The sequence below is a fragment of the Streptomyces sp. CB00316 genome (assembly GCF_001905595.1).
Lineage (GTDB): Bacteria > Actinomycetota > Actinomycetes > Streptomycetales > Streptomycetaceae > Streptomyces.
This window is the reverse complement of the sequence record NZ_LIXI01000001.1, coordinates 571,473-628,038: the sequence shown is the minus strand read 5'-3', so window position 1 is coordinate 628,038 and position 56,566 is coordinate 571,473. Positions and strand designations below refer to the sequence as shown.

Annotated in this window: 48 protein-coding genes, 3 tRNA genes and 4 pseudogenes (1 of these 55 running past the window's edge); 27 read left to right on the top strand and 28 right to left on the bottom strand. The window is 71.4% G+C overall.

The window, feature by feature from the left end; genetic code table 11:
• Positions 1–1,547 carry the beginning of a type I polyketide synthase gene (locus AMK21_RS02720; RefSeq protein ID WP_234421819.1) on the bottom strand. 5,824 nt of this gene lie to the left of the window's left edge, so only the first 1,547 of its 7,371 coding nucleotides appear in the window; the start codon lies at positions 1,545–1,547; its stop codon lies off the left edge, out of view.
• Between the two features lie 232 nt (positions 1,548–1,779).
• Here AMK21_RS02720 and AMK21_RS02715 point away from each other — a divergent pair, with 232 nt between their 5' ends.
• The 11 genes and pseudogenes from AMK21_RS02715 to AMK21_RS33540 all read left to right on the top strand — a co-directional run.
• Positions 1,780–2,757 carry a 3-oxoacyl-ACP synthase III family protein gene (locus AMK21_RS02715; protein ID WP_234421807.1) on the top strand — a complete coding sequence of 326 codons (978 nt, stop codon included), beginning with the start codon at positions 1,780–1,782 and terminating at the stop codon, positions 2,755–2,757.
• Positions 2,751–3,707, top strand: coding sequence for an alpha/beta fold hydrolase (locus AMK21_RS02710; protein ID WP_073873740.1), 957 nt, complete (start codon positions 2,751–2,753; stop codon positions 3,705–3,707). The genes AMK21_RS02715 and AMK21_RS02710 overlap by 7 nt, the downstream gene beginning before the upstream one ends.
• A complete protein-coding gene (locus AMK21_RS02705; RefSeq protein ID WP_073873738.1) occupies positions 3,704–5,281 on the top strand; it encodes an AMP-binding protein in 1,578 nt (525 codons plus the stop codon). The genes AMK21_RS02710 and AMK21_RS02705 overlap by 4 nt, the downstream gene beginning before the upstream one ends.
• Complete coding sequence (locus AMK21_RS02700) at positions 5,278–6,324, top strand: NAD-dependent epimerase/dehydratase family protein (RefSeq protein ID WP_073873736.1); 1,047 nt, start codon at positions 5,278–5,280, stop codon at positions 6,322–6,324. Before AMK21_RS02705 ends, AMK21_RS02700 begins: the two co-directional genes overlap by 4 nt.
• On the top strand, positions 6,288–6,548 hold the full coding sequence (locus tag AMK21_RS02695; RefSeq protein WP_073873734.1) for an acyl carrier protein: 261 nt from the start codon (positions 6,288–6,290) through the stop codon (positions 6,546–6,548). The genes AMK21_RS02700 and AMK21_RS02695 overlap by 37 nt, the downstream gene beginning before the upstream one ends.
• A complete protein-coding gene (locus tag AMK21_RS02690; protein WP_073873732.1) occupies positions 6,545–7,771 on the top strand; it encodes a beta-ketoacyl-[acyl-carrier-protein] synthase family protein in 1,227 nt (408 codons plus the stop codon). The genes AMK21_RS02695 and AMK21_RS02690 overlap by 4 nt, the downstream gene beginning before the upstream one ends.
• Before the next feature lie 240 nt (positions 7,772–8,011).
• The gene (locus AMK21_RS02685; protein ID WP_073873730.1) at positions 8,012–8,533 is read left to right on the top strand and encodes a hypothetical protein; all 522 of its coding nucleotides are present in this window, start codon (positions 8,012–8,014) and stop codon (positions 8,531–8,533) included.
• Between the two features lie 324 nt (positions 8,534–8,857).
• The gene (locus tag AMK21_RS02680) at positions 8,858–9,403 is read left to right on the top strand and encodes a DUF6230 family protein (protein WP_073873728.1); all 546 of its coding nucleotides are present in this window, start codon (positions 8,858–8,860) and stop codon (positions 9,401–9,403) included.
• A complete protein-coding gene (locus AMK21_RS02675; protein WP_267893893.1) occupies positions 9,394–9,756 on the top strand; it encodes a DUF6114 domain-containing protein in 363 nt (120 codons plus the stop codon). The genes AMK21_RS02680 and AMK21_RS02675 overlap by 10 nt, the downstream gene beginning before the upstream one ends.
• The gene (locus AMK21_RS02670; RefSeq protein WP_073873724.1) at positions 9,753–10,433 is read left to right on the top strand and encodes a hypothetical protein; all 681 of its coding nucleotides are present in this window, start codon (positions 9,753–9,755) and stop codon (positions 10,431–10,433) included. Before AMK21_RS02675 ends, AMK21_RS02670 begins: the two co-directional genes overlap by 4 nt.
• 320 nt (positions 10,434–10,753) lie before the next feature.
• Positions 10,754–11,346, top strand: a pseudogene (locus AMK21_RS33540) (pyridine nucleotide-disulfide oxidoreductase); the annotation flags it as partial.
• A 241-nt stretch (positions 11,347–11,587) separates the two neighbouring features.
• On the opposite strand, the gene AMK21_RS02660 reads toward AMK21_RS33540, so the two are convergent.
• The 3 genes from AMK21_RS02660 to AMK21_RS02650 all read right to left on the bottom strand — a co-directional run bounded on the left by AMK21_RS02660 (position 11,588) and on the right by AMK21_RS02650 (position 12,046).
• Positions 11,588–11,661 (bottom strand) — tRNA-Ile (locus AMK21_RS02660).
• Between the two features lie 234 nt (positions 11,662–11,895).
• A tRNA-Asn gene (locus AMK21_RS02655) sits at positions 11,896–11,968 on the bottom strand.
• A gap of 5 nt (positions 11,969–11,973) precedes the next feature.
• Positions 11,974–12,046: transfer RNA gene (locus AMK21_RS02650), tRNA-Asn, on the bottom strand.
• 182 nt (positions 12,047–12,228) lie between these two features.
• Here AMK21_RS02650 and AMK21_RS02645 point away from each other — a divergent pair.
• The 4 genes from AMK21_RS02645 to AMK21_RS02630 all read left to right on the top strand — a co-directional run bounded on the left by AMK21_RS02645 (position 12,229) and on the right by AMK21_RS02630 (position 17,882).
• Positions 12,229–12,537 (top strand): YtxH domain-containing protein, encoded by a 309-nt coding sequence (locus tag AMK21_RS02645; RefSeq protein WP_073873720.1) that lies wholly within the window; start codon positions 12,229–12,231, stop codon positions 12,535–12,537.
• Between the two features lie 71 nt (positions 12,538–12,608).
• Positions 12,609–14,054, top strand: coding sequence for an FGGY family carbohydrate kinase (locus tag AMK21_RS02640; protein WP_073873718.1), 1,446 nt, complete (start codon positions 12,609–12,611; stop codon positions 14,052–14,054).
• Positions 14,055–14,220: 166 nt separating this feature from the next.
• A complete protein-coding gene (locus AMK21_RS02635) occupies positions 14,221–15,954 on the top strand; it encodes an ABC transporter ATP-binding protein (RefSeq protein ID WP_073873716.1) in 1,734 nt (577 codons plus the stop codon).
• The gene (locus AMK21_RS02630) at positions 15,954–17,882 is read left to right on the top strand and encodes an ABC transporter ATP-binding protein (protein WP_073873714.1); all 1,929 of its coding nucleotides are present in this window, start codon (positions 15,954–15,956) and stop codon (positions 17,880–17,882) included. The genes AMK21_RS02635 and AMK21_RS02630 overlap by 1 nt, the downstream gene beginning before the upstream one ends.
• A gap of 21 nt (positions 17,883–17,903) precedes the next feature.
• Here the strand turns inward: AMK21_RS02630 and AMK21_RS02625 are convergent, their stop codons facing one another.
• The 6 genes and pseudogenes from AMK21_RS02625 to AMK21_RS02600 all read right to left on the bottom strand — a co-directional run bounded on the left by AMK21_RS02625 (position 17,904) and on the right by AMK21_RS02600 (position 25,425).
• Positions 17,904–19,019, bottom strand: coding sequence for an RNA polymerase sigma factor (locus AMK21_RS02625; protein ID WP_073873712.1), 1,116 nt, complete (start codon positions 19,017–19,019; stop codon positions 17,904–17,906).
• A 147-nt stretch (positions 19,020–19,166) separates the two neighbouring features.
• Positions 19,167–21,089 (bottom strand): DNA primase, encoded by a 1,923-nt coding sequence (gene dnaG / locus AMK21_RS02620; RefSeq protein ID WP_073873710.1) that lies wholly within the window; start codon positions 21,087–21,089, stop codon positions 19,167–19,169.
• 70 nt (positions 21,090–21,159) lie between these two features.
• Positions 21,160–21,573 (bottom strand): annotated as a pseudogene (locus AMK21_RS02615) (SAM-dependent methyltransferase); the annotation flags it as partial.
• An 87-nt stretch (positions 21,574–21,660) separates the two neighbouring features.
• The gene (locus AMK21_RS02610) at positions 21,661–22,920 is read right to left on the bottom strand and encodes an NAD(P)/FAD-dependent oxidoreductase (protein WP_073873708.1); all 1,260 of its coding nucleotides are present in this window, start codon (positions 22,918–22,920) and stop codon (positions 21,661–21,663) included.
• 136 nt (positions 22,921–23,056) lie between these two features.
• Positions 23,057–24,409, bottom strand: a complete 1,353-nt coding sequence (locus AMK21_RS02605) for a deoxyguanosinetriphosphate triphosphohydrolase (protein WP_073873706.1) — start codon at positions 24,407–24,409, stop codon at positions 23,057–23,059.
• 53 nt (positions 24,410–24,462) lie between these two features.
• Positions 24,463–25,425: a sirohydrochlorin chelatase gene (locus tag AMK21_RS02600; RefSeq protein WP_073873704.1), complete on the bottom strand. Its 963-nt coding sequence runs from the start codon at positions 25,423–25,425 to the stop codon at positions 24,463–24,465.
• A 208-nt stretch (positions 25,426–25,633) separates the two neighbouring features.
• On the opposite strand from AMK21_RS02600, the gene AMK21_RS02595 reads away from it, so the two are divergent.
• Together AMK21_RS02595 and AMK21_RS02590 are read left to right on the top strand one after the other, a co-directional pair.
• The gene (locus AMK21_RS02595) at positions 25,634–26,413 is read left to right on the top strand and encodes a SanA/YdcF family protein (protein ID WP_234421806.1); all 780 of its coding nucleotides are present in this window, start codon (positions 25,634–25,636) and stop codon (positions 26,411–26,413) included.
• Between the two features lie 177 nt (positions 26,414–26,590).
• A complete protein-coding gene (locus AMK21_RS02590) occupies positions 26,591–28,669 on the top strand; it encodes a molybdopterin oxidoreductase family protein (RefSeq protein WP_073873700.1) in 2,079 nt (692 codons plus the stop codon).
• Here the strand turns inward: AMK21_RS02590 and AMK21_RS02585 are convergent.
• From AMK21_RS02585 to AMK21_RS02575, 3 genes are all read right to left on the bottom strand, one after another.
• Complete coding sequence (locus AMK21_RS02585) at positions 28,632–29,117, bottom strand: gamma-glutamylcyclotransferase family protein (protein ID WP_073873698.1); 486 nt, start codon at positions 29,115–29,117, stop codon at positions 28,632–28,634. The genes AMK21_RS02590 and AMK21_RS02585 overlap by 38 nt on opposite strands.
• Positions 29,114–29,455: a divalent-cation tolerance protein CutA gene (gene cutA, locus AMK21_RS02580; protein ID WP_073873696.1), complete on the bottom strand. Its 342-nt coding sequence runs from the start codon at positions 29,453–29,455 to the stop codon at positions 29,114–29,116. Before cutA ends, AMK21_RS02585 begins: the two co-directional genes overlap by 4 nt.
• A gap of 66 nt (positions 29,456–29,521) precedes the next feature.
• Entirely contained in the window at positions 29,522–30,130 is a 609-nt protein-coding gene (locus AMK21_RS02575; RefSeq protein WP_073873694.1) for an NADPH-dependent FMN reductase, read from the bottom strand.
• A 75-nt stretch (positions 30,131–30,205) separates the two neighbouring features.
• Here AMK21_RS02575 and AMK21_RS02570 point away from each other — a divergent pair, with 75 nt between their 5' ends.
• From AMK21_RS02570 to AMK21_RS02555, 4 genes are all read left to right on the top strand, one after another.
• Positions 30,206–31,030 (top strand): aminotransferase class IV, encoded by an 825-nt coding sequence (locus AMK21_RS02570; protein WP_073873692.1) that lies wholly within the window; start codon positions 30,206–30,208, stop codon positions 31,028–31,030.
• Between the two features lie 77 nt (positions 31,031–31,107).
• Complete coding sequence (locus AMK21_RS02565) at positions 31,108–31,593, top strand: DUF5990 family protein (protein WP_073873690.1); 486 nt, start codon at positions 31,108–31,110, stop codon at positions 31,591–31,593.
• Positions 31,594–31,964: 371 nt separating this feature from the next.
• Complete coding sequence (locus AMK21_RS02560) at positions 31,965–32,510, top strand: hypothetical protein (protein WP_073873688.1); 546 nt, start codon at positions 31,965–31,967, stop codon at positions 32,508–32,510.
• Positions 32,511–32,666: 156 nt separating this feature from the next.
• Complete coding sequence (locus AMK21_RS02555; protein WP_073873686.1) at positions 32,667–33,299, top strand: class F sortase; 633 nt, start codon at positions 32,667–32,669, stop codon at positions 33,297–33,299.
• Positions 33,300–33,314: 15 nt separating this feature from the next.
• Here the strand turns inward: AMK21_RS02555 and AMK21_RS02550 are convergent, their stop codons facing one another.
• Complete coding sequence (locus tag AMK21_RS02550) at positions 33,315–34,106, bottom strand: TSUP family transporter (protein ID WP_073873684.1); 792 nt, start codon at positions 34,104–34,106, stop codon at positions 33,315–33,317.
• A 129-nt stretch (positions 34,107–34,235) separates the two neighbouring features.
• Here AMK21_RS02550 and AMK21_RS02545 point away from each other — a divergent pair, with 129 nt between their 5' ends.
• The 4 genes from AMK21_RS02545 to AMK21_RS02530 all read left to right on the top strand — a co-directional run bounded on the left by AMK21_RS02545 (position 34,236) and on the right by AMK21_RS02530 (position 39,732).
• Positions 34,236–35,477: an NAD(P)/FAD-dependent oxidoreductase gene (locus AMK21_RS02545; RefSeq protein ID WP_073873682.1), complete on the top strand. Its 1,242-nt coding sequence runs from the start codon at positions 34,236–34,238 to the stop codon at positions 35,475–35,477.
• Between the two features lies 1 nt (position 35,478).
• A complete protein-coding gene (gene nirB / locus AMK21_RS02540; protein ID WP_073873680.1) occupies positions 35,479–38,049 on the top strand; it encodes a nitrite reductase large subunit NirB in 2,571 nt (856 codons plus the stop codon).
• Positions 38,049–38,402 (top strand): nitrite reductase small subunit NirD, encoded by a 354-nt coding sequence (gene nirD / locus AMK21_RS02535; protein WP_073873678.1) that lies wholly within the window; start codon positions 38,049–38,051, stop codon positions 38,400–38,402. The genes nirB and nirD overlap by 1 nt, the downstream gene beginning before the upstream one ends.
• 163 nt (positions 38,403–38,565) lie before the next feature.
• A complete protein-coding gene (locus AMK21_RS02530; protein WP_073873676.1) occupies positions 38,566–39,732 on the top strand; it encodes an alkaline phosphatase PhoX in 1,167 nt (388 codons plus the stop codon).
• A gap of 147 nt (positions 39,733–39,879) precedes the next feature.
• Here the strand turns inward: AMK21_RS02530 and AMK21_RS02525 are convergent, their stop codons facing one another.
• From AMK21_RS02525 to AMK21_RS02495, 7 genes are all read right to left on the bottom strand, one after another.
• Positions 39,880–40,917 (bottom strand): ArsR/SmtB family transcription factor, encoded by a 1,038-nt coding sequence (locus AMK21_RS02525; protein WP_073873674.1) that lies wholly within the window; start codon positions 40,915–40,917, stop codon positions 39,880–39,882.
• 567 nt (positions 40,918–41,484) lie between these two features.
• A complete protein-coding gene (gene ppdK, locus AMK21_RS02520) occupies positions 41,485–44,196 on the bottom strand; it encodes a pyruvate, phosphate dikinase (RefSeq protein ID WP_073873672.1) in 2,712 nt (903 codons plus the stop codon).
• A gap of 340 nt (positions 44,197–44,536) precedes the next feature.
• Positions 44,537–45,265, bottom strand: a complete 729-nt coding sequence (locus tag AMK21_RS02515) for an HAD family hydrolase (protein ID WP_267893892.1) — start codon at positions 45,263–45,265, stop codon at positions 44,537–44,539.
• Positions 45,262–46,431, bottom strand: a complete 1,170-nt coding sequence (locus tag AMK21_RS02510) for an ABC transporter ATP-binding protein (protein WP_234421805.1) — start codon at positions 46,429–46,431, stop codon at positions 45,262–45,264. The genes AMK21_RS02515 and AMK21_RS02510 overlap by 4 nt, the downstream gene beginning before the upstream one ends.
• A gap of 6 nt (positions 46,432–46,437) precedes the next feature.
• Positions 46,438–47,421, bottom strand: a complete 984-nt coding sequence (locus tag AMK21_RS02505) for an ABC transporter permease (protein WP_073873670.1) — start codon at positions 47,419–47,421, stop codon at positions 46,438–46,440.
• Positions 47,409–48,326, bottom strand: coding sequence for an ABC transporter permease (locus AMK21_RS02500; protein WP_073873668.1), 918 nt, complete (start codon positions 48,324–48,326; stop codon positions 47,409–47,411). The genes AMK21_RS02505 and AMK21_RS02500 overlap by 13 nt, the downstream gene beginning before the upstream one ends.
• Positions 48,326–49,504, bottom strand: a complete 1,179-nt coding sequence (locus tag AMK21_RS02495) for an ABC transporter substrate-binding protein (protein WP_073873666.1) — start codon at positions 49,502–49,504, stop codon at positions 48,326–48,328. The genes AMK21_RS02500 and AMK21_RS02495 overlap by 1 nt, the downstream gene beginning before the upstream one ends.
• 266 nt (positions 49,505–49,770) lie before the next feature.
• Between AMK21_RS02495 and AMK21_RS02490 the strand changes: the two genes are divergently transcribed.
• Positions 49,771–50,526 (top strand): GntR family transcriptional regulator, encoded by a 756-nt coding sequence (locus AMK21_RS02490; protein WP_073873664.1) that lies wholly within the window; start codon positions 49,771–49,773, stop codon positions 50,524–50,526.
• 45 nt (positions 50,527–50,571) lie between these two features.
• Here AMK21_RS02490 and dusB read toward each other — a convergent pair whose 3' ends face one another.
• The 4 genes and pseudogenes from dusB to AMK21_RS02465 all read right to left on the bottom strand — a co-directional run bounded on the left by dusB (position 50,572) and on the right by AMK21_RS02465 (position 53,513).
• Complete coding sequence (gene dusB / locus AMK21_RS02485; protein WP_073873662.1) at positions 50,572–51,720, bottom strand: tRNA dihydrouridine synthase DusB; 1,149 nt, start codon at positions 51,718–51,720, stop codon at positions 50,572–50,574.
• 470 nt (positions 51,721–52,190) lie between these two features.
• Positions 52,191–52,361: pseudogene (locus AMK21_RS02475) on the bottom strand (DapH/DapD/GlmU-related protein); the annotation flags it as partial.
• Positions 52,362–52,514: 153 nt separating this feature from the next.
• Positions 52,515–52,787: a hypothetical protein gene (locus AMK21_RS02470; RefSeq protein ID WP_073873660.1), complete on the bottom strand. Its 273-nt coding sequence runs from the start codon at positions 52,785–52,787 to the stop codon at positions 52,515–52,517.
• Positions 52,788–53,252: 465 nt separating this feature from the next.
• Positions 53,253–53,513 (bottom strand): hypothetical protein, encoded by a 261-nt coding sequence (locus tag AMK21_RS02465; RefSeq protein ID WP_064232464.1) that lies wholly within the window; start codon positions 53,511–53,513, stop codon positions 53,253–53,255.
• Positions 53,514–53,629: 116 nt separating this feature from the next.
• On the opposite strand from AMK21_RS02465, the pseudogene AMK21_RS37010 reads away from it, so the two are divergent.
• Positions 53,630–53,797, top strand: a pseudogene (locus AMK21_RS37010) (pyridoxamine 5'-phosphate oxidase family protein); the annotation flags it as partial.
• Positions 53,798–53,953: 156 nt separating this feature from the next.
• Here AMK21_RS37010 and AMK21_RS02455 read toward each other — a convergent pair.
• From AMK21_RS02455 to AMK21_RS02445, 3 genes are all read right to left on the bottom strand, one after another.
• Positions 53,954–54,826: a glutaminase gene (locus AMK21_RS02455; protein WP_234421818.1), complete on the bottom strand. Its 873-nt coding sequence runs from the start codon at positions 54,824–54,826 to the stop codon at positions 53,954–53,956.
• Between the two features lie 364 nt (positions 54,827–55,190).
• The gene (locus AMK21_RS02450) at positions 55,191–55,898 is read right to left on the bottom strand and encodes an ester cyclase (RefSeq protein WP_234421804.1); all 708 of its coding nucleotides are present in this window, start codon (positions 55,896–55,898) and stop codon (positions 55,191–55,193) included.
• 278 nt (positions 55,899–56,176) lie between these two features.
• Positions 56,177–56,395, bottom strand: coding sequence for a DUF6243 family protein (locus tag AMK21_RS02445; RefSeq protein ID WP_073873654.1), 219 nt, complete (start codon positions 56,393–56,395; stop codon positions 56,177–56,179).
• Positions 56,396–56,566 lie beyond the last annotated feature (171 nt).

The window sequence follows — 56,566 nt, the reverse complement described above, 5'->3', positions numbered from 1 at the left end:
TTCCTTCGCACGATCGCTCCGCGGGCGGGTTCCCCGGCCACCAGCCGGTCCAGCTGCCGGGCGGCGTCCTGCGGGTCGGCGGCCATGACCGCCGCGCGGTGCGGGTGGGCGCTGCGCCGCACCGTGCTGGTGTAGGCCAGGTCGTAGAACTCCTCGGGCCGTGTGGCCCGCAGGCGCTCCGCCATCCCGGCGGCCAGTTGCTTCAGCGCCTTGGGAGAGCGTGCGGAGACGACCAGCGGCAGCGGACGGTGGGCCGGGGCCCGCTCCGGGTCGGGCTGGGGGGCGGAGGGGGGCGGAGTCAGGACGGCGTGGGCGTTCGCTCCGCCGAAGCCGAAGGCGTTCACGCCCACGGCCGCCGCTTGTCCCCGGGGAAGTCGGACGGGCTCGACCGTCGGGGACAGCCCGAGGCCGTCGAAGTCGATCGCGGGGTTGAGCGGAAGGGCGTGCAACGACGCGGGCGCGATCCGGTGGCGCAGGACCAGGATCGCCTTGAGCAGGCCCGCCATCCCGGAGGCGGGCTCCAGGTGGCCCAGATTGGTCTTCACCGACCCGACCGGCAAGGGGCCGCCGCGCCGGCGACGGGCCAGCGCCCGGCCGATGGCTTCGGCTTCCGCCGGGTCCCCGACCTGGGTGCCTGTGCCGTGGGCCTCGAAGTACACCAGGTCGTCCGCGCTGATGCCGGCTTCCGTGTAGACCGCGTGCAGCAGAGCCTCCTGGGCCTCGGCGCTGGGCACGATCATGCCGGTGCTGCGGCCGTCGGTGTTGTTGCCGGTGGCAGCGAGCACCGCGTGGACGCGGTCCCCGTCGGCCACTGCGTCCTCGAGCCGCTTGAGGACGAGCACCGCGCCACCTTCCGCGCGGACGAAACCGTCGGCGTCCGCGGAGAAGGCCGAGCAGCGTCCGCGCCGCGACAGCATGCCCGCGTAGGAGAATCCGGCGAAGGAGTACGCGCTGCTCAGCACGTTGACGCCGCCGACCAGAGCGACACGGCTGGAACCCTCGCGCAGGGTGCGGCAGGCGCGGTCCACGGCGACCAGCGCGGAGGAGCAGGCGGTGTCGACGGCCATGCTGGGCCCGCGCAGGTCGAAGGCGTACGACATCCGGTTCGCCGTGATGGAGAGCGTGGCGCCGGGCATGGTGTGCGGGCTCTTGTGATCCTGCATCAGGGTGAGCGTCGTGCCGTAGGCGGGATCGGAGACCCCCACGTAGACGCAGGTGTCCGATCCGGCCAGAGATTCGGCGGGAATGGCGGCGTCGTCGAGCGCTTCCGCCGCCATCTCCAGCAGCAGCCGCTGCTGCGGGTCGATGTGCCGCGCCTCCGCGGGTGAGATCCCGAAGTAGGGGGCGTCGAAGGAGGCGACGTCCGTGAGGAACCCCCCGGCGGCGGTGTAACTGCGGCCGGGACGTACAGCCCCCGGATCGACCATCCTGTCCCTGGGCAGCCGGTCGGCGGGCATCTCACCGACCATGTCCTGCCCGTCACGCAGCACGGACCACAGTCCGTTCAGGTCGGTGATTCCTCCAGGAAGCCGGCAACCGACACCCACTACCGCCACGGACCGTTCACGCTGCTGCTCTGGCACGTCCCCGCCTTTTCACGCCGATTACCGACTTCAGCGGAATTGAAAGGTACGACGGAACGAAAGGCCAACCCCGGCCACTCGTTAGGGTGAAGGGGACTCAGTGGGACATTTTTCGGTCCGACAGGCGACGCGGCACCGTTACCGTGGCGCGGTGCCCGAACCTGCCCGCGCCCGCATCACCGCCGTCGCTGCCCACTTGCCCGCCCGCTACCGAACCATGGACGAGATTCGCGAGAAGATCGCGAAGAGCGGAGCCTACACACCGCCACCTGGCCTACTCGAAGACCTCACCGGAGTGCGCGGTGTCCATGTGCGAGGAGACGGGGAGAACGCCTCGGACCTTGCCGTAGCCGCCGCCCGGAAGGCACTCGACGAGGCCGGCCTGCGGATCGACGACATCGATCTGCTGTTGTTCGCCGCTACCGCCGCGGACCTGATCGAGCCCGCCACGTCACACCTGGTGGCCGCCAAGATGGGCGCCACCTGCCCGGTCTTCGACGTGAAGAACGCCTGCAACAGCGTCCTCAACGCCATGGAGACAGCCGCCTCGTTCATCGAGACCGGCCGCTACCGCGCCGTCCTCATCGTCTGTGGAGAGGCCGGCTCCCTGGTGACGCGCTGGAACGTCCCTGACCGGCAGGCACTGCTCAGAGCCCTGCCCGGCTACACCGCGTCCGACGCCGGCGCCGCGATGGTGCTCACCGCCGGGCCCGCGGGCGAGGACAGCCCAGGCATCATGGCGATGCGATTCGTCAGCAACTCCGCCGCCTGGAATGCCTGCACCGTGTCCGGCGGGGGAACCATGCACCAGCGCTCCGTCCATGACGACCACACCACGCTGCGTCTGAACGGGGACCTGCGCCAGGGATTGCTCGATGTACTCCCCGCGATCCTTGCCGTTGCCAGCGACGAACTCGCCGCAGCACGCACCGGCGCCTTCGTCGCCTTCCACCAGATCGCCATGCCGCAATACCGGCAGATGCTCGACGCGTTCTCCCTGCCCGAGAGCTTGTGCATGCCCGCGGTGGCCGAGCACGGCAACTGCGCGGCGGCCTCACTCCCTCTGCAGCTGGTCAAGGCACGGGAAGCCGACCGCGTCGAAGACGGGGACGTCATGGCGATGATCGGCGTGGCCAGCGGCTTCAGTTTCGGTCTGGCCCTCGTCCGATGGTGACCACGCGGGCCGGGCGTGCCCCGGCACTCACCGAGACGGACCGCGCAGCAGCGCTGGAACGGCTGATGCCGGGCTACCCCGCACCCCGGCACTGGCGGCGTGTGCCGGCCACCGGACAGCATTACCTCGACCTCGGCTCCGGGGAGCCGGCCCTGTTCCTGCACGGCAATCCGTCATGGAGCTACGCGTGGCGCAAACTGGTCGACCGGCTCTCCCCTCATGCCCGTTGCCTGGCACCGGATCTGCCCGGCTTCGGCCTGTCCCGGCATCTGAGGCCGACCGCCGGAGTCCCCGACCCTTACCGTGTCCAGCTGGAACACCTGGACCACCTTTACCAGCACCTGGTGCAGGACGAGGGGCTGCCCGAGCGGGGCTGGACGCTCGTCCTGCACGACTGGGGTGGTCCGCTCGGCATCGCCTGGGCCTTGCGGAACCCCGGGGTCGTGGCCCGTCTGGTCATCTGCAACACCGTGGCCTTCCCCTGGCCCAGCGGCTTCCGGCTGCCGTTCTACCTGCGCTGGATCCGCGACCACCCACTGGTGGCCGACGCCGTGCACCTCACCAACGGCTTCGCACGTACCGCAGTGCACGCCGGAGTGCACCACCCGCTGCGGCCGGCCGAGCGCCGCGCTTACCTCCGTCCCTATGCCAGGCGCTCCGAGCGACGGGCCGTCACCGACGCCGTCCGTGCCATCCCGCGTGACAACGACGATCCCGTATGGCGGCTGCTCGAACCTCCCGGCGCCGAAGCCGCCCTGACCGCACTGCCCATGCTCATCGGCTGGGGCATGCGCGATCCGGTGTTCACCCCGAAGCTGCTGGAGGAGTGGGCCCGTCGCTGTCCCCACGCGGCCATCCATCGATTTCCCGAGGCCGGCCATTTCGTGATGGAAGACGCCGCGGTCGAACTCGGTGACCGCGTCCGTGACTTCCTGCAAGGAACCCGATGACCGCAACCGCTCCAGGCGTCATCGCCCGCCTGGCCGACCAGCCTGACGCCATCGCGCTCATCCGCTGCCGTAAGGGAACCTCCCGTACGACCGACCGCGGCCACCTGGTGCAGGGGTGCCACGGCCTCATGCAAGCGCTGCACCAGGCCGGTGTCCGGCCCGGCCACAGGGCCGTCGTGATGACTCGCGACGCGTACGACCTCACCGCCGTCGTGTACGCCCTGTGCTCCCTCGGTGCCGTACCCGTCCTGATCGAGCCACGCGCCGAGGTGCGCCCCTGTCTGCAGGACATCGCACCGGACGTCTTCATCGGCGAACCGCTGGCCCACCTCGGGCGCCAGGTCCTGGGGTGGGGCCGCCCTCACGTCCGCATCCCCCTGGTCACCGGCCGGCCGCTGCTCGCTCCGGGCCGGCGCCTGGCGGCCCGGGCGCCGGGCGGCAGTGTCCCGACCCTGCGACCGCGGGAGCCCGACGGCGACGAGCTGGCCATCATCGCCTTCACGTCCGGTTCCACCGGACGTCCCAAAGGCGCGGAATACCGCTACGCCACCCTGGCGGGACAACTCGACGCGCTCACCACGCTGCTGGAACCCCGGCCCGAAGACGTACTCCTCGCGGGGTTCCTTCCGGTCGCGATGCTCGGCCCGCTGCTGGGCCTGACCACGCTCGTCCCGGCCGTGAACCACCTGTCTCCGGCACGCACATCGCCGAGGGAACTCGTCGAGCCGATCCTGCGGCACCGAGTCACCAAGATCATCGCCTCACCCGCCGTGCTCACCCTTATCGCCGGTCACTGCGCCCGCCACGGCATCGCCCTGCCCTCGGTCCGGCAGATCCTGTCCTTCGGCGCCCCGTTACGTCTCCACCTCGCAGAAGCGTTGCGCAAAGCCGTGCCGGACTCCACCGAGATCCTCAGCGTCTACGGCGCAACCGAATGCCTGCCCGTCTCGGCGATCGACGACCACGACCTGCGGGCCTCACGCATCCAGCCGCCCGCCGGGCAGGCCGGTACGTGTCTGGGCCGGCCGCTGCCCGGCATCCAACCCCACATCCTCGACGCGGACCCCACCGGACTCGGCGAGATCGCCGTCGCCGGCCCCACCGTCAGCCCCGCCTACCACGCACGTCCTGATGCGGACGCCGCTACGAAGGACGTCATCAGTGATGGCGTACTGCACCGCACCGGAGATCTCGGCCGACTCGACGACCGGGGCCGGCTCTGGTTCCTCGGCCGCAAAGCCCACTTGGTCACCGGTACCGGCTTCACCATGACCACCGAGGACATCGAGACCGTGGCCGACACCGCTCCCGGCATTCGCCGCACTGCTCTGGTCGGCGTCGGCACGGCCGTATGCCAGTTGCCCGTCCTGTGCGTGGAGCCCATGCCCACCACCCCCCGCGCCGCGGCCCTGGCAGCTGTACGCACCGCCCTGAACGGCCATCCGGAAGGGCACCGGATCGACGTCCTGCTCCTGCACCCCGGCTTTCCCACCGATCCCCGGCACAACTCCAAGATCGACCGTCCACGGCTGGCGGGCTGGGCCGCCAAGCGCCTGCGCGGGAGGACTCGATGAAGGTGTTGGTCACCGGAGGAAGCGGATTCCTGGGGCTGGAGATCTGCCGCCAGTTGACGGCACGCGGCATCACCACGTCCTCTCTGGGCCGCCGCCCCAGCGCTGCTCTGGAACAGCTGGAAATCCCACAGCATCTGGGTGATCTCGCCGATGCGAACGCCGTCTCCCGCGCGGTCGCCGGGTGTGACGCCGTCATCCACAACGCCGCACTGGCCGGAGTCAGCGGTCCCATGCGGCTCTACCGGGCCACCAACGTCGTCGGCACCCGCAACGTCATCGAACAGTGCCGTGCCCACCGGGTGCGCACGCTCGTCTACACCTCGACCGCGAGCGTCGCCTTCCGGCCCGGCGGTCTGGAGGGCGTCACCGAGGACCTTCCTCGCCCTCCCAGCCACTTGGCCGCCTATCCGCGAACCAAAGCCATGGCCGAGGCCCAGGTCCTCGCGGCCCACAGCCCGGAGCTGGCCACGGTCTCGCTGCGTCCGCACATCATCTGGGGTCCGGGCGACCCCCACTTTGCCCCCGCCCTCGCACGGGCCGTACGGGCCGGGCGCCTGCTGATGCCTGGCGACGGCAGCAACCTCGTCGACACCACCCATCTCCGCACCGCCGCCCACGCCCACCTCCTCGCCCTGGACCACCTGCAGCGGTCACCCGAGGCCGGCGGCCGCGCGTACTTCATCAGCCAGGACGACCCACGCCCCTTGCGCGAGATCGCCCACCACTTCCTGCGGGCCGCAGGTATCAGCGCCCGCTGGTGCGCCGTCCCGCCACGCCTGGCGACGGCCACGGCTGCGGTCAGCGACACATACCTGCGCATGGTCCGCAGCCCGCGCACCTTGGCGCTGAGCCGCTTCCTGGTGGCGGAACTGCTGCAACCACACTATTTCGACCTCACCGCAGCGCGCCGCGAGCTGTCCTTCGAACCACCGATCGGATTCGAGGCCGGCCTCGCGGAACTTGCCCGGACCGCCCCGTCCGCCTTCGACGACAGCAAGGACACACCGTGCCCAAAACCTACGACGCCGTCCGTTCCGTCCTGACCAGCGCCCTCCGTGTCCCGGACGATGCCATTCACTCTGAGGCCACGCTGGAGCAACTGGGCCTGGACTCCATGGCCCTGACAGAGATGGTGCTCATCCTGCACGAGCGCTTCGCGGTCAAGATCAACAGCGAGTACGCCGCTCTCGGCAGGACCGTCACCGAGGTCGCCGACCACCTCGACGCTCTGCTCGCGGCCGGCCCGAGGACGGAGACATCCTCATGACTGCGCCCGTCGCCATCACCGGTCTCGGTCTGGTCACCCCGGCTGGAGGAGACACCGACGCCACCTGGAGAGCGGTCTGTCACGGCGTGAGCACCGCGACCCCCGACCCGGTGCTCACCGGCCTGCCCGTGGACTTCTCCTGCCGTGTCCCTCACTCGGCCGACGCCCTGGACCAGCGCATCGGGCGCGCCGCCTGGCGCATGTCGCGGAACGCGAAACTCGCGGTACTCGCCGCCCGCGAGGCCGTACACGACGCCGGTCTCGATCCCGGGACCTGGAACGGCGACCGGGTCGCCGTCGTCATCGGCTGCGGACTCGGAGCAGGCGCGGTATACGAAGAACAGGCCAGGCGCCTGAACGAACTGGGTGCCGACATGGTCTCGGCGCTCACCGTCCCCCAGATCATCCTGAACATGGCGGCCGGCGAGGTCTCCATCGACCTCAAGGCCCACGGTCCCAGCCTCGCTCCGGCCTCCGCTTGCGCCTCCGGCGCCACCGCCATCGCCGTGGCCCGCGACCTTCTGGTCTCAGGCCAGTGCGATGTCGCGGTGGCCGGAGGCACGGAAGCGGCGATCAACCGCACGACGACGACCGGCTTCTGGCGCCTGGGCGCCCTGTCCCAACGCGCCGACGCGGTCACCGCGGCATCCCGGCCCTTCGCCGTCGACCGTGACGGTTTCGTCATGGGGGAAGGCGCAGGCGTCCTCGTCCTGGAACGCGAGGAGCACGCCGCTGCTCGCGGCGCCCGCTCCCGCGCCCGGCTGGTGGGCTGCGGCAGCACGTCGGATGCTCACCACCCCACCGCCCCGGACCCAGGAGCCAACGGTGCCGAGTCAGCCCTGCGCATCGCGCTGGCACAGGCGGGTCTGACCGCACAGGACGTCGACCATGTCAACGCGCACGGCACCTCCACCCCGCTCAACGACGCCGGGGAGGCGGCGTTGATCACCCGCGTACTGCCGCACCGCCCCAGCGTCACCGCGCCCAAGGGCGCGCTAGGCCACAGCCTGGGCGCGGCAGGAGCTGTCGAGGCCGCGTTGACCGTGCTCGCCGTCGAGCACCGCACCGTGCCACCGATCGCCAACCTGCAAGCTCCGGCACCTGAATTCGATATCGACTGCGTCACCAAGCGGCCACGTCAGCAAGACATCCGAGTAGCCGTCAGCCATTCCTTCGGCTTCGGTGGCCACAACGTCGTCCTCGCTCTGGCCAGAGCTTCCTGACGGACTCGAACCATGCTCCGTGCGGTACGCGGCAGGAGCTCAATCTCGCCCTCGCGCTCATGCATGACGCCGACGTGCTGCTCATCGACGGGCCGTGGAGGGCTTCGACCGGGAGGCGTGTCTGCGCTTCCAGACCTTCCCCGCATCGGCCGTGACCCGGAGAGTCCGCGATCGTTCTGTAACCGGGCCATCTTTCGCGCCTGGCCGAAAATCGCCTCATTCCAAGGAGAACCGCCCACCATGATCTCCTCGCGCATCGTCCAGCGCGGCGCTCTCACCGCGGTGATGGTGTCCGCCTCCGTACTGACTACGTCCGCCTCCGCGCAAGCGGCCGAGCTGCCGCCCGCCTGTCAGACGGCCCTGCTCGAAACGCTCGACAAGTTCCCGGTGGTGGATTTCACGGTCCCTCAAAAGGTCCAGAACACCGTACTGGTCGAGGTACTCAGCCTGAGCGAAACCGATCAGGCCGCGTTCACGGAGTCGGCGTGCTCGGCCTGGAACAACTGGGCCACCACGAACGGCAAGGCCGTGGCCGGTGACCTGGACACCCACTACCGGAACACCGCCGGGCCGGTGTGCAACAAGTTCGCCCGGTCCGCCCTCGCGACCATCAAGAAGTACGCACCCAACATCCCGGCCGAGACGCGGGAGCTGGAGAAGGTCGCCAAGAAGGTCTGGGCCACATCCATGCAGAAGCTGCAGAACCAGGCCACCAACACCGACTGCAAGCAGGCTTACAACGCGGTGAAGGTCGGCTGGTAGGGACCACCCTCGATGTCTGACGTGCCAGCCGCTGTGAGATGGCGCTCTGCGAGGTTTCATCGCATGTGCCGTCGGGCTGCGGCCCTCTTGCCAAGGACATGACGGCTGGAGAGGCGAAGGCGGGTACAGCGATGCCCTGGAGGACGGATGAGGCCGCGGTGACTGGGCACGTTCTGGAGCAGCCGTCACGGGGGTGCCGGGTGGCGTCGTCTCAGCGGATCTTGGTTGCGTTCTCTCGAAAGGGCCCTCGTGCACGCGCGTCACCGCCGTTCTCGGTCATCTGCTCGCCGGGGGGCCTACAGCTGGACCGGTTTCGCCGGCTGCATGACACTCGGGGTGGTCTGCGCGATGTCTTTGGCGTGGGCGGGCGCGGCCACCGGTGTGCCGATGTCTTTCGCGGTGTCCGGTACCGCGTTCAAGGTGTCTGCGAGCCGCCTGGAGGGCGAAGGGTTCGTGCAGTACGCGTCGGTGGACACGGACCGGGCGGGCAAGAGCCGACCGGTGGCCGTCACCGCGATTCGTTCGGCTTCCTTGCGGGATCTGTGTCAGTCCGTGATCACGCCGACCCCTTTGGGAGCAGTGACACTGCGGGTCGAAGCCGGGGAGAAGAGTCCGGTGCGCATCGACGACTTGGTGATCGATCTCGAACGGATGCGGGGGGAGATCACGTTCCGTGATCTGGAGCTGGGGCGGGACGCTGCGGACAGTCGGGTGCCGAGCGCCGCCGGGCCGGCCGGCGCCTACAGCCAGCAGGCCTCCGGTCTCGTCATTCGTGACTTGCGGCAGCAGACGAGTTCGATGACGGCCGGGATGTTCCATCTGACCGGGATGCGCCTGTCGGTGAGCGCCGGGCGGCACGAATGCTTCTGACCGGCCATCGGTGCGCTGCTCCTGGCCCGACGCGGCCGTGGACCCCAGCGGTGCTGGCCCTCGCGGCTGCTGCCACCGTCGTGGTGGTGCCGCTGGTGAACCTCCCGTTCCTGGCTCTGCAGCAGACCTGGGGGATGCTGCCGGTACTGACTGCCGCGGGGTGGGCCACGCTGGCCGTGCGGCTGTTGCTGCGGCCGCAGAACAGCCGCACAACCGGGGTGTGGATCATGGCCGTGTCGTTGCTGTCGTGGTTCACCGCTACGTTCGGCGGGTTGGGCGTGGGCCTGTTGCTGGGCCTGACGGCTGGATCCCTCGCCGTGGCGCGGCGCCCCTGCCCGGACGCGGCCGGGTGACGCTGCAGCAGGCATTGGCCGCCGGCACGGCGATGGCCTTGGTGCCGTGCTGGACGGGCGTGGCGGCCGGGAACGATCCCGCAGGCGTGAGGGGAGAGCAGACGGCTTCCAGCCCCGACCGGGTCACCGGAGATGCCGCGTCTGTTCCTGTCTGCGACGAAATAGCCGGTCAGGGTGGTTTGCCGGGTGGCCGGTCACTCGACGCTTCCCATCGGTTGCTGCGTTGTCTGAGCGCGGTGGTGAAATTGCGGCCGGCCGACGCGCACGACGCTGGCGTTGAGCGGGCATCTTTTACGGCGCAGCGTCTGGTGCTTGAGGGGCTGCGCGTCGAGGGGGCGTTCGATCGAGGTGAGGCGGTGGTGCGCTGCCGTGCTGAGCGGGTCGTGGTGGAGGAGGCGGTCCTGAGCTTTCCTGGTGGGATCGCTGGAGCATCCGGGAGCGTGCGGGCGTCCCGGATGGTGCTGGAAGGCCCGGTGGAGATGATGGCCCGGCAGGTGGAGGGGCGTTTGCTGGGTCTGCTGCCGGTGGTGCTGAGCGGCCCAACCCACACCTCCGTGTCCGTTCCGGCATTGACGGTGCAGTGGATGGAGCTCACCGATGTGCGGATCTCGGGATTGGTCCTGCGCACGAAGGCGGCGCACATTTCGGATGCTGATCTCCAAGTGGGCCACCGGTAGTCGCTACGGTGCTGAGGTTCTGTTGCGGCCACCACTGCGGCCTGCTCAGGTGGCTCTACCTCGACCTGCTGCCCCGCTGGCTCGGCCTCGGTGATTCCTCGGCGTACCTCTGGCTTCCTCCCCGCCGCCTAGCGAGCTCGTTAGACGAGAAGAAGATGGGCCGCGATTCCTACGAGGTGAAGTTCCTGCCGATCGGCCCCTGGGCCCTGTACTGCTCGCCATGCCCCGGCCCGCGTCGTCATCTGGCCGACGGTGGAAGCAACGCCGCGCGGGGATGTGGCGGGGGCCGAGCTGCCCGGCGTCGGCACGGCGGTGACCTGGTGACGCAAGTGGTGGATGTAGTGGTGACGGCGGCGGCCAGCAGGGTCCGCCCCCGGATACTACCTGCGCCGCCAGGACCTCGACTTCGTCGTCCTCGACGCCCCGCCCACGCCGGGCGGCGCATGGCAGCGCACATCACGTCGTCCAGTACCTGTCCGCGTACGAGAAGCGCTACGCCCTGGCAAGGTCCACCTGGTGGCGTCCCTTTCTTCCTGCCGCCCCAGGGCGCGAACCCTTCGCCGGCCGTCAGTTGCACAGCGTGCGGTACCGCAGCCCTCGCGAGTGCACAGGGCAGCGCGTTATCGTTGTCGGAGGAAGCAACTCCGGGGCCCAGATCGCCGCCGACCTCGCTCCTCACACCGAGCTGACCTGGGTCGCCCAACGGCCCGCGCGTTTCCTGGCCGACGACATCGACGGCCACGCTCTCTCCGACGCCACCGCCCGCCGCCGCGCACTGGGCACCGGGGACACGGGCGCAAGGGGAGTCGCCCCGCTGGGCGATATCGTCGCCGTCGCACCGGTCCGCGACGCACGGGATGCCGGCCTCCTCAAGGCCCAGCCGATGTTCACCCGCCTCACCGAGGACGGTGCGGTTACGCACCGATGCGGTGGGGCTCAATGGAGTGCGATGCCTCCCTCAGCGGGCGTGGGACCGTTCCACGACGCTCCCACGGAGGCGTCGATGCAAAGGCCCAGGTCAAAGCCCTCCAAAGCTCATATTCGATGCGTAAGGACCCACGTTCGTCATATCGCGTGAGGCGAACACCTCACGCGATATGACCGTGAAAAACGCGTTTCCCCAGGCCAGAACGATTCTGCCTGGGGACGCTCGGTGGGGCGGGTGGGACTCGAACCCACGGCCGACGGATTATGAGTCCGCTGCTCTAACCGGCTGAGCTACCGCCCCGTCTCGGCGTGGCGCGTACAAGTGTGCGCACCGTCTGCCGCAGCATAGCCGGTCATACGATCTCTCGCTTCGGATGGTCGACTTCGCCTGATCTTGACGACGGCGCTGCGTGCTGCCCGGTTGCAGGGGAGATCAAGAAGACCCGAAAGAGTCGCTCCGGGGGCCCGCGGGCGCCCCGGAACCGCATCGGCCGGGCACGCGAAAAAGGACCCCGAAGGGTCCTCTCCCGTTCCGCTCCCCCGACTGGACTCGAACCAGTAACCCTCCGGTTAACAGCCGAATGCTCTGCCAATTGAGCTACAGGGGATCGCGCTCCCCCGACTGGACTCGAACCAGTAACCTGCCGGTTAACAGCCGGCTGCTCTGCCAATTGAGCTACAGGGGATTGCTGCGTTGCTTCGAAATCGTACCTGCCTGGCGGCTGCCGGGCGGCGCGCGTTCGCTGCGACACATACATTAGCGCAAGCAGGGGGGTGCTCCGCCAATCGGTATCGCCCGGGGTGATCTCGGGTGCTCGCGGGTAGGCGGGCTGCACACGTCGCACCAAGCGTAGGAAGGGTGGCAGCCATGCGGTACCGGCTCACGTTCATCGCCGGAGTGGCCCTCGGATACGTGCTCGGCACGCGATCCGGGCGCGAGCGTTACGAGCAGCTGAAGAAGTCGGCCCGGCAGTTCACGGAGAACCCCGCCGTGCGCAACGCCGCCGAGAGTGCCGTGCACAGCGGCCGGGACATCGCCGGCAAGGCGTACCACTCGGTCAGCGACAAGGTCGGGGACAAGGTGCCCGCCTCCGTCGCCGAGCGCGTGCGGTCGCTGAAGGAGCGCAGCAGCCAGAACGGCGGCGCCGAGGACGACTGGGGGACGACCAACACCTGACGGGCCTCCGTAGGCCTCGTCACGTGAGGCGGCTGTTACGGGAAAGTCCCGCGGTGCGGCAGAATCTGCGTATGGGCATAGTCGCGGGGCTGGACAGTTCTTCCGCCTTCACTCACATCGTCGTCTGCGACACGGACTCGGGCGCCGTGCTCCGGGAGGGCTACGCCGCCCACCCGGTCGAGGCCAAGGCCACCGAGGTCGATCCGCAGGCCTGGCTGCTCTCCCTCGGTGAGGCGGCCTCCGGCGGGCTGCTCGAAGGTGTGCAGGCCATCGGCGTCTCCGCCCAGCAGCACGGGCTCGTACCACTGGACCGGCAGGGCAATCTCGTGCGTCCCGCGCTGCTCGGCAACGACCGGCGGGCGCAGGTGGCCGCGGCCGATCTCGTCGACGCGCTGGGGGGCCGGCAGGCCTGGGCCGAGGCGGTCGGGGCCGTACCGCAGGCCTCACAGCCCGTGGCGAAGCTGCGGTGGCTGGCGCGGACCGAGCCGGAGAACGCGCAGCGGGTGGCCGCCGTGATGCAGCCGCACGACTGGCTCGTTTGGCAGTTGCTGGGCCGGCCCGCCCGGCGGACCACGGACCGGGGCGCCGCCTCGGGTACCGGTTACTGGTCGGCCGGGTCCGCCGCCTACCGGCCCGACCTGGTGGAGCTTGCGCTCGGGCACCCCGCCGCGCTGCCCGAGGTGCTCGGGCCCGCCGACTCCGCCGGGACCACGCCCGAGGGGCTCCTGATCTCCGCGGGGACCGGCGAGACCATGGCCGCCGCCTTCGGGCTCGGGGTCGCGGTGGGCGACGCGGTGGTGTCGCTGGGGGCCTCCGGGTCCGTGATGGCGGTGCACCACGAGGCGCTCGCCGACCCGCACGGGATGATCACCTCCTTCGCCGACGCCACCGGGATGCACCTGCCGGTGGTTCATGTTTCCAATGCCGTACGGGCGTTGCGCGGGACCACCGAGATGCTCGGCCTGGACGGGCTGGAGGAGTTGTCGGCGTCGGCCCTGAAGTCCACGCCGGGAGCGTCCGGGCTGGTGCTGCTGCCGTACTTGGAAGGCGAGCGCACCCCGCAGCTCCCGCACACGGCCGGCACCCTCAGCGGGCTGCGGCGCGAGTCGATGAAGCCGGAGCACCTGGCGCGGGCCGCGTTCGAGGGAATGCTCTGCTCGCTGGCCGACGCCCTGGACGTCCTTCGCGGGCGGGGGGTGGAGGTGCGACGCGTGTTCCTGCTGGGCGCGGCCGCCGAGCTGCCCGCCGTACAGGCGCTGGCTCCAGCGGTGTTCGGCACGCAGGTCGTCGTACCGCAGCCCGCACAGTACGCCGCGCTCGGTGCGGCCCGGCAGGCGGCGTGGGCGTTGGGGGTCTCGCAGGGCACCCTCGACCCGCGCACTCCCCCCGCCTGGCAGGGCGCGGCCGCACAGGTGCTGGAGCCGGGCGAGGAGCTCGCGGTCGGGCGGGCGGTGCGCCAGCAGTACGGGGCGACACGGGACCAGATCCACCCCGGGGCCTTCGGCCGGGGTCAGTAGGAGGATCGGCCCGTCCCTGTCTGCCCCTCCGGGGCGGTGGAACGCGCGTCCACCCGTGCGCGCGCTCCGGCCTTGACCGGAGTTCGGGGAAAACGGCTCGCCCTCCGGGTACGGCGCACGCGAAACTGGGTCGGCCTCTGCCCTCCGCCGACTCCGAGAGACACGCGTGCTCATAAAACTCCTGCGGGCCCACCTGGGCCCGTACAAGAAACCCATCGCGCTGCTGGTCCTCCTCCAGCTGCTCCAGACCTGCGCCACGCTGTATCTGCCCAGCCTGAACGCGGACATCATTGACAACGGTGTCGTCAAGGGCGATACCGGCCACATCCTGGAGTTCGGCGGTCTCATGATCGCCGTCAGCGTTCTCCAGGTGCTCTGCAACGTGGGCGCCGTCTTCTACGGGGCCCGGACCGCTTCGGCACTGGGCCGGGACGTGCGGGGAGCCGTCTTCGACCGGGTGCAGTCGTTCTCGGCCCGGGAGCTCGGGCGCTTCGGGGCGCCCTCGCTGATCACCCGGACCACCAACGACGTCCAGCAGGTCCAGATGCTGGTGCTGATGGCGTTCACGCTCATGGTGTCGGCGCCGATCATGTGTGTCGGCGGCATCATCATGGCTCTCGGGCAGGACGTGCCGCTGTCGGCGGTGCTGCTGGCGGTGGTTCCGGTGCTCGGCGTCTCGGTGACCCTCATCGTGAGGAGGATGCGGCCGCTGTTCCGGACGATGCAGGAGCGGCTGGACACCGTGAACCGGGTGCTGCGCGAGCAGATCACCGGCAACCGGGTGATCCGGGCGTTCGTGCGCGACGGGTACGAGGAGAAGCGCTTCCGGGGGGCCAACACCGAGCTGACCGACGTGTCGGTGGCGACCGGGCGGCTGATGGCGCTGATGTTCCCGACCGTGATGACGGTGGTCAACCTGTCGTCCGTCGCGGTGGTGTGGTTCGGCGCGCACCGCATCGACAGCGGCGGGATGCAGATCGGTGCGCTGACCGCGTTCCTCGCCTATCTGATGCAGATCGTGATGGCCGTGATGATGGCCACCTTCATGTTCATGATGGTGCCGCGCGCCGAGGTGTGCGCCGAGCGCATCGCGGAGGTGCTGGACACCGATTCCAGTGTGGTTCCGCCCGTCTCCCCCGTCACCGGGCTGCGGCGGCACGGGCATCTGGAAGTGCGCGGCGCGGAGTTCCGTTACCCGGGTGCCGAGGAGCCGGTGCTGCGGGCGGTGGATCTGGTGGCGAGACCCGGGGAGACCACCGCGATCATCGGGTCGACCGGCAGCGGGAAGTCCACGCTGCTCGGTCTCGTACCCCGGCTGTTCGATGTGACGGACGGCGAGGTGCTGGTCGACGGCGAGGACGTGCGGACGCTCGATCCGGTGCTGCTGGCGAAGACGGTGAGCCTGGTGCCGCAGAAGCCGTACCTCTTCTCGGGGACGGTCGCGACGAACCTGCGGTACGGGAATCCCGACGCCACCGACGAGGAACTCTGGCACGCGCTGGAGGTGGCGCAGGCCAAGGGGTTCGTGGAGGGGCTCGAGCACGGTCTCGACGCGCCGATCGCGCAGGGCGGCACCAATGTGTCGGGCGGTCAGCGGCAGCGGCTCGCCATCGCCCGGACGCTGGTGCAGCGGCCGGAGATCTATCTCTTCGACGACTCGTTCTCGGCGCTGGACTACGCGACCGACGCCGCTCTGCGGGCGGCGCTGGCCCGCGAGACGGCCGGGGTGACCGTGGTGATCGTGGCGCAGCGCGTCTCCACGATCCGCGACGCCGACCGGATCCTGGTGCTGGACGAGGGGCGGGTCGTGGGCAGCGGCAGTCATCACGAGCTGATGGAAGGCAATGAAACGTACCGGGAGATCGTGCTCTCCCAGCTGACGGAAGCGGAGGCCGCGTGATGGCCGGTCCGGGCGGACGGATGATGGCCGGGGGCGCGCCCACCGAGCGATCGATGGATTTCAAGGGGTCGAGCAAGCGGCTGCTGAGACGGTTCGGCCGGGAGAAGGCCTCGCTGTATCTGATGCTGGGCGCGGTGACGGCCAGCGTGGCGCTGTCGGTGGCCGGGCCGAAGATCCTCGGGAAGGCGACCGACCTGATATTCGCCGGGGTGGTCGGCCGACAGATGCGGGTGGGCACGACGAAGGCCGAGGTGATCGAGGGGCTGCGCCAGGAGGGCAGCGGCTCGATGGCCGACATGCTCTCGGGGGTGGACTTCACTCCGGGGCAGGGCATCGACTTCGGTGCGGTGGGCGGTGTCTTGCTGGCTGTGCTGGTGATCTATGTGGCCGCCGGGGCGCTGATGCTGGTCGCCACGCGGCTGTCGATCCGGGTGATCAACCGGATCGTCTTCCAGCTGCGGGAGGACCTCCAGACGAAGCTGGCGCGGCTGCCGCTGTCGTACTTCGACCGGGCCAAGCGCGGTGAGGTGCTGAGCCGGGCGACCAACGACATCGACAACATCTCGCAGACGCTCCAGCAGACGATGGGCCAGCTCATCAACTCAGTTCTGACGATCGTCGGCGTACTGATCATGATGGTCTGGATCTCGCCGCTGCTGGCCCTGGTCGCGCTGGTGACGATCCCGCTCTCGGTGGTCGTGGCGACGCGGGTCGGCAAGCTGTCGCAGCCGCAGTTCGTGCGGCAGTGGCGGGTGACGGGGAAGCTCAACGCCCATGTCGAGGAGATGTACACCGGGCACAACCTGGTGAAGGTCTTCGGGCGGCAGGAGGAGTCCGCGAGGGACTTCGCCGAGCAGAACGACGCGCTGTACGAGGCCGGGTTCAAGGCGCAGTTCGCCAGCGGGATCATGCAGCCGCTGATGATGTTCATCTCCAACCTGAACTACGTGCTGGTGGCCGTCGTCGGCGGTCTGCGGGTCGCCTCGGGCACCCTGTCGATCGGTGACGTCCAGGCCTTCATCCAGTACTCCCGGCAGTTCTCGATGCCGCTGACGCAGGTCGCCTCGATGGCCAACCTGGTGCAGTCCGGCATCGCGTCGGCCGAGCGGGTCTTCGAGCTGCTGGACGCGGAGGAGCAGGGCGCGGACCCGGCGGACGGTGAGCGTCCGAAGGAGCTGCTGGGGCGGGTCTCGCTGGAGAAGGTGTCCTTCCGCTACGACCCGGAGAAGCCGCTCATCGAGGATCTGTCGCTGAGCGTGGAGCCGGGGCAGACGGTCGCGATCGTCGGTCCGACGGGGGCGGGCAAGACCACGCTGGTCAATCTGCTGATGCGGTTCTACGAGGTGACCGGCGGGCGGATAGCGCTCGACGGGGTCGACGCGGCGCGGATGAGCCGGGACGATCTGCGGTCGCGGATCGGCATGGTGCTCCAGGACACCTGGCTGTTCGGCGGTTCCATAGCGGAGAACATCGCGTACGGCGCTGCGCGCGAGGTCAGCCGGGAAGAGATCGAGGAGGCGGCCCGGGCGGCGCACGCGGACCGGTTCATCCGGACGCTGCCCGACGGGTACGACTCGGTGATCGACGACGAGGGGTCCGGGGTCAGCGCGGGCGAGAAACAGCTGATCACCATCGCGCGGGCGTTCCTCTCCGACCCGGTGATCCTGGTCCTGGACGAGGCGACCAGTTCGGTGGACACCCGGACCGAGGTGCTGATCCAGAAGGCGATGGCGCGGCTGGCCCATGGGCGTACGTCGTTCGTGATCGCGCACCGGCTCTCGACCATCCGGGACGCTGACGTGATCCTCGTGATGGAGAGCGGGTCGATCGTGGAACAGGGCACGCATGACGAGCTGTTGGCGACCGGGGGCGCGTATGCCCGGTTGTACGCCGCCCAGTTCGCGGAGGCGGTGGCGGAGGTGGACTGAGGCCGGGGTGCCGGCCCGGGATCAGTCCAGGTAGCCGCGGAGCTGGTCGGCGAAGGCGTGGTCCCGCAGCCTGCTGAGGGTTTTGGACTCGATCTGGCGGATGCGTTCGCGCGTCACGCCGAAGATCCGGCCGATCTCCTCCAGGGTGCGGGGCCGCCCGTCGTCCAGGCCGTAGCGGAGCTGGACGACCTTGCGTTCGCGCTCGCCGAGGGTGGTGAGGACCGCCTCCAGGTGTTGGCGCAGGAGGAGGAAGGCGGCGGACTCGACCGGTGAGGCGGCGTCGCCGTCCTCGATGAGGTCGCCGAAGGAGACGTCGTCCTCCTCGCCGACGGGAGCGTGGAGGGAGACCGGCTCCTGGGCCAGGCGCAGGACCTCGGTGACCCGCTCCGGGGTCAGGTCGAGCTGGGCGGCGACCTCTTCGGCGGTCGGCTCGTAGCCGCGTTCCTGGAGCATCCGGCGCTGGACGCGGACCACGCGGTTGATCAGCTCCACGACGTGGACGGGGACGCGGATGGTGCGGGCCTGGTCGGCCAGCGCGCGGGACATGGCCTGGCGGATCCACCAGGTCGCGTACGTCGAGAACTTGTAGCCCCGGGCGTAGTCGAACTTCTCCACCGCCCGGATCAGGCCGAGGTTCCCCTCCTGGACCAGGTCGAGCATGGTCAGGCCCCGGCCCACGTACCGCTTGGCGACGGAGACGACCAGGCGGAGGTTGGCCTCGATGAGCCGGCGCTTGGCCGTGCGGCCCATGACCACGAGCCGGTCCAGGTCGCCGGCGAGCCGGGAGTCCAGGTCCGGGGTGTTCGCGAGGCGCTCCTCGGCGAAGAGTCCGGCCTCCACGCGGCGGGCCAGCTCGACCTCGTCGGCGGCGCTGAGCAGCGGGATGCGGCCGATCTCCCGCAGGTACTGCCGGAAGAGGTCGGAGGTGGGGCCGCCGCTGTCCGTCCGGCTCCGCGCCTCGCGGGGTTCGGGGGCGTGCTCCGCTTCCTCCATGACGGCCTCGGGTGCGCTCGCGGGCGGGCGGGCCGCCCTCTCCGGCGGGTTCTCCGGGGAGTTCTCCGGGTGGTGGACGGCCCGGTTCTGCACGGGAATCGCCGACATGTGCTCGGTCGTGGTCGACACGGTCCGGATCTGCACGGGGGCGACCTCCAGGTGATCGCTGCCGGATGACTCTGGCAGCCCCAGTGTGGGGCACGGCACAGGGTTGCCACGAGGGGCGTGCGGGGACTTTCTGATTCCGGTCGGTCACCGCCGGTTACTGCTCCCGACGGTCCTGGTACGCGCTCAGAGCGCGTCGGCGCCCTTCGCCCGCAGGGACTGCGCGTACTGCTGGAGCACCCAGACCTCGTTCTGCGCGGCCGCGAGGTCGTGGGGTGCCACGTTGCTGCCGAGGCGGGCGAGGCTGCCCTGCACCTCGTTGATGCGGCGGTCGACGGCGCGCAGCCGGACGTGGACCAGCTGCATACCGGCGTACGTCTCGTCGATCGTCCTGCCCATGAAGACCTCGACGGCCAGCTCGGTGACGAGGGAGCGCACGGTGTTGTCGGGGGCCGCGTCCATGACGGCGACCAGATACTCGCGGTCGTCGCCGAGGCCCCGCTCGGCGCCGCCCGCCTCCGCGATGCACTGGCGCACGGCCGCGTAGGGCGGGGCGGTGAACTCGTCCGCGCCGTACGCGTCGAAGGCCGGGGAGACCAGGGCGGGCTTCTGGAGGGCGAGCTTGAGCAGCTCGCGCTCGGTGCGGTGGGCGGGGCTGCGGAGGTTGAGCGCGGGGCCGGAGGGGGCGGCGGGGGCCTGGACGGCCTGCTGGGGTGCGCCGCCGCGCCGGTCCTGGGGGCCGCCCGGCCCGCGGCCGCCGCGTGAGTCGCCGCCCTTGTCACGGGCCCAGCGGGCGAGCTGGGCGACGCGGTGGACGACGAACTCCTGGTCGAGGATGCCGACGAGCCCGGCGAGCTGGACGGCCACCTCACGCTGCACACTGCTGGTCTTGATCTTGGCGACGACGGCGGCGGCCTCGTCGAGCGCGGACGCCCGGCCCGCCGGGGTCTCCAGGTCGTACCGGCCGACGATCTGGCGCAGCGCGAACTCGAAGAGCGGGGTGCGCGGCTCGACCAGGTCGCGTACGGCGTCATCGCCCTTGGCGAGCCGCAGGTCGCACGGGTCCATGTTGTCCGGGGCGATGGCGATGTACGTCTCGGCGGCGAACTTCTGGTCGTCCTCGAAGGCGCGCAGTGCGGCCTTCTGGCCGGCCGAGTCGCCGTCGAAGGTGAAGATCACGCGGGCGCTGCCGTTGTCCATGAGGAGGCGGCGCAGGATCTTGATGTGGTCGTTGCCGAAGGCGGTGCCGCAGGTGGCGATGGCGGTGGTGACCCCTGCGAGATGGCAGGCCATGACGTCGGTGTAGCCCTCGACGACGACGGCCCGGCTGGCCTTGGCGATGTCCTTCTTGGCCAGGTCGATGCCGTACAGCACCTGGGACTTCTTGTAGATCGGGGTCTCGGGGGTGTTCAGGTACTTCGGGCCGTTGTCGTCGTCGCGGAGCCTGCGGGCGCCGAAGCCGACGATCTCGCCCGCGGTGTCGCTGATCGGCCACATCAGCCGGCCTCGGAAGCGGTCGATGGGGCCGCGGCGGCCGTCCTGGGAGAGGCCGGAGGTGATCAGCTCCTTGTCGCTGAAGCCCTTGCCGCGCAGATAGCGGGTGAGGTGGTCCCAGCCGGCCGGGCTGTAGCCGACGCGGAAGTGGGTCGCGGCGTCCTGGTCGAAGCCGCGCTCGGCGAGGAACTTCCGGCCGATCTCGGCCTCGGGGCTCTCCAGCGCGCGGACGTAGAAGTCGGCGGCGGCCTGGTGGGCCTCGATCAGCCGGATGCGTTCGCCGCGCTGGTGGGAGGGGTTGTAGCCGCCCTCCTCGTACCGCAGGGTGATGCCCGCCTTGGCGGCGAGGCGCTCGACCGTCTCCGAGAAGGAGAGGTGGTCGATCTTCATCACGAAGGCGATGGTGTCGCCGCCCTCCTGGCAGCCGAAGCAGTGGAACAGGCCCTTGGCGGGACTGACCTGGAAGGAGGGGGACTTCTCGTCGTGGAAGGGGCAGAGTCCCTTGAGGTTTCCGCCACCCGCGTTGCGCAGCTGGAGGTATTCGGACACGACGGAGTCGATCGGGACCGCGTCCCGTACCGCCTTCACGTCGTCGTCATTGATCCTGCCAGCCACGGATGAAGTCTACGGGTGGGCGACGACAACCCGACGCCCGCAGGGACTCCGCCCCGGCCGGAGCGCGTGGTCAGCCGGTCCGGCGGGCGGCCCAGGCGGTGCGTTCGGTGCGTACGGCGAGGTCGTCGCGGCGCAGGAGCGAGCCGGGGCCTTCGGTGTCGAGCAGCCCGTCGAGCGCGGCCAGGTCCGCAGGCGCGAGTGCCCCTGCCACGCTGTGGCGCAGGCTGCCGAGGGCGTAGGCGCCGACGGCCCCGCCGCGGGAGCCGCCGGTGCTGTTGATGTTCACCGTGATGACCCGCTCGTCCTCGACGGTGAATCCGGCCCCGGTCAGCTTCGGGCCCCAGTCGGCGCCGCGGTGGGGCACGTGTTCGGCGTGGCAGCGGTCGCTCGCCTCATGGCAGCGCGCCTCCAGGCCGGGCCGGTCCTCGGGCGCGGCCTCGGGCAGGAAGCGGGGGAAGCCGGAGAGCTCCACCACGGCGAACAGTCGTCGGTGCTGTGCTCCGTGCGCAACACCGTATGCCCGGGGAGCAGCGGATCGTCCCGGGGTGCTCCGCTGCTCCCCGGCGGGTCGTCAGAGGAGGGACGCCAGCTCCACCGAGGGGTCGGCCAGAGCCTCCGGGTCGTGCCGCTGACCGGCCCGGACCAGCTCCTGGATGGTCTCCGTCACGTCCCACACGTTGACGTTCATCCCGGCCAGGACGCGGCGGTCCTTGAGCCAGAAAGCGATGAACTCCCGCTTACCCGCGTCGCCCCGGATGATCACCTCGTCGTAGGAGCCGGGTGGCGCCCAGCCGGAGTACTCCAGGCCCAGGTCGTACTGGTCGGAGAAGAAGTACGGCACCCGGTCGTACGTCACGTCCTGGCCGAGCATGGAGCGGGCGGCGGCCGGTCCGCTGTTGAGGGCGTTGGCCCAGTGCTCGACGCGCAGCCGGACGCCGAGCAGCGGGTGGGCGACGGCGGCGACGTCCCCCGCGGCGTAGATGTGCGGGTCGGAGGTGCGCAGCGAGGCGTCCACGGCGACGCCGCCGCCCCGCGCCCGCTCGGCCATCTCCAGCCCCGCGGCCTCGGCGAGGGCGGAGCGGGGCGCGGCGCCGATCGCGGCGAGCACGTCGTGGGCGGGGTGCTCCTCGCCGTCGTCGGTGCGGGCGGCCAGCACCATGCCGTCCTGGCCGACGATCTCGGTGAGGCGGGCGCCGAAGTGGAAGCGGACGCCGTGGGAGCTGTGCAGTTCGGTGAAGATCTGGCCCAGCTCGGGGCCGACGACCTGGTGCAGCGGGGTGGGCTCCGGCTCGACGACGGTGACCTCGGCTCCGTACCCCCGGGCGGCTGCGGCGACCTCCAGGCCGATCCAGCCGCCCCCGGCGATCACCAGGTGGCCGTTGTCGCGGCCGAGGGCGGCCAGCACGTTGCGCAGCCGGTCGGCGTGGGCGAGGCGGCGCAGGTGGTGGACGCCCGCCAGGTCGGTGCCGGGGACGTCGAGGCGGCGCGGTTCGGAGCCGGTGGCGAGCAGCAGCTTGTCGTAGTGGATGACGGTGTTGTCGCCGAGCTGAACGGTCTTCGCGTACCGGTCGAGGACCGTGACGGGCTGGCCGAGGTGCAGTTCGACGTCGGCGCCCGCGTACCAGGGGCGCTCGTGCACGAAGACGCTGTCGCGTTCCTCCTTGCCACCGAGGTAACCCTTGGAGAGCGGCGGTCGCTCATAGGGGTGGTCGCGCTCGTCCCCGATGAGGATCACCCGGCCGGTGAACCCCTCCGCGCGGAGCGTTTCGGCCGCCTTCGCCCCTGCGAGTCCCGCTCCGACGATGACGAATGTCCGATGTGCGTCGACCACTTGATGCCTCCTCAGTGCTGTGCTGCGCGGCGCCCCCGGCTGCGAGCGTCCCGCACGCAGCGTGATGGCGAAAGAGGGTGTGCCCCGGACAGGTCACACCCAGTGGTCATTTCTCCGGTCTTCTCCAGTCTGCCCCTCAGCCGCGGCGCGCGGTGAGCGCGGCGTGCAGGGATCGTGCGGAGGCGTCGGTGAGCGCCGCGATCTGGTCGACGAGGACACGCTTACGGGTGTGGTTGTCGGGCGCCTGGTCGAACAGGGCCCGGAAGTGCGGCTCCAGTCCCTCGGGGGCGCGGGCGGTGAGGGCGGCGGCCAGCTCGGCGATGACGACGCGCTGCTCGGCGCGGAGGGTCTCCTGCTCGGCGCGCTGCATCACGTAACGGTCGGCGACCGCCTTGAGGACCGCGCACTCGTTGCGGACCGTGCGCGGAACGACGAGCTCCGCCCCGTACCGGGTGAGGCGGCCGGGACCGTAGAGCTCGCGGGTGGCCGTCTCGGCCTCGGTGCAGAACCGGCCGATGAGCTGACTGGTGGCGTCCTTCAGGCGGGCCTGAGCCACGGCGGAGCCGTCGTACCCGTGCGGCCACCACTCCTGGTCGATCAGCCGGTCCAGCGCCTCCGCCAGCTCCTGCGGGTCGGTGTCCACGGGGACGTACCGGCCGATGGCGACGGCGAAGATCTCCTCGCGCTCCGGCTCGGCGTAGAGGCAGTTGGGGTCGATGTGCCCGGCGTGCAGCCCGTCCTCGAAGTCGTGCACCGAGTACGCCACGTCGTCGGACCAGTCCATCACCTGGGCCTCGAAGCAGGTCCGGTCCTCGGGTGCCCCCTTCCGCGCCCACTCGAAGACCGGCAGGTCGTCCGCGTACACCCCGAACTTCGCCGAGTGCGGGTCGGTGGGGTGCGCGCCGCGCGGCCAGGGGTACTTGGTGGCGGCGTCCAGGGCGGCCCGGGTCAGGTTGAGGCCGACGCTGACCAGCTCGCCGGTGCGCGGGTCGTGGACGAACCGCTTCGGCTCCAGGCGGGTCAGCAGCCGCAGCGACTGGGCGTTGCCCTCGAAGCCGCCGCAGTCGGAGGCGAAGTCGTTGAGCGCCTGTTCGCCGTTGTGGCCGAACGGCGGGTGGCCCATGTCGTGGGAGAGGCAGGCCGTCTCCACGAGGTCCGGATCGCAGCCGAGGACCGCGCCCAGCTCGCGGCCGACCTGCGCGCACTCCAGGGAGTGGGTGAGCCGGGTGCGAGGGCTGGCGTCCCAGACGAGCGAACGCGTGCCGGGTGTGACCACCTGGGTCTTCCCGGCGAGCCGGCGCAGCGCGGCGGAGTGCAGCACCCGGGCCCGGTCGCGCTGGAAGGCGGTGCGGCCGGGGCGCTTGTCCTGCTCGGTGTCGAAGCGCTCGGTGTCGGCGGGGCCGTAGCCGCTCCCGGTGCCCCGCTCACTGTGCGTGCCTGATGTGCCGTGTGTCTGATCTGCCCCGTGTACGCCCTGTGTGCCGTCCATGGTCCCGACAGTAGCGACCGGGACGGACAACGTGTCGTGAGCGGGCCGGGGAGTCAGGCGGAAGCGAGCAAGCTCACCGTCTCGGACGGCGCGATGGCGGACAGTGCCTGGTCGTAGCGGTGGAGGAGCAGGCGGGCCATGGCGGGGTGGGCGCCGAGCGGAACGGCGGCGGTGCGGGGTGCGGCGCTCGCGGCGGCACTCGCGAAGCGGCCGGGCGCGGTGAAGTACGAGGCGACGAAGGTCCGGTGCCGGCCCCGGGCGGCCAGTGCGCGCAGCGCGGCGGGGACGGTGGGGGCCGCGGCGGAGGCGTACGCGGGTACGACGGGCACCCCGCCGAGCCGTTCGGCGAGCATCCGCGCCGTACGGCGGGTGTCCTGGGCGGAGTCGGGGTCGCGGGACCCGGCGGCGGCGAGGACCACGGCGGCGCGGCGGCGCCCCTCGTCGGCGGGGTCCCAGCCCGCCTCCACGAGCCGCCCGTACAGCGCCTCGACCAGCAGGGGGTGCGGCCCGAGGGGGGCGGCGATCCGGGTGCGTACGGAGGGGGCGGCGGCCGCGGCGGCGGGCAGGTCGTGCTTGACGTGGTGGCCGCGCCCCAGGAGCAGCGGTACGAGGACGGCGTCGGCCCCGCGCAGGCCGTCCAGGGTGTCCGGGAGGAGCGGCTGGTTCAGCTCGATGTGGCCGAGGCGGACGTCGAGGCCGGGGCGCAGGTCGCGGACCCGGTCCAGGAGCGCGAGGACGGTCCGCAGGGCCTGCGGGTCGCGGCTGCCGTGGGCGACGACGAGGAGGGTGGGCGGGGTGGCCTCGGCGGTGGAAGGCCGGGGCGCGGCGGGGGGCCGGGTGCGGTGCATGGGCCTGCGGGTTCCGTTCCGGGAGAGGAGTCCGAGCTGGTTGGAGAGCTGGGCGGTGACACGGGTGAGGAGCTGCGCGGTGCTGTCGAGGGGCACGGTGCTGTGGCCGCCGCTGTCGGTGGGCTCAAGCGGTGGCCGACGAGGCTGCTGCGTGGACGGCTCCGTCATGGACCGATGGTGCCGGGCGGAGGTTGCCGGGCCGTTGCGCGAGGGTCACGGGGGTTTTCCGCCCCCTCACGGCGGGGTGGTGGCCGGTGTGCGGGGCGGGGGCCTGCATCCGTTTCTGCCGGTCGGCGAACCTTTCGGGCGTTTCGCTCGTCAGGTGGGGTGGGACCGAACGACGGTACGGACGACGAGGGGGGCTCTCGTGCGAGGGATGCGAAGGGCGCGGCACACGCCGGGAGAGCGGGCGGCGTCGGGGGCGCGGCCCGCGTCGGAAGGCAGCGCGAGGGGGCACGGACCGTGGCTGCGGCTGCCCCGGCTCTCCGCGCTCCGGCTGCCTCGCTCCCGCCGTGGCCGGCGGCTCGCCGTGCAGGGTCTGATGGCCCTCTGCGTGCTGGCGCTGCTGCCCGCGACCTGGATGCGGATGGGATCCGACGCGCGGGTGGGGACCACGGCGGACGCCCCGGCCCGGGAGGTCGCCATGGTCTTCGGCGCCGGGCTCTGGAAGGGCCGGCCGACCCCGTATCTGGCCCACCGGCTGGACGCGGCGGCCGAGCTGTACCGCACCGGGAAGGTGAAGGTCGTCCTGGTCACCGGGGACAACAGCCGGGTGGAGTACGACGAGCCCGACGCGATGCGCACGTATCTGACCGAGCGCGGGGTGCCGGACGGCCGGATCGTCAGCGACTACGCCGGGTTCGACAGCTGGGACTCCTGCGTGCGGGCCAAGAAGATATTCGGGGTCGACCGGGCGGTGCTGGTGAGCCAGGGATTCCACATCCACCGGGCGACCACGCTGTGCCGTTCCGCCGGGATCGACGCGTACGGGGTCGCGGTCGACGAGCCACGGGACGCGACCTGGTACTACGGCGGCACCCGGGAGCTGGCCGCGTCGGGCAAGGCGGCTCTGGACGCCCTGTTCCGCCCCGACCCGCGCTTCCTGGGGCCTCAGGAGGTGGGCGTGACGGAGGCACTGGCGTCGGCGACGCCGTGACGTGGGGGCGGCGGGGCCGTGACCTGTACGGCAGTGGAGCCGTGGTCTGCGGGCGGTGGGCCCCCGCGCTCCGACCTGGGACCTCACAGCGCGCCGGGCGGCGGGCTGAGGTGGGCGTTCCGACGGTGTAACCGGGTGCCCCCGTGCCCGTAATACCGCTCTCGCAGGCTGGGCCCCATGACCGGTACCGAAACGCCCACCCACTGCCCCTACTGCGCCCTCCAGTGCGGGATGACCCTGCGCCCGGTGGCGGGCCCGGAGGTGGCCGAGGTGGTGGAGCGCACCGGGTTCCCCGTCAACCGGGGCGCGTTGTGCGGCAAGGGCCGGAGTGCGCCCGCCGTGCTGCGCCGGGGGGCCCGGCTGACCTCCCCGCTGGTACGGAGGCGGCCCGGCGGTGAGCTGGAGGAGGCGGGCTGGGACGAGGCGCTGGGGCGGATCGCCGAAGGGCTCGGCGGGGTGCGGGCGGCGCACGGGGCGGACGCGGTGGGGGTGTTCGGCGGGGGCGGGCTGACCAATGAGAAGGCCTACGCGCTCGGGAAGTTCGCCCGGGTCGTCCTCGCCACCTCGCAGATCGACTACAACGGCCGGTTCTGCATGTCGTCGGCGGCCGCGGCGCACCAGCGGGCGTTCGGTCTCGACCGAGGGCTGCCGTTCCCGCTGGAGGACATCCCGCGGACGGGGTGCGTGATCCTCGTCGGGTCGAACCTGGCCGAGACGATGCCGCCCGCCCTGCGGTATCTCACCGAACTGAAGGCGAACGGGGGCCGGCTGATCGTCATCGACCCGCGCCGCACCCGCACCGCCGAACAGGCCGACCTGCATCTGGCGCCACGCCCCGGCACCGATCTGGCCCTGGCGCTCGGGATGTTGCACCTGGTGGTGGCCGAGGGCCGGGTGGACGAGGAGTTCGTGCGGACCCGCACCCGGGGGTGGGAGGCGGCGCGGGCGGGGGCGATGGCGCACTGGCCGGAGCTGGTGGAGCGGATCTGCGGGGTGCCGGTGGCGCGGCTGCGCGAGGCGGTGGAGCTGTTCTGCGGGGCGGGGAGCGGGATGGTGCTGACCGCACGGGGGCCCGAGCAGCAGGCCAAGGGGACGGACACGGTGGGCGCGTGGATCAACTTCTGCCTGGCCACCGGGCGGGCGGGGAGGCCGCTGTCCGGGTACGGGTGCCTGACCGGGCAGGGCAACGGGCAGGGCGGCCGGGAGCACGGCCAGAAGGCCGACCAGCTGCCCGGCTACCGCAAGCTGACCGACCCGGCCGCCCGCCGCCATGTCGCGGGGGTGTGGGGCGTGGATCCGGACAGCCTGCCGGGGCCGGGCCGGAGCGCGTACGAGCTGCTGGACGCGCTGGGCCAGGACGTGCGGGCGCTGCTGGTGATGGGCTCCAACCCGGTGGTCTCCGCCCCGCACGCCTCGCACGTCGAACGCCGCCTGGCCTCCCTGGACTTCCTGGCGGTGGCGGACGTCGTCCTCTCCGAGACGGCGGCGCTGGCGGACGTGGTGCTGCCGGTGACGCAGTGGGCGGAGGAGAGCGGTACCACCACCAACCTGGAGGGCCGGGTGCTGCTGCGGCAGCGGGCGCTCGACCCGCCGGATGGGGTGCGCAGCGACCTGGAGGTGCTGCACGCCCTGGCCGGGCTGCTGGGCCACGGCAAGGGGTTCCCGGCCGACCCGGCCGAGGTCTTCGAGGAGTTGCGGCGGGCCTCGGCGGGGGGTGCGGCGGACTACGCCGGCATCACCTACGAGCGGATCGCGGCCGAGGACGGCGTCTTCTGGCCCTGCCCCGACGCGGACCACCCGGGAACCCCCCGGCTCTTCCTGGACCGGTTCGCGACGGAGGACGGGCGGGCCTCCTTCGTCCCGGTGGTGCACCGCGCGGCGGCCGAGGAGACGGACCGGGAGTATCCGGTGGTGCTGACGACGGGACGGGTGGTCGCGCAGTACCAGTCGGGGGCCCAGACCCGCCGGGTGGACGAGCTGAACGCGGCGGCCCCCGGCCCCTTCGTGGAGCTGCACCCGCGCCTCGCGGAGCGGATCGGGGTGGCCGAGGGCGAGCCCGTCGCGGTGACGTCCCGGCGCGGGCGGGCGGTGGCGCCGGCCCGGATCACCGGGGCGATCCGGGCGGACACGGTGTTCATGCCGTTCCACTGGCCGGGTGAGGGCCGGGCCAACACGCTGACCAACCCGGCGCTCGACCCGGTGTCGCGCATGCCGGAGTTCAAGGTGTGCGCGGTCCGCCTGGAGGCCGCCCGGTGACCCACCGCCCCTCGGCGATGACGCTGCCGCTCGCCCGCAGGGAACGGGTCACGGCGGCTGCGGCGAGGTAGACCCAGGCGCGGGTTGCCCAAGGCTCCTCCCCCGGCAGCTCGACCTCGCGGACGACCCGCTCGTACAGATTGCGCGGGTGGCCGGGCCCGAGGTACTCCTCCAGATGGTCCAGGAGCCCGAGCAGCTCCCCGTACACCCCGGGCGCGGCGGTGAGCAGGGTGCCGTGGACGCGGCCGTGGCCGTCGATGGCGTACGGGTAGCCGGGCCCGTCGTACAGCAGGGCCCGGGGCAGGACGGCCGCCCGCTCCCCCGACGTACGGCCGCTGAGGAACAGGTCGTGGTTGGGTTCGCCGGGGAGCAGCGTCCCGTACACGAAGAACGGCAGCTCGTCGGTGGGCGGGGAGCCGGGGTCCAGGGTGCTCATGGCCGCCGTCACAGGGCGGCCGCGGGAGCCGTCTCCGCCGTGACCCAGCCGAGGTAGCGGGCGCTGCCCCGGACCACCGGGATCGCGATGATCTCGGGGGTGTCGTAGTCGTGTGCCTCCTGGAGGTACTCCTCCAGTTCCTCGTAGCGCTCGGCCGCCGTCTTGAACAGCACCTGCCACTCCTCGGACGACTCGATGGCGTTCTGCCACCGGTAGACCGAGGTGACGGGCGCGGAGATCTGCGCGCAGGCCGCCAGCCGGGCCTCCACCGCCCCCTGCGCCAGCTCGTGGGCCTTCTCCTCGCTGTCGGTCGTGGTCAGTACGGTCAGCCATGCCGGCGGCGCTGTCATCGTCGGTCTCCTCGGAGTACGGCGGGCTGCTCCCGCCCGTGCACCGATTGTCGGCCCGGAGGGGGGTCAGGCGCTGTACGGATGCCGGTTTCGCGCGTCGCGCAGGGCGTTGCCCCACCAGGCCAGCTGGTCCAGGAGCGCCTTGGCCGCCGCGTCGACGTCCGCCGGGTCCCGGTGGCTCCCCCCGTCGTCGAAGAGGGCGCCCGCGTTGTGGAAGGAGACGGTGTCGCGGACGGAGACCGTGTGCATCTCGGCGAAGACCTGCCGGAGCTGCTCGACGGCCCGCAGCCCGCCGGACCTGCCGCCGTACGAGACGAAGGCTACGGGTTTGGCCTGCCATTCGGCGCGGTGCCAGTCGATGAGGTTCTTCAGCGGGGCGGGGAAGGAGTGGTTGTACTCGGGTGTGAGCACGACGAAGGCGTCGGCCGCCGCCAGCCGCGCCGAGACCGCCGCGACCCTGGCGGCCTCCTCGGGTGTGGGGCTGAAGGAGAGCGCGGTGGGGAGCCGGGCGGTGACGACATCGATGAGCTCGGTCTCGATGTCGTCGCACCGGGCGGCCCGGCCGAGGAACCAGTCGGCGATGACCGGCCCGAAGCGGCCCTCCCGGTTGCTGCCGAGGATGACGGCGACCTTGAGGGGAGCGGAGGATGGCGGGGGTGCGGGTGTGGTGTCCATGGCGTCGAGCTTTGACCCTCAAGTTTGGTTGAGGTCAAGTCGCCGTCAGGAGAAGTCGCGATCTACGGTTGCCCCATGACGAGCGCACCGCCCCCGCCCCTCCCCTACGTCGAGATGGACGGCCACCCCGCCACCGAGAACGACCTCCGTGTCCCCGCCCTCTTCGGGTTCGGCCACTTCACCGCCCTCCAGGTCCAGGACCGGAGGGTGCGGGGGCTCGGGCTGCATCTCGAACGACTGGAGGGCGCGAACCGGGAGTTGTTCCACATGCCCCTGGACGGGGGCCAGGTGCGCGAGCTGATCCGGGGCGCCCTGGACCGTGCCGGGCTGCGGGACGCGTCCGTGCGGGTGCACGGTTTTCTGCCGCCCGGGGCGACGCGTACGCGGGTGATGGTCACCGTCCGCGAGCCCGCCTCGATGGCACCCGGGGGCCGGAGCCTGATGTCGGTGCCGTACGCCCGGGCCGTGCCGCACATCAAGCGGCCGGGCGAGTTCGGGCAGACGTATTACGGGATGCTCGCCGCGCGGGCCGGGTTCGACGAGGCTCTGCTGACCGCGCCGGGCGGGGTGGTGACCGAGGGAGCTATCACCAACATCGGCTTCTGGGACGGGAGTTCGGTGGTGTGGCCGGACGCTCCCGCGCTCATCGGCATCACCATGGCGCTGCTGGAGCGTGGCCTCGCGGTGGCGGGGGAGCCGACGGTCCGGCGGGCGGTGACGCTGGACGGGCTGGGCGCCTACCGGGGCGCCTTCATCTGCAACTCGCAGGGGATCGCGCCGGTGCGGCGGATCGATGCCGTGGAGTTCGCGAGCGGCGACGAGGCCGCGGTGGAGGAGATGGAGGGGGTGATGGGGCGGCTGGAGGCCGCGTACGGCAGTGCGCCGGCGGATCTCCTCTGACCTTGCCCGGCGGTCGACCTTGGCCGAAAAGCGACCGTGGCGCCCTCGCTCCGCCCCGGTGACGGACCATGGGGAGCATGCAGATCCATATCGAGGCCTCAGCGCTCCCCGGCCGCAACTGCGGGCCGGACTCCGACTTTCCCGGGCTCGAGAACATCCACGTCGGCATCCAGCGCAAGGACCGGCCCGACGAGCTGCTCGGCCCGCATCCCGGGGACGCCCCGGCCGCCTCCTGGACCCTGGAGTGCACGGCGAAGGCCACGGCCGACGGGGTCGAGGTCTCGGGGCCGTACATCCAGAACCGGCTGGGCGGGCGGTTCGTCTACCTGTCGTGGGGGACCGTGGACGAGGCCGGGCGCTTCAGCATGTTCCGGCGCGCCAAGCTGATGTTCAGCGACATCGAGCCCGGGATCCTCGAAGCCGCCGCGCGTTCCGGGCAGCTCACCGGGCGGCTGGGGCTGACCGACGCGAAGGGGCAGCCACTGTGTGCGCGGGTGCGACCGCCGGCGATCTCCTGGAGTGCGGGTGCGGACACCGGCGCGGGTGAGGCGCGCACCGGGTGATCCCTCCCGCCGGATCCGACACCGCCCCCACCGGGCCCGGGGGGGTAGGCCGGTGGGGGCGGGTGCCCTGGGGGGGCGGGGATCCGTCCCGTGGGGGGGGTGTCTTGCGTCTGCCCGCACTCCGCGAGCCCATGCATGCGATGTGAGTCACAATTTCTCGGTGAGCCTCACTCGATCGGCACCCGGTCCGGCGGCACGGACCGAACGGCCCAGTCACACCGCCGCGACCTGCGGCGATCTCCGGCGGCAAGAGTGCCGCGCCGGTCCGTACGGGTGAAAGCTGACCTGGTGTCAGGAGGCGTGCGGCGGCGACCGCCCGTTAGGTCGGGGGCAGGACACAACCGCTCGCGCCGTCTGCCCGGAGGATCCCCATGCGCAGTCCTGCCCGCCTCGTGACCGGTACCGCCACCGCCGCGGTCACCGTCATAGCGCTCGGTCTCACCGCCGCCCCGTCCGCGTACGCAGGCGATGACTTCGGCCGGCTGGAGATCACCCCCGCGACCGCGCCTCCCGGCGCCAAGGTCACCGTGAACACCACCGCCTGCGGCCCCAAGGGCTCGGGCATCGGTGACGCGAACTCCCTGGACGCCGGGGACTTCGAGGTCCGCCGCGGTACGCACAAGGAAGTGCTCGTCGGCCAGTTCACCGTGCCGCACGACACCCGGCCCGGCGTCTACGAGATCGTCGTCTCCTGCGACAACGGCAAGGACGCCGTCGGGGACCTGAAGGTGATCGGCGGCGGCAAGCACGAGAAGCCCGACCACGACCGCCCGTCCGGCCATGTGCGGACCGGGGTCGGCGGCAGCGTCGAGCCGAACTCCACGCAGGTCGCCCTCGGCGTCGGCGTGATCGGCATGGCGGCCGTGGGCGGTCTGTGGCTGCTGCGCCGGCGCACCGAGTCCACCGAGGGCGGCTGAGGCAACCGGCCCAGGGGCCCGGGGGGCAGCTGAGGCCCCCGGGCCCCTGGGCCCGAGGGACCCCGCCGTCCCTCCCGCCGACCGGGCCGGGCGCGTCCCCGAGCGCGCCCGGCCCGCCTTCGATCCGAGACTCACCAGGGTTACGAGGACGACGACGTGTCCCAGAGCGCGCAGAAAGCCAGGGGCTGGCTGGTGGGCATCGCCGTGCTGTGCGGTATCTGGCTCGTCCAGAACGGCTCCGGCGACCAGCTGATCCCGCCGCAGCCCTCCAGCGCCCAGGCCTTCGCCGCAGGGCCCCAGCTCCAGCCCGGCTCCCCGGTCGCCGAACCGCTGCACCCCTCCGACCCGGTCCGCATCCGCATCCCGAGCATCTCGGTGGACGCGCCGATGATGCGGCTGGGACTCGGTGCCGACGGCAGCCTGGACGTCCCGCCGGACACGGACCGCAACCTCGCGGGCTGGTACGCCGACGGGGTCCCGCCCGGCGCCGAGGGCACCGCGATCGTCGCCGGGCATGTCGACAACGCGGAGGGGCCCTCCGTCTTCTACGCCCTCGGCGCCCTCACCAAGGGCACCCGCGTCGAGGTCGTCCGCGAGGACGGACGCACGGCCGTCTTCTCGATCGACGCCATCGAGGTGTACGACAACAAGGACTTCCCCGACCAGCGCGTCTACGGCGACTCGCCGCACGCCTCGCTGCGGCTGATCACCTGCGGCGGCGGGTTCTCCAAGGAGACCGGCTACCAGGGCAATGTGGTGGCCTACGCCCATCTCACCGATGTGCGGTGAGCCCGAGATACGTTCCTACGCGGTCCACTGGTCGTAGCCCAGCTTCGCCACCAGCGAGAACACCACCGTCAGCAGTACCGCCCGGACGAACCCGCTCCCCCGGCTCAGCGCCATCCGGGCCCCCGCCATCCCGCCCGCCAGGTTGAACAGCGCCATCACGGCGGCCAGCTGCCACAGGACCGTGCCCTGGTACGCGAACATCGCCAGCGCCCCCGCGTTCGTGCACACGTTGACGATCTTGGCGGTGGCCGACGCGGTCACCAGGTCCAGGTGGAGTACGGCGGTGAGGGCCAGCACCAGGAAGGTGCCGGTGCCCGGGCCGAACAGGCCGTCGTAGAAGCCGATCCCGCCGCCCACCAGCACGACCGCGGTGACGATCCGGGCCCGGGTGACCGGCCGGGCGTCGGTGTCGCCCGCCGCCGCCGTACCGAAGGACGGGCGCAGCAGGACGAAGGCGGCGACGCCGAGCAGCGCCACCATGATCACCGGGCGCAGCACCTCGCTGCTGATCCCGGCGGCGAAGAACGCCCCGCCCACCGACCCGGCGAGCGCCATCAGCCCCACCCGTACCGCCAGCCCCACCCGGACCGGGGCCCTGCTCACGTAGGTGATCGCGGCGCCCGAGGTCCCGACGATCGCGACGGCCTTGTTGGTGCCGAGGACGTGGGCGGCCGGTACGTTCGGCAGGCCGAGCAGCAGGGCGGGCAGGAGCAGCAGCCCGCCGCCGCCCACCACCGCGTCGATCCAGCCCGCGGCGGCCGCGGCCAGGCAGAGCAGGATCAGGGTGGTGAGGGTGATGTCGGGCATGTCCTCGACATTAAGGGGAGGTCCGCGAGCCGTTCTCACAGGGGCCGCCGGCCGGCGCTGAGCGCACGGTTCCGCCAGGGAAACCGGCGGGATGCGGCCGGGTAACACCCGCCGTCCACGCTCTTCCCCATGAGGAAGAAGACGGAGAGCGCCGAGCCCGTCGTGGTGATCGGCGCCGGTATGGCCGGTGCCCGGCTCGCCGCGCGGGTCCCCGGGGTCACCGTCGTCGGCGAGGAGCGGCACGCCCCCTACAACCGGGTGCTGCTGGCCGACGTACTGTCCGGGCGGTACTCCCCGGACGTCATCGCCCTGCCGGCAACCGAGGTACGACGCGGGGTGCGGGCGGTCCGGATCGACCGGGCCGACCGGCTGGTCCACTGCGACGACGGCAGCGTGCTGCACTACGGGCGTCTGGTCCTGGCCACCGGCTCCAACCCGGTGCTGCCACCGCTGCGCGGGATCGGCACCACCCTGCCGGACGGGGTCCACCCCTTCCGTACGCTCGACGACGCCCTGGCCCTGCGCGCCGCCGTACGCCCCGGAGTGCGGGCGGTCGTCATCGGCGGCGGGCTCCTCGGCGTCTCGGCGGCCCGGGCGCTCGCGGAGTGCGGCGCGCAGGTGGTACTGGCCCAGCAGGGCGAGCACCTCATGGAGCGCCAGCTCGACCCGGAGGCGGCCGCCCTGCTGCGGCTCCACCTCGAAGCGCTCGGGGTGGAGGTGCACACCGAGTGCCGGGTGCGGGGGCTGCGCTGCACGACCTCGGCCACCGACGGAGCCGTACGGGCCGTCGAACTCGCCGACGGGTACGAGCTCGCCGCCGACCTCACCGTGCTGGCCTGCGGCGTGCGGCCCCGGACCGGGCTCGCCCGGGCCGCCGGTCTCGACGTCCGCAAGGGGATCGTGGTCGACGACGAGCTGCGCACCTCGGACCCGTACATCCACGCCCTCGGCGACTGCGCCGAGCACCGCTCCACGCTCTACGGGCTGGCCGGCCCCGCGCTGGAGCAGGCCGACGTGCTGGCCGACGTACTGGCCGGACGGCCCGCCCGCTACGAGGGCACCCGGGCGCTGACCCGGCTGACCCTCCGCTCCCCGTCGGCCGGATCCTTCGACTCGCCGGAACCCCGGGAAGCTCTCGACCTGGCGGCCTTCGGCGAGGCCCGTCCGCTGCCGGGCGACGACGTGATCCGGCTGGCCGACGCCACCCGGGGCGCGTACCGCACGGTCGTCGTCCGCGAGGGCCGGCTGGCCGGCGGGGTGCTCCTGGGCGACCTCGGCGCGGTCTCCAGCCTCGCCCGCACCTGGCAGGACGACGAACCGCTGCCGCCCGCCATGTCCCTGCTCCACCTGCTCACCGACGGAGGCCACTGAGATGCCGGAAACCACCATCCCGAACACCCCCACCTTCGTCCTCGTCGGGCACGGCATGGTCGGCCAGCGGTTCCTGGAGTCCCTGGCCGCGCGCGGGCTGACCCCGGCCGCCGGGCGGGCCCGGATCGTCGTGCTCTGCGAGGAGCCCCGACCCGCTTACGACCGGGTCCAGCTCACCTCGTACTTCGCCGGGCGGTCCCCTGAGGAACTCTCGCTGGTGGAGCCGGAGTTCATGGAGAAGCACGGGATCGAGCTGTACGTCGGCGACCCGGCCGAGCACATCGACCGGGCGGGCCGCACGGTGACCGCGCGGTCCGGGGCGGTGTTCCCGTACGACACGCTGGTGCTGGCGACGGGCTCGTACCCCTTCGTGCCGCCGGTGGCGGGGAAGGACGCCCGGGGCTGTTTCGTGTACCGGACGATCGAGGACCTGCTCGCGATCGAGGAGTACGCGAAGGGGGCTCGGACCGGCGCGGTGGTCGGGGGCGGGCTGCTCGGTCTGGAGGCGGCGGGGGCGCTCAAGGGGCTCGGGCTGCGCACCCATGTGGTGGAGTTCGCGCCCCGGCTGATGCCGGTCCAGGTGGACGAGGGCGGGGGCGCGGCCCTGCTGCGGACGATCGAGGGCATGGGGCTGACCGTCCACACCGGGGTCGGTACGCAGGAGGTCACCGCGGGCGCGGACGGTGCTGTGAACGGGATGGCGCTCTCCGACGGGTCCTCGCTCGCCACCGATCTCGTCGTCTTCTCGGCGGGTGTGCGGCCACGCGACCAGCTGGCCCGGGAGTGCGGGCTCGCGGTCGGGGAGCGGGGCGGGATCGTGGTCGACGAGGAGTGCCGGACCTCGGACCCGGCCGTGTTCGCGATCGGCGAGTGCGCGCTCGCCTCCGACGGGCGGGTCTACGGCCTGGTGGCGCCGGGCTACGAGATGGCGGAGACCGTGGCCGAGGTGATCGGCGGCGGGCGGGCCGGGTTCACCGGGGCAGACATGTCGACGAAGCTGAAGCTGCTCGGCGTGGACGTGGCCTCGTTCGGCGACGCGCACGGGAGTGCGGAGGGCGCGCTGGACGTGGTGTACGCCGACTCCCGCTCCGGCGTCTACAAGAAGCTGGTCATCGGGGCGGACGGGACCCTGCTGGGCGGGGTGCTGGTCGGGGACGCCGATGACTACGGCACCCTGCGGCCGATGACGGGGAGCGTCCTGCCGGTCTCCCCCGAGCAGCTGGTGCTGCCCGCCGGGGCGGGCGGGCCGGTGACGCTGGGGCCCTCCGCGCTGCCGGACGACGCCGTCATCTGCTCCTGCCACAACGTGACCAAGGGCGCGATCTGCGAGCACACCACGCTGCCCGAGGTCAAGAAGTGCACCCGGGCCGGAACGGGCTGCGGCAGTTGCGTCAAGGTGATCGGACAACTGCTGCCGCAGAGCCAGGACACCGGCCTGTGCGGCTGCTTCGCCTACAGCCGAAGCGAGTTGTACGAGATCGTCCGCACGCTGGGCATCACCTCCTTCACCGCCCTCCTCGACTCGCACGGCCGCGAGGAGGCGCGCGGCGGGGAGGGGTGCGAGGTCTGCAAACCGACGGTCGGCTCGGTCATCGCCTCCCTCGCCCCGACCGTCGGCGCCAGCGGCTACGTCCTGGACGGGGAGCAGGCGTCCCTCCAGGACACCAACGACCACTTCCTCGCCAACCTCCAGCGCAACGGCTCCTATTCGGTCGTCCCGCGCATCCCCGGCGGCGAGATCACTCCGGAGAAGCTCATCGTGATCGGCGAGGTCGCCCGCGACTTCGGCCTCTACACGAAGATCACCGGCGGCCAGCGCATCGACCTTTTCGGCGCCCGTGTCGACCAACTGCCGCTCATCTGGACCCGGTTGGTCGACGCGGGCTTCGAGTCCGGGCACGCGTACGGGAAGTCGCTGCGTACGGTCAAGTCGTGTGTGGGGCAGACCTGGTGCCGCTACGGCGTGCAGGACTCCGTACGGATGGCGATCGACCTGGAGCTGCGCTACCGGGGCCTGCGCTCCCCGCACAAGCTGAAGTCCGCGGTCTCCGGCTGCGCCCGGGAGTGCGCGGAGGCGCGGGGCAAGGACTTCGGGATCATCGCCACGGCCGGCGGCTGGAACCTCTACGTCGGCGGCAACGGCGGGGCCACCCCGCGCCACGCCGATCTGCTGGCGCAGGATCTCTCGGACGCCGAACTGGTGCGGCTCGTCGACCGGTTCCTGATGTTCTACATCCGTACGGCGGACCGCCTGGAGCGCACCTCGGCCTGGCTGGAGCGGATCGACGGCGGCCTGGAGCACGTACGGGATGTCGTGGTCCACGACTCGCTGGGGCTCTGCGACGAGTTGGAGAGGCTGATGGCGGACCATGTGAACGGCTACCGCGACGAGTGGGCCGAGACCATCGGCGACCCGGAACGGCTGCGGCGGTTCGTGACCTTCGTCAACGCCCCCGACGCCCCGGACCCCTCGGTGAAGTTCGTCCCCGAGCGGGACCAGATCAAGCCCGATCTGGAGCTGCTCGCGGGCCCCGTGCTCGCCGTCCGCACTCTCGAAGGGACCCCGTCCTGATGACCACCACCACACCGAGCACCACCGCGACCGTCGTCCGGGTCGCCCACGACGGTGGCTGGCTCACCGTCTGCGACCTGGAGCTGCTGAGTCCCGGGCGCGGCGCCGCGGTGCTGCTGCCGGACGGCGGGCAGGCGGCCCTGTTCATGGACCGGTCGGGGGTGGTGCGCGCGATCGGCAACCGGGACCCGTTCACCGGGGCGTACGTCCTCTCCCGGGGGCTGCTCGGCTCGGCGGGCGGGCGGCCGTTCGTGGCCTCGCCACTGCTGAAGCAGCGCTTCGACCTGGCCACGGGGGCGTGCCTGGACGACGATGAGGTCTCCGTGCCGGTGTACGCGGTGCGGGTGGAGTGACCCGGGCGGGCCGGCGCGGGCGGGGGTGATGCCCGGCCCCGCCCCGGCCGTCCGCCGTTCACCGCGTGTTGACGGGGCGTCAACCACGTCCTCCTACAGTCCTGACGCGCGACCCGCCGGTCCCGTCCGGGGCGGCGGGCCCTCACTCATCCGTGGAGTGATCGTGGAACGTCGGACCTTCTTGCGCACGGCGGTGGTCGGCACCTCGGCGGCGGCCTTCGGCGGCACCCTGTGGCGGGGCGCCGCCTCCGCCGCACCCGCCCAGCCGGCCCCCGGCCCGTACGGCGCGCTGCAGGCGGCCAACGGCAACGGCATCCAGCTGCCGAGCGGCTTCACCAGCCGCATCATCGCCCGGTCGGGGCAGACCGTGGCGGGCACCTCCTACCGGTGGCACAGCGCCCCCGACGGCGGGGCCACCTACGCCGACGGCTCGGGGTGGATCTACGTCTCCAACGCCGAGGTCTCCGCCGGCAGCGGCGGCGGGGCGAGCGCCGTTCGGTTCAACTCCTCGGGCACGGTGACGTCCGCCTACCGCATCCTGTCGGGGACGAACATCAACTGTGCGGGCGGCTCCACCCCGTGGAACACCTGGCTCTCCTGCGAGGAGGTCACGAGGGGGTACGTCTACGAGACCGACCCGTGGGGCGTGAACGCGGCCGTGCGGCGGCCCGCGCTCGGCCGGTTCAAGCACGAGGCGGCCGCGGCGGACCCCGACCACGGCTACATCTACCTCACCGAGGACGAGAGCGACGGCCGCTTCTACCGCTTCCGGCCCACGACCTGGGGCAACCTGTCGGGCGGCACGCTCCAGGTCCTGGTGGCGGGTACGGGCACCTCAGGGCCGGTGACCTGGGCCAACGTTCCGGACCCGGCCGCCTCCTCGACCCAGACCCGCCACCAGGTCTCCGGCGCCAAGGTCTTCAACGGCGGTGAGGGCTGCTTCTACGCGGCGGGCACCTGCTGGTTCACCACCAAGGGCGACAACCGGGTGTGGGCGTACGACGCGAACACCTCGTCGATCTCGCTGGCGTACGACGACTCGCTGGTGACGGGCGGCGCCGCCCCGCTGACCGGTGTCGACAACGTCACCCGGGCCGGCTCCGGCGACCTGTACGTGGCGGAGGACGGCGGAAACATGGAGATCTGCCTGATCACGCCGAACGACACGGTGGCGCCGTTCCTGCGGATCACCGGCCAGTCCGGCTCGGAGATCACCGGCCCGGCGTTCTCCCCGGACGGCAAGCGGCTCTACTTCTCCTCGCAGCGTGGCACCAGCGGCAGCTCGTCCGGTGGCATCACGTACGAGGTGACGGGGCCGTTCCGCAGCTGACGCCCGGTGTGCGCCGGGGCTCTCCCGGCCCCGGCGCACACTCTCCGGCTCAGCCCTCGCCCTCGACGGCGGAGGAGTCCATCCGGACGACCTCCCAGGTGTGGTGTACGCGCGACGGTTCTCCACCGCCTCCCGGCGGCGCCCCCCTCAGGACATGGCGAGCGGCGCGCCGCCCCGGAGCAGGGAGCCGCCCAGCGGGGTCAGCGTGTGGAGCACCGAGCTGCCGTGGCGCAGGGTGAGGACCAGGCCCGCCTCGCGCAGGACGGAGGCGTGCTGGCTCGCCGAGGCGAGGGACACCCCGGCCCGGCGGGCCAGTTCGCTCGTCGTGCAGCCGTTGCCTATGGACTGCAGGACGGCGGAGCGGGTGTGGCCCACGAGCCGGCCGAGCCAGGGTCCGGGCTCGGCGAACTCCGGGGCACCGGGGTGGGTGACCGGGTAGACGAGCACGGGCGGGAGCGACGGGTCGCGGTAGACGACGGGGGTGCCCCGGCAGAAGAACGAGGGCTGGAGCAGCAGCCCGCGCCCGTCGAGGTACAGGTCGCGGTCGACGGGGTAGTCCGCCTCCAGCACGGGCGCCCGCCACCGGATCATCGGCGGCAGGGTCGCCAGCAGCCCGTCGGCTCCGCCGTCCAGGAGTGCTCGGCCCCGCACGGCCCGGTCGGCCTCGATGGAGGCCCGGATGTGCGGCCAGTACGGCTCGACGGCGGCGTCGTGGTAGCTGCGCAGGGCGCCGATGAGCCGGGCGAGGGGTTCGGCGCGGCCCTCGGAGAGCGCGGCGGGCAGCGCGGCCGTGACCCGCCCCGCGCCGGCGTCCGGGCAGCCGGCCCCTCGTACGCCCCGCTGCCGCCGCCGTCCGGCCGCCATCAGGTCCAGCTCGCGGCGGATGCGGTCGGCGGAGGTGTCCCGCAGTGCCTCCATTCCCACGTCGAGCCCGAACGGCTCGGCGCCTTCCTGCGAGGGCGTCAGGAAATCGGGGAAATAGCCGCGGGGCGGGACGACCGCCGACAGCAGCTGTGCTTCACCATTCAACCGAGCTCGTGTTTCTGTCCGCCATTTCCCGAACACCGTCGAAGCCCGCCGGTCCCTCAGTCGATGAAAACTGAGAATCGTTTCCCACATCGCGTCCGGTCTCGTGGCCATCCGCACCCGCGAAAGGTCCAGCCTGGACACATGGATACGCAGCACTACTCCCCCACCTGTTGCATCCGCAATTGCCCCCACCGAAGGGTATGCGGACCGTCACAGGAGGTCACCACGGGGTTTCGGCCAGAAGTGAAACGTCTCGCCCCGTTCCGCTTCACCCGAAAAGCTGTACGACGTCGGGTACGCATCCGGTGCCCGCCGGATGAGCACGTGAAGGCCGTGGGGGGCTTTGCGTGTTCGGCGGCGGCGGGCGACGGTGCGGCTCCGTACCCGACGGGGGTAAGCCGGGTGCGGTCCATGGGTGGGGATCCATGGACCGCACCCCGGTCCCGCTCCGGTCCATCGGGCAGCCATCCCGATTTCTTTGCGCATTAAACGAAGCAATGTGTGCTGCGACACATCGGTAGCGCACATTCCGCTCCGGGCCCACTCCGGTTCCACTCCGGGGCGATGGCCGCCACATATTCCGCAGGCAAGGCGAAGCGGCGGCACCCCCGCACAGGGTGCCGCCGCTTCTCGGTGTTCCGGGGATCTCGCCAGGGTGGCGGGCTGGTGAGGGATCCGACCCAATTCCCTTATAGATCCCCGGAGTTGGTCATGTGCACCGCATCAACGGCTGTCACTCCCGCGCGACTGCGCAGCCGCCCGGCCCGCCTCCAGGCGGGCCACCGGGATGCGGAACGGCGAGCAGGAGACGTAGTCCAGGCCCACCTCGTGGAAGAAGTGCACCGACTCCGGGTCACCGCCGTGCTCGCCGCAGACTCCGAGCTTGAGGTCCGGGCGGGTGGCCCGGCCGGCCTCCACGGCGCTGCGTACGAGCGAGCCGACGCCGTCCTTGTCGATGGTCTCGAACGGGGAGACCCCGAAGATGCCCTTCTCCAGGTACGCGGTGAAGAACGAGGCCTCCACGTCGTCGCGCGAGAAGCCCCACACCGTCTGGGTCAGGTCGTTGGTGCCGAACGAGAAGAACTGGGCGGCCTCGGCGATCTGGCCCGCGGTCAGCGCGGCACGCGGCAGTTCGATCATGGTGCCGATGGTCAGCTTCAGGTCGGTGTCGGTGGCCGCCTGGACCTCCGCGATGACCCGGTCGGCCTCCTCGCGGACGATCTCCAGCTCCTGGACCGTGCCGACGAGCGGGATCATGATCTCGGGGCGCGGGTCGCCCTTGGCGTTCTTGCGCTGGGCCGCCGCCTCGGCGATCGCCCGTACCTGCATGGCGAACAGACCGGGGATGACGAGCCCGAGGCGCACCCCGCGCAGACCCAGCATCGGGTTCTGCTCGTGCAGCTTGTGGACCGCCTGGAGGAGGCGCAGGTCGTTCTCGTTGGCGTCCTTACGGGACTCCGCGAGCGCGACACGGACCGACAGCTCGGTGATGTCGGGCAGGAACTCGTGCAGCGGCGGGTCGAGCAGCCGTACGGTGACGGGCAGCCCGTCCATCGACTCGAACAGCTCGATGAAGTCGGCCTTCTGGAGCGGGAGGAGGGCGGCGAGCGCGCTCTCGCGCTCGTCGTCGGTGTCCGCCAGGATCAGCTTCTCGACCATCTCGCGGCGCTCACCGAGGAACATGTGCTCGGTGCGGCACAGGCCGATGCCCTGGGCTCCGAAGCGGCGGGCCCGCAGCGCGTCCTCGGCGTTGTCCGCGTTGGCCCGCACCCGCAGCCGGCGGACCCGGTCCGCGTACGCCATGATCCGGTGCACGGCGGCGACCAGCTCGTCGGCGTCGTCGGCGCCCGCGTGCATCCGGCCCTCGAAGTACTCGACGACCGGCGACGGTACGACGGGTACCTCGCCCAGGTAGACCTTGCCGGTGGAGCCGTCGACGGAGACGAGGTCGCCCTCCTCGATGACCTTGCCGCCCACCGTCATCCGGCGGCGCTTGGTGTCGACCTCCAGGTCCTCGGCGCCGCAGACACAGGTCTTGCCCATGCCGCGCGCCACGACCGCCGCGTGCGAGGTCTTGCCGCCGCGCGAGGTGAGGATGCCCTCGGCGGCGATCATGCCTTCGAGGTCGTCGGGGTTGGTCTCGCGGCGGATCAGGATGACCTTCTCGCCGGAGCGGGACCACTTGATCGCGGTGTACGAGTCGAAGACGGCCTTGCCGACCGCCGCGCCCGGCGAGGCGGCGATGCCCCGGCCGAGCAGCTCGGTCTTCGCCTCGTCGTCGAAGCGCGGGAACATCAGCTGGGCGAGCTGGGCGCCGTTGACGCGCTGGAGGGCCTCGGCCTCGTCGATCAGGCCCTGGTCGACGAGCTGGGTGGCGATCCGGAAGGCGGCACCGGCGGTGCGCTTGCCGACCCGGGTCTGGAGCATCCAGAGCTGGCCGCGCTCGATGGTGAACTCGATGTCGCAGAGATCCTTGTAGTGGTTCTCCAGCGTCTCCATGATCTGCATGAGCTGGTCGTACGACTTCTTGTCGATCGACTCCAGATCGGCGAGCGGCACCGTGTTGCGGATACCGGCGACGACGTCCTCGCCCTGCGCGTTCTGGAGGTAGTCGCCGTAGACGCCCTGGTGGCCGCTGGCGGGGTCGCGGGTGAAGGCGACGCCCGTACCGGAGTCGGGGCCGAGGTTGCCGAAGACCATCGAACAGACGTTGACCGCCGTGCCGAGGTCGCCGGGGATGCGCTCCTGGCGGCGGTAGAGCTTGGCGCGGTCGGTGTTCCACGAGTCGAAGACCGCGTTTATGGCCAGGTCCATCTGCTCCCGCGCGTTCTGCGGGAACTCTCGTCCGGCCTGGTCCTGGACGATCTTCTTGAACTGCTTGACCAGCTTCTTCAGGTCGGCCGCGGCCAGGTCCGTGTCGACCGTGACCTTCTTGGCCGCCTTGGCCTCCTCCAGGGCCTCCTCGAAGAGGTCGCCGTCGACGCCGAGCACGGTCTTGCCGAACATCTGGATGAGGCGCCGGTAGGAGTCCCAGGCGAAGCGCTCGTCACCGGACTGGGTGGCGAGGCCGGCCACCGACGCGTCGGAGAGGCCGATGTTGAGGACCGTGTCCATCATGCCGGGCATGGAGAACTTGGCGCCCGAGCGGACGGAGACCAGCAGCGGGTCGTCGGCCTGGCCGAGCTTCTTGGCCATGCGCTCTTCCAGCGCGGTGAGGTGCGCACTCACCTCGTCGCGCAGCGCCTTCGGCGCATGCCCGCTCTCCAGGTAGACCTTGCACGCCTCGGTGGTGATGGTGAAGCCCGGAGGGACGGGCAACCCGAGGTTGGTCATCTCGGCGAGGTTGGCACCCTTGCCGCCCAGAAGATCCTTCAGATCCTTGTTGCCCTCGGTGAAGTCGTAGACGAACTTCTGGGGATCTTTGTTTTCCGACACGGGTCTCGACTCCTCGAGGACGCGGTGGCTGCCCTGACGGCCAGGAACATACCCAGATCGAAGGTGTATGGGTACGTCCACTTGGTCGTCATACGGCCGCAACCACCCGTCCGCCAGCAGATCTAAAGAAGCTCTTCGGCGGGCGGGCCGCGGCTATCCGTTCAGTTCCTGAAGGCAGCATGGCCATTTCTTGACCCTCGACTCTCATGTGAGCGGGCCACTCCGCACCTGAGTACACTTCCCGAAGGCTGACACATGGCACTGAGTGCCAGGTCTTCCAGAAGTGCAGCCACCGCCATAACGCTCATCTGAGCGCACCCCCGATCAAGGGTGGCGCGAATCACGCTGGTTTCGGACCCTGGATTTCAGGATTCGGACGGCTCAGGCAGTCGCTCAGCACCCCGAGGTCCACCTCTTCCAGGCTACGGGCGAACGTCCGCGCCCGCCCTGGGGCGACCGGGAGCAGCGACGGAACCACCAGCACCGCACACCCCGCGGCGTCGGCGGAGGCGGTGCCGTCCGGGGAGTCCTCCACCGCCACACAGGCGGCGGGGTCGGCGGCGAACCGCTCGGCGGCCGCGCGGTAGGGATCCGGGTAGGGCTTGGTCCGTACGGTGTCGTCGGCCGACAGCGTGAAGGCGAAGTCCACCCCGGCCAGCGACCCGGCCACCACCGCGTCCACCACGCTCCGGGGCGAGGCACTGACCAGGGCGAACGGCACTCCGGCGCCTTCGAGCGAAGCCAGCAGCGCGGCGGCTCCGGGGCGCAGCGGGGCGCCCGCGTCGACCTTGCGGAAGAAGGAGTCGGTCAGCTCGGCGGCGGTGCGCTCCAGCGCGGCGGCCCGGTCGGCGGCGGTGTCAGGGAGCGCGGAGGCGTCGCCGCCGGTCACCTCGATCAGATGAGCGGCGGTGTCGGCGACGGCCCGGCCGACGACCTCCGGGGCGTCGGCTTCGCTCAGCCGGTGGCCGAGCCCGGCCGCGACCTCGCGGGCCGTCTCCCACCAGAGCACCTCGGTGTCGACCAGGGTGCCGTCCATGTCGAAAAGGACGGCGGCGGGGGCGGTCTTCACGCCTCCACCCGGTGGTCGTCGGCGTTCACGGCATCGGGTGCCGTCGTCCCCCGTACGGGCACGACCAGCACCGGGCGCCGGACCGGGGTGGCCCGGGCCCGCACCCCGGGAGCGAGCTCCGTGGCGTCCCGGGAGGGGAGGTCGGCCTTGATCGCGACGCCGTCCGGGAGGTCGAGGAGGACCCGGGTGACCGAGCCGAGGAAGGAGGCGGAGACGACCGTGGCCGTACCGTCCGCGTCGGCCGTGACACCGATGCTCTCGGGGCGTATGAGGACGTCGACCGGACCCCGGCCCGCCGGGATGTTCCCGTCGACCGGGAGGGTGGCGCCCGCGACCTCCACCGAACCGTCCCCGGTCAGCCGGCCCGGCACCCGGTTCATGGTGCCGACGAACTCGGCGACGAACGGCGTGGCGGGGCGCTCGTACAGCTCGGCGGGGGGCGCGCACTGCTCCAGGCGGCCCGCGTTGAGGACGGCGACCCGGTCGGCCATGGAGAGGGCCTCCTCCTGGTCGTGGGTGACGAAGATGGTGGTGATCCCGAGCGCCAGCTGGAGGCGGCGGATCTCCTCGCGCAGGGTGAGCCGGACCTTTGCGTCGAGTGCCGAGAGCGGCTCGTCCAGGAGCAGGACCCTGGGGCGCAGGGCGAGGGCGCGGGCCAGGGCGACGCGCTGCTGCTGGCCGCCGGACATCTGGTGCGGGTAGCGGTCTCCGTGGGCGGGGAGCCCGACGAGTTCGAGGAGCTCGTTCGCGGTGGCGTGCCGCTCAGCGGTCGCGACGCCCTTCATCCGAGGGCCGAAGGCGACGTTGTCACGGGCGTTGAGGTGCGGGAAGAGGCTGTAGGACTGGAAGACCATCCCGGCGTCGCGCCGGCTGGCGGGGACCGGGGTGATGTCCTTTCCGTCGACGAGGACCTCGCCGGAGTCGGGCTGCTCGAACCCGGCGAGGACCCGCAGCGCGGTGGTCTTGCCGCAGCCGGAGGGGCCCAGCAGGGCGAGGAGCTCGCCGGGCTCGGCGGTGAGGTTGAGGCCGTCGAGGGCGACGGTGGGGCCGAACGCCCGGCGCAGGGAGCGGAACTCCACCCGGGCTCCGGTGACGGCCCGCCCGTCGGACGCGGCGGCCTTGGCCGGCTCGGGACGTCCGGCGGTGGCGGTGGGCAGGGCTGACATGGGTGGCTACTCCTTGCCGGGTACGGGAGTGGGGGCGGCGGCCGGGACGGTGGTGATGGCCGGGGCGGAGGCGGTGGCTCCGGCGCCCGGCACGACGGTGGCGGGCCCGGCTCCGGCGGCCGGGATCGCGGTGGCCGAGGCGGAGGACCCGGTTCCGGCGCGCGAGAGGACGAGCAGCAGGGCCCAGGTGATGAGCAGGGAGAGCAGGGAGACGGCGACCGACATCCGGGCCTCCGCGCCGGAGACGGTGACGATCCACACCGCGAAGGGCCGGAAGCCCAGCAGCGAGGCGACGGTGTACTCGCCGAGCACCAGCGCCAGGGTGAGGAAGGAGGCCCCGGCGAGCGAGGAGCGCAGGTTGGGCAGGATGACGCTCACGATCACCTGCAGCCGGCTCGCCCCGCAGTTCCGGGCCGCCTCCACCAGCGTGGGCACGTCGACGGCACGCAGTCCCGCGTCCAGCGAGCGGTGCACGAAGGGCAGCGCCAGCACGGTGTAGGCGAGCACCAGCACCACCGGGAACGACTCGTTCTGGACGGCGAGGAAGGTCTGGTAGAGCGGGGTGCGCGAGAAGTGGTCCGGGCCCCAGCGCAGCACGGTGGCGATCCCGGTGACCAGGGCGATCGGCGGCACCACCAGCGGCAGCATGCAGACGATCTCCACGACGGCCCGCAGCCGGGGCGGCCCGAGCCGCACCGCGACGAGCGCGGGGACGACGAGCAGCAGGGCGAGCGCGATGGTGGCGGCGGCGAGGGAGAGCGAGAGCAACAGGCTCTCGGTGAACCCGTCGGCCGACAGGATGCCGGTGTACGCCTCGAAGGTGAGGCCCTGGTTCGGCACATGGACGGTGAAGACGAACGAGGAGAGCAGCGGGGTGACGAAGTACAGCCCGGCGACGGCCAGTACGGCACCGCGCCAGTAGCGGGGGCGCGTACGGCGGGCCTTCCCCGGGGCGAAGGCCTCGGGGGCGGCGGTGGTCAGTGCAGCCATCGGGAGCTCCGTCGCTGGAGGGGCAGATAGACCGCCATCACCAGTCCGGCGATCACGATCATGTCGAGGCTCAGCGCCAGGGCCACGTTCTCCTGGCCGACCAGGACGTTCCCGGAGAGCGCGTCGGCGATCTTCAGGGTGACCAGCGGTACGGAGCCGCCGACGAGGGCGGCGGCCGTGGCGTGCGCGGCGAAGGCGCTCCCGAAGAGGAGGACGAACCCGCCGAGCAGCGACGGCGCGAGCACCGGCAGTCCGACGTACCGCCAGAACTGCCAGGCGGTGGCGCCGTTGTTGCGGGCGGCCTCCCGCCACTGGGGGCGCAGTCCGTCCAGCGCCGGGACGACGACGATCACCATGAGCGGGATGAGGAAGTAGAGGTAGATGACGGTGAGCCCGGTGAAGGAGTAGAGGTTCCAGCCGAGCGCGTCCAGGTGGCCGAGCTGCGTGACCACACCGGAGATGCCGAGGGTGGCGACGAAGGCGAAGGCCAGCGGGATGCCGCCGAAGTTGGCGAGCACGCCGGAGGCGGTGAGCACGGCCCCGCGCAGCGAGCCGCGCCGGGAGGTGACGACGGCCTGGGCGATCAGCACACCGAAGACGGTGGCGATGGCGGCGGTGAGCGCGGAGAGCTGGACGCTGCCGGTGAGCGAGGTGAGGTAGGGCCCCTGGAGCGAGCGTGTCAGGTGCTCACCGGTGAACTCCGTGGTGCCGGCGACCGGGTCGGTACGGGTGATTGCCCCGTACAGCAGCGCGCCGGCGGGCAGTCCGAAGCAGAGCCCTGCGAAGACGAGCAGCGGGAGGGCCCCGAGCCAGGCGCGGGGCGGCCGGCGACGGCGCGTCGGGCCGCCGGCCTTCACAGGGGCCGCCCCGGGTCCCGGGGCGGCGGTCGGGTGGGATGGGGTCATCAGGAGACGGCCTTGTCCCAGTTCTCGGAGAGCGTGGCGTTGGCCTTGTCGAGCTCCTCGGAGGAGGGGAACGTCGGCGTGCCCTCGACGGCGGGAAGCTTGGCGACGAAGGTCTTGTCGGCCGTCCCGTCCTCGGTCATGGCGGGCAGCAGCACCGGGCGGGCGTACCCCTTGAGCCAGAGGTTCTGGCCCTCGGCGCTGTACAGGTACTCCATCCACAGGCGGGCGGCCGCCGGGTGGGGGGCGTCCTTGTTGACGGCCTGCGAGTAGAACTGGGCGTAGACCCCGTCCTTCGGTACGGAGACCTTCCAGTCGACGCCCTTGCCCTTGAACTGGTCGGCGTACCCGGCGTTCAGGTAGTCCCAGTCGATGCTGATCGGCGTCTCGCCCTTCTCGACGGTGGCCGGGGTGGACTCGACGGGGATGAAGTTGCCGCTCTTCTTCAGCTTGCCGAAGAAGTCGATGCCGGGCTGGATGTCCCCGAAGGACCCCTTGTTGGCCAGGGACGCCGCGTACACGCCGCCGAAGGCGGAGCCGGACTTGGTCGGGTTGCCGTTGAGGGCGACCTTGCCCTTGTACTCGGGCTTCAGCAGGTCCGCGAAGGTCTCGGGGCAGGTCTTGATGCGGGCGGCGTCGCAGCCGATGGAGACATAGCCGCCGTAGTCGTTGTACCAGCGGCCGTCGGCGTCCTTCTGGCTGTCGGGGATCTTGTCCCAGGTGGCGACCTTGTACGGGGCGAAGAGGTTCTCGGCGGCGCCGCTGCGGGCGAAGGCGATGCCGAGGTCGAGGACGTCGGGGGCGCGCTTCTGGCCCTTGCGGGACTTGACGGCGGCTATCTCGTCGGAGCTGGACGCGTCCGGGGTCTCGCTCTTGATCTTGATCTTGTACTTGGCCTGGAAGGCCTCGATGATCTCGCCGTAGTTCGCCCAGTCCGGCGGCAGGGCGATCACGTTGAGCTCGCCCTCCTTCTCGGCGGCGGCGACCAGCTTCTCCAGCCCGCCGAAGTCGGCGACCGAGGTGGCCTCGGTGGACTTCACCCCGTTCGCACCGGTCGCCACCTTCTCCTCGGGCGCGGCGCCGCACGCGGTGAGGGCGGTGAGCGCGGCGGTGGAGAGGGCGAGGGCGGCAACGGCACGGCTGTTGGCGCGGATACGGGGACGGGGTCGGGCTCTGCGCACGGTAGGTCTCCCAGGAGCGAAGCGTGAGGGCCACTTGTTCATACAAGCTGGCACCAGTTCGCCCGGGCCAGGTGTCCGGGAAGTTAACGTCCCATGTCTGCTGCCGCAAGAGGGCGGGAAGAGGAAAGCTCACTATCCAGGGGTTCTGGTAGATAACGACCTCGCATCGAAACGCGTTGCGACGACGCTAGAGTGAGTGGCAGGACCGTCACCGAGAAGCGGACCTGTACACAGCGCATCCTGCGCACGGAGAGCCGAGGGGACGCATGGGCGCTACGCGCTACCGGGAGATCGCCGAGTCGCTGCGGCACGCCATCCGCACCGGCACCTATCCGCTCGGCTCCCGGCTGCCGTCCGAGAGCGACCTCTCCGCCCGCTGGAAGGTCTCCCGCGGCACGGTCCGCCAGGCGGTGGCGCTGCTGGCCTCCGAGGGCCTGATCGGCTCCCGGCAAGGGGCCCGCCGGGTCGTGCTGCGCCAGGAGCGCCGCCAGAGCTTCCAGCAGCTCAACAGCTTCGCGCAGTGGGCGCAGGCGATGGGGTGCGAGGTCGCCAGCCGCATCCTGGCCCGCACGGTGCGGACCGCGACCGACGAGGAGGCCGAACGCCTCGACGCCGAGCCGGGCAGCGAGGTGCTGTACGTCCTGCGGCTGCGGTGGCTGGACGGGGAGCCGGTGATGGTGGAGCGGACGGTGTACGCGGACTGGGTGGCCCCGGCCGTCCTGGCACTGCCGGAGGACTGCGTCTCGATCATGGACAGCATCGCGGAGCGGGCGGACATCGTCGCGCACTACGGCGAGCACCTGATCGACGCGGTCGCGGCGGGCAGCGAGGACGCCCGGCTGCTGCGGGTGCGCCGGGCCAGTCCGCTGCTGCGCCAGCGCCACCTGACGTACACGGCGGCGGGACGGGCCATCGAGTGGACGGACGACCGCTACCGGGCGGGGAGCGTGGTCTTCAACGTGATGAACTCGGCGGGCGCGGCCCCGCTGGAGCGCCGGGCGGGGCCGGACGTACGGGGCTGAGGTCTCGTACGCGTACGGACTCAGCCGCCTCGTACGCGTGCGGACTCAGCCGCCGGAGGTGTCCAGCTCCGCGTCGGCGCTGACACCAGCGCAGTCGTACGGGTCCTTCAGCCAGCCGTCCGGCAGGACGACCCGGTTGTTGCCCGAGGTCCGCCCGCGCGGCCCGTCGGCGCCATCGGGCCAGGGCTGGTCGAGGTCCAGCTCGTGCAGCTGCCCGCCCAGCTCCTCCAGCGACGAGGTGACGGCCAGCTTCTTGCGCATCTCGGAGCCGACGGCGAAGCCCTTCAGATACCAGGCCACGTGCTTACGGAAGTCGATCACGCCACGGGCCTCGTCGCCGATCCACTCCCCCAGCAGCGTCGCGTGCCGCACCATGACGTCCGCGACCTCGCGCAGGGTGGGCGCGTGCCGGGTCGCGCTGCCCTCCATGGCGTTCACCAGATCGGCGAAGAGCCAGGGCCGCCCGAGGCACCCGCGACCGACCACGACACCGTCGCACCCGGTCTCGCGCATCATCCGCAGGGCGTCGTCGGCGCACCAGATGTCGCCGTTGCCGAGGACGGGAATCTCCGGGACGTGCTCCTTGAGCCGGGCGATGGCGTCCCAGTCGGCGGTGCCGCCGTAATGCTGTGCGGTGGTGCGCCCGTGCAGGGCGACAGCCGTCACACCCTCCTCGACGGCGATGCGCCCCGCGTCGAGGAACGTGAGGTGGTCGTCGTCGATGCCCTTGCGCATCTTGATGGTGACGGGGAGGTCCCCGGCGCCTGAGACGGCCTCCTTGAGGATGGCCCGCAGCAGGGGCCGCTTGTACGGCAGCGCGGAGCCGCCGCCCTTGCGGGTGACCTTGGGGACGGGGCAGCCGAAGTTGAGGTCGATGTGGTCGGCGAGGTTCTCGTCGACGATCATCCGGACGGCCTTGCCGACGGTGACCGGGTCCACCCCGTACAGCTGGATCGAGCGCGGGGTCTCGGTCGCGTCGAAGTGGATGAGCTGCATGGTCTTCTCGTTGCGCTCGACCAGCGCCCGCGTGGTGATCATCTCGCTGACGAACAGCCCCTTGCCCCCGGAGAACTCCCGGCACAGCGTCCGGAACGGGGCGTTGGTGATACCGGCCATGGGCGCGAGGACCACAGGCGGCTGCACGGTGTGCGGGCCGACGCGGAGCTGCGGGAGGGCGGGGGCGAGCGTGGTCATTGCTCCATTGTCGCGTACGCGGGAGAGGTGGCGGGCTCGGGCTTGCGCGTACGCGCAAGGAGTGGCGGCCGGCGGCCGAAACACGAGCTCGGCCGCGGTGAGGGCCATGGCGATCGGACGCGCCCAGCAGAGTAGGGCGCCGACCAAACGGGCGGCGCGGTTGGTTCTGCGAAACCCGGGCAACTCCATGACCCGCGGGGGCAAGAACCACTACTGCCTCACCGACGCACTCGGCAGCGTCGTGGCTCTGGCCGACGAGGCGGGCACGAAGGTCAACACGTACGCCTACAGCCCCTGCGGCGCGCAACGCGCCGCCACGAGTGAGCAGATCCCCCCAGCCGTACCGCTTCGCGGGCGGCTACCGGGACCCCACCGGCTGGTTGATGACATCTGCGCACCTTACCGACGGGTGTCGACGCCTTCCTTCCTCACGTGGTCCATGGGGCCCACGTACTGCCCGAGGACTTCCCTCACCACCGGCGGTTCACCGTGGCCTTCGGGCCGGTCACCAGGCTGGCCGCCGGGACGTCCTCGGCCACCACCGCCCCAGCGGCGATCACCGCGTCCTTGCCGATCGTGACGCCCGGCAGGATCGTGGCGCCGGCCCCGATCCAGACGTTCTCCCCGACGTGGATGGGGTTCTCGCCGCTGTCGCGGTCCCGCTCCTCTTCTGGAGCCTGGCCCGCCGCCGCCCGAACCGGTAGGGCTCGCCGCGTCGGCCGAGCGCCGAGCAGACGCACACCAGGAGCCCGAGGCGCTGTCCGCCTCGGGCTCCCGGGCGTCACCCGGCTCGATCACATGCTGGCGAAGACCGCGCCGAGGACCATGCCGCCCACCAGACCGATGGCGCTGACGACGATGGCGACCGTGGAGAGCCGCTCGTGCCGGACGGCCTTGGCGATGACGGCCATCACCAGGCCGGCCAGGGCGAAGACGATCGGCAGGATGATGAACCCGATCACGCCCAGGACGATCGCGATGATGCTGAACACGTTGCTGCTCGCCCCGCGCTGAGGCGCGCCGTGGTGCTGCTGCCCGGTCGGCTGGTTGCCGTACTGCGTAGTCATCTGCCACTCCTTCGGGACGGTCGCTCCGAGACCCGATCCCGATGTGGACCGGCCTGTCCCTCGGGTTCCCCGAAGTGCCGTGCTGACACGGCTACTTGGACTCGGCGGCAAGGGCGATCCGGTGCAGCCGCTCCAGCCGGGTGCGGGTCCTCTCGTCCGACGACGGGTAGCTGACCAGGCGCGGCCCGCTCGCCGGACCGCGCCAGCGGCGGGCCGACCGGCTGGGCCGCGTACCGCTGGTGGTGCCGAGCCTGCCTGCTCTTCAAGGCGAAGCACGCCCGTCCGAAGGATCAGGCGGGCTTCGCCACGACCTCCCTCACCTGTCCCCGACCCGGCGCGGGACCCTGACCGGGCTGCTGGCCCGCGTGCACCCGGGCCATCCCTGGCTCGGGGACCTGTAGCGCCCGCGCCGTCCACGCTCCCCTTGATGTTCCTCGGAGGTCAGGCTTGATGTTCCCCGGGAGCTCAGGCCTGCTGGGGGTGACCGCCGTCACCGTCGACCACGAGCCGGTCGGTTCCGGGCTCCTCCCCTCCTTCGACCACCGTCACGTCGATCTTCCCGTCGCCGGTGGTGTCGAACTGGTAGAGATCCGCGACGCCGTCACCGGTCGTGTCCGTCATCCACACGTCAGGTTTTCCGTCGCCGTTGGTGTCCGCGCTGAGAAGGACATGGTGCTCGTCCCCCTGGGTGACCGTCGCTTCTTCGGTGGGGCCGTTGGTTTCCATGGCGGCCGGTTGCCCCCGGGGGGCGGTTCAAAACCGCGACGGTCCGCGGTGCCGGAAGATACGGGCTTCACACTCCGTTCGACGCAGGCATACGCAACCTGCTCTCGACGCAGAACATGTGCGTGATCGCGACGGCAGGCCCGGAAGGCCCCCTCGCGACACCCGTACGGTACTTCTCCCTCGACTTCGCGGTGATGTTCAGTACGGCTCCGGGCTCCCCGAAGATGAGGAACCTCGCCGCCGATCCGCGTGTCTCGGTGGGGATCTTCGCCCCGCTGGTCAAAGAGGCCAGCAGCCGGGGGGCTCAGCTCTTCGGGCGGGCTCGCGTGCTGTCCGAGGACGACCCCGACTTCGAGCACTACTGGCCGGCCACTGGCGCGGCGCGAGGGCTTCGCGCCGCGCCAGTTCTGGACCAGGTAGGCCGTAGGCCCAGCAGCACGTCAGAAGACGGACAGCCCGGTGAGCGTGGTGAACCGGTCGAGGGCCGACACACCCGCCACCGAGTTGCCGCGCCGGTCGAGGCCCGGGCTCCAGACGCACAGGGTGCACACCCCGGGCACGATGGCGATGATCCCGCCGCCGACGCCGCTCTTGCCGGGCAGCCCCACCCGGTAGGCGAACTCTCCGGCCGCGTCGTACGTCCCGCAGGTGAGCATGACCGCGTTGACCTGCTTCGCCTGGCTGCGGGTCAGCAGCGCCGACCCGTCGGCCCGGACACCGTGCCGGGCCAGGAACCCGGCAGCGAGGGCCAGGTCCGCGCACGAGGCCTCGATGGAGCACTGGCGGAAGTAGGCGGCGAGCAAGGTGGGGACCGGGAGCGTGATGTTGCCGTAGGAGGCCATGAAGTGGGCCAGCGCGGCGTTGCGGTCCCCGAAGGCCGCTTCGGAGGCGGCGACCTCCGGCATGAAGTCGATGGCGGGGTTGCCGCTCTCCGTGCGCAGCAGCTCCCGCACCTGGCCGGCGGCGTCCCCGGTCAGGGCCTGCAGCCGGTCGGTCACCACCAGGGCGCCGGCGTTGATGAAGGGGTTACGCGGGATCCCGTTCTCGTACTCCAGCTGCACCAGGGAGTTGAAGGGGTTGCCCGAGGGCTCGCGGCCCACGCCCTGCCAAAGCTGCCCGCCGTCCAGGGAGAGCGCCAGGGCCAAGGCGAACACCTTGGAGATGGACTGCGTCGAGAACGGCTGCTGCCAGTCGCCGACACCGTAGACGGTCCCGTCCGGCTCCGCGACAGCCATGCCGAACCGCCGGGGGGCGGCACCGGCGAGCATCGGTATGTAGTCGGCGGGGATGCCGTGGTCGGTGAGCGTGGCCATCTCCTCGGCGATGCGGCTGATCACCGCGCTGAAGCGGTGGGAGCCGGTGCGCGGGGCGGGAGTGCCTACCCGAGGGGCGGCGGAGGCGGCGGAGGTGTGGGGCACGGCGTTTCCTGACGGGGAGGTGTGCGAGCAGGCCCAGCCCCGAGGGGGCGGCCGGGGTCCAGGCGGGCGGTCCCCATCAGTCTGACCCGCCCGCCGGAAGCGGCCAAACAAAGCCCCTCGCGTCACACTCCCCGGACACGGCTCGCCGGGTGGCCCCATCGGCCTCCGCTTCTGCGCCCCGGTGCTGGGGCCGGGCATCACGACCCCATGCCACGTCCCGGGCGCGTCCGGGACGGTGTCGCGGCGTGCGGCCGGAGGGCTACTGGTCCTCGATGACGCCCAGTTGCTGCATGATCCCCAGGTCGTCGGTGTTCCACCAGCTCTCCGTGTACTTGCCGCCGACACAGCGGAAGGTCGCGTGCCCGGTGCCTTTCACCTCCCTGCCGGTGGCTTCGACGCCCTGGTATTCGCCGACGTGCCGACCGGTGAAGCTGAAACGCACCGCGACCGTGTCGCCTTCGGCGACCATGCCCTCGATGACGGCCTGCGGCCGGAAGGCCTCCATGATCTCTCGGCTCTCCCGCTTGGCGTCCTCCGTACCCATGTCGTACGAGGACAGCGACGGGTCGTGCTCGCGGTAGTCGGCCGCGCACAGCTCGTCCATGACGTCGTAGTCGCCGTTGTTGACGAACTCGTCGAAGTAGCGGCGCACCGCCTCCTTGTTGAGGTGCTCGTCCCGGATAACGTCCAGGTCGGTGAACGAGGGTTCGGTCTCGCAGAGAGCGACCATCTCCCGGAAGAACCGCTCGGTCTCCGGCAGGTTCGAGTTCCTCATCGCCTCCTCGTAGGAAGGGAACTCGACGATCTCCACCAGGTGCGAGGCATCCGAGCGGTCGTGGCCCGTCATCGCGTGCGTCGCTGTCCGTTTGCCCGAGGTGGCCTCCGCCCAGGAGTCCATCACCTTGTTCAACTCGTCGATGTGTTTCGACCGGAAGTCGATCATCTGGACGAATGACATGACGCTCATCTCCCATCAGGCCAGGAGCGTCCCCGACCCAATCTACGCCTGCCCCACCGCCCTGTCCTGCGGGCGAAAGCACTGGTCAGCGGCGCGCAACCGCTGCTCCTCCGCTGCACGCGACGTCTGCCGACTCCCAGCTGGGCACGCCGGAACGAGCGGTCACCTGAGCCGTTCTCCCCGGGTACGGCCGTGGGCCCGGATCACGGATGATCCGGGCCCACGGCCGTGTGCGGTGGAGCCGGGTCGCGTACGCGGTGAGGCCGTACGTGACGCCTGCGGGTGCGTCAGCTCTGCGCGGGGCCGTCCTGCTCGCCCGGCTCGGTGGCGGTCGTGGCCGCCTGCGCCTCGGCGCGCTCGCGCATCTTGCGGACGAGCTCCTGCCTCTTGTCCTCGGCCACCTTGCGGTCGGCCCCTCGCGCGGAACCCGCGCCCTGCTGTTCGGCCCGGGACAGCTTCTTGCGCTGTCCGCCGACGCCGAGAAGGTTGTTGCGGCTCTTGGCCACGGCGTTCTCCCATTCGTGGTGAGAAGTGAGGAAGGAAGTGATCAGGTGATCGCGATCGATCGATCCGGTGGGCGGCGGGTGGTCGGGTCCCCGCCGCGCTCTCACTCGTAGATCTGGAAGAACGAAGACATGCCGGAACGGTACCCCGCTCCCGGAGCACCCCGCACCAGA

What these genes read in the sequence shown, in the direction of transcription:
- cutA (WP_073873696.1), bottom strand. Translation starts at nt 29,455, where the DNA reads ATGACAGCGCCGCCGGCATGGCTGACCGTACTGACCACGACCGACAGC.
- AMK21_RS02605 (WP_073873706.1), bottom strand. Translation starts at nt 24,409, where the DNA reads ATGGACGGCACACAGGGCGTACACGGGGCAGATCAGACACACGGCACA.
- AMK21_RS02470 (WP_073873660.1), bottom strand. Translation starts at nt 52,787, where the DNA reads ATGACTACGCAGTACGGCAACCAGCCGACCGGGCAGCAGCACCACGGC.
- AMK21_RS02575 (WP_073873694.1), bottom strand. Translation starts at nt 30,130, where the DNA reads ATGGACACCACACCCGCACCCCCGCCATCCTCCGCTCCCCTCAAGGTC.
- nirD (WP_073873678.1), top strand. Translation starts at nt 38,049, where the DNA reads ATGACCACCACCACACCGAGCACCACCGCGACCGTCGTCCGGGTCGCC.
- AMK21_RS02680 (WP_073873728.1), top strand. Translation starts at nt 8,858, where the DNA reads ATGACACTCGGGGTGGTCTGCGCGATGTCTTTGGCGTGGGCGGGCGCG.
- AMK21_RS02705 (WP_073873738.1), top strand. Translation starts at nt 3,704, where the DNA reads ATGACCGCAACCGCTCCAGGCGTCATCGCCCGCCTGGCCGACCAGCCT.
- AMK21_RS02570 (WP_073873692.1), top strand. Translation starts at nt 30,206, where the DNA reads ATGACGAGCGCACCGCCCCCGCCCCTCCCCTACGTCGAGATGGACGGC.
- AMK21_RS02560 (WP_073873688.1), top strand. Translation starts at nt 31,965, where the DNA reads ATGCGCAGTCCTGCCCGCCTCGTGACCGGTACCGCCACCGCCGCGGTC.
- AMK21_RS02600 (WP_073873704.1), bottom strand. Translation starts at nt 25,425, where the DNA reads ATGACGGAGCCGTCCACGCAGCAGCCTCGTCGGCCACCGCTTGAGCCC.
- AMK21_RS02590 (WP_073873700.1), top strand. Translation starts at nt 26,591, where the DNA reads ATGACCGGTACCGAAACGCCCACCCACTGCCCCTACTGCGCCCTCCAG.
- AMK21_RS02630 (WP_073873714.1), top strand. Translation starts at nt 15,954, where the DNA reads ATGGCCGGTCCGGGCGGACGGATGATGGCCGGGGGCGCGCCCACCGAG.
- AMK21_RS02710 (WP_073873740.1), top strand. Translation starts at nt 2,751, where the DNA reads ATGGTGACCACGCGGGCCGGGCGTGCCCCGGCACTCACCGAGACGGAC.
- AMK21_RS02500 (WP_073873668.1), bottom strand. Translation starts at nt 48,326, where the DNA reads ATGACCCCATCCCACCCGACCGCCGCCCCGGGACCCGGGGCGGCCCCT.
- AMK21_RS02450 (WP_234421804.1), bottom strand. Translation starts at nt 55,898, where the DNA reads ATGAGCGTCATGTCATTCGTCCAGATGATCGACTTCCGGTCGAAACAC.
- dusB (WP_073873662.1), bottom strand. Translation starts at nt 51,720, where the DNA reads ATGACCACGCTCGCCCCCGCCCTCCCGCAGCTCCGCGTCGGCCCGCAC.
- AMK21_RS02565 (WP_073873690.1), top strand. Translation starts at nt 31,108, where the DNA reads ATGCAGATCCATATCGAGGCCTCAGCGCTCCCCGGCCGCAACTGCGGG.
- AMK21_RS02645 (WP_073873720.1), top strand. Translation starts at nt 12,229, where the DNA reads ATGCGGTACCGGCTCACGTTCATCGCCGGAGTGGCCCTCGGATACGTG.
- AMK21_RS02510 (WP_234421805.1), bottom strand. Translation starts at nt 46,431, where the DNA reads ATGTCAGCCCTGCCCACCGCCACCGCCGGACGTCCCGAGCCGGCCAAG.
- AMK21_RS02465 (WP_064232464.1), bottom strand. Translation starts at nt 53,513, where the DNA reads ATGGAAACCAACGGCCCCACCGAAGAAGCGACGGTCACCCAGGGGGAC.
- AMK21_RS02595 (WP_234421806.1), top strand. Translation starts at nt 25,634, where the DNA reads ATGCGAAGGGCGCGGCACACGCCGGGAGAGCGGGCGGCGTCGGGGGCG.
- AMK21_RS02505 (WP_073873670.1), bottom strand. Translation starts at nt 47,421, where the DNA reads ATGGCTGCACTGACCACCGCCGCCCCCGAGGCCTTCGCCCCGGGGAAG.
- AMK21_RS02455 (WP_234421818.1), bottom strand. Translation starts at nt 54,826, where the DNA reads ATGGCCACGCTCACCGACCACGGCATCCCCGCCGACTACATACCGATG.
- AMK21_RS02490 (WP_073873664.1), top strand. Translation starts at nt 49,771, where the DNA reads ATGGGCGCTACGCGCTACCGGGAGATCGCCGAGTCGCTGCGGCACGCC.
- AMK21_RS02685 (WP_073873730.1), top strand. Translation starts at nt 8,012, where the DNA reads ATGATCTCCTCGCGCATCGTCCAGCGCGGCGCTCTCACCGCGGTGATG.
- AMK21_RS02545 (WP_073873682.1), top strand. Translation starts at nt 34,236, where the DNA reads ATGAGGAAGAAGACGGAGAGCGCCGAGCCCGTCGTGGTGATCGGCGCC.
- AMK21_RS02640 (WP_073873718.1), top strand. Translation starts at nt 12,609, where the DNA reads ATGGGCATAGTCGCGGGGCTGGACAGTTCTTCCGCCTTCACTCACATC.
- AMK21_RS02550 (WP_073873684.1), bottom strand. Translation starts at nt 34,106, where the DNA reads ATGCCCGACATCACCCTCACCACCCTGATCCTGCTCTGCCTGGCCGCG.
- nirB (WP_073873680.1), top strand. Translation starts at nt 35,479, where the DNA reads ATGCCGGAAACCACCATCCCGAACACCCCCACCTTCGTCCTCGTCGGG.
- AMK21_RS02675 (WP_267893893.1), top strand. Translation starts at nt 9,394, where the DNA reads ATGCTTCTGACCGGCCATCGGTGCGCTGCTCCTGGCCCGACGCGGCCG.
- AMK21_RS02690 (WP_073873732.1), top strand. Translation starts at nt 6,545, where the DNA reads ATGACTGCGCCCGTCGCCATCACCGGTCTCGGTCTGGTCACCCCGGCT.
- AMK21_RS02700 (WP_073873736.1), top strand. Translation starts at nt 5,278, where the DNA reads ATGAAGGTGTTGGTCACCGGAGGAAGCGGATTCCTGGGGCTGGAGATC.